Origin of the sequence: Streptomyces sp. NPDC058469, assembly GCF_042721125.1 — a bacterium.
Taxonomy (GTDB): Bacteria; Actinomycetota; Actinomycetes; order Streptomycetales; family Streptomycetaceae; genus Streptomyces.
Window position 1 is genome coordinate 1 of sequence record NZ_JBHXME010000085.1, and the last position, 45,244, is coordinate 45,244.

Here is a 45,244-nt window from a genome sequence, read left to right on the forward strand (position 1 = left end):
GCTGAGGGTCGAAGGGCCTCTCCACGCACCGTCCGTTCGCCGTTGGCTGGAGGCGAACGTTTGTTGTGGGGGCTCGGCGCCGTTGGCGGCTGAGGGTCGAATGGCCTCTCCACGCGCTGCCCGTTCGCCGTTGGTTGGAGGGTGGGCGTTTGTTGTGGGGGCTCGGCGCCGTTGGCGGCTGAGGGTCGAAGGGCCTCCCCACGCACCGTCCGTTCGCCGTCGGTTGAGGGGGGGGCGTCTGCCGTGGGAGTGCGGCGCCGTTGGCGGCTGCGGGTGCGGTTCTTCGCGTTCGCCCCCGGCTTTTTGTACGCTCGGATTTATGGCTCGCAACGTTGTAATCAGTGGTGGCGGTACGGGAATTGGGCTCGCGGCGGCGCAGGTCTTCGCGGCTGACGGGGATCGGGTGTTGCTCCTCGGGCGGCGGCGCGAGGTGTTGGAGAAGGCCGCGGTGCCGGGGGCGCTGACGTATGCCGGGGACTTGAGCGAGCCCGAAGTGGTCCGGGGCGTCGAGCAGTTCGTCGCCGAGGAGTTCGGCACCGTGGATGTGCTGGTGCACAGTGCGGGCGGTACCGGGGCGTTGGAACCGGAGAGCGCGAGCAGTGATCCGCTGGACCGCGTCGCGCACGACTGGACCGTCAACTTCCGGATCAACACCCTGAGCGCCGCGCTGCTCACCGAGGCGCTGAAGCCGCGGCTCGCGGAGCCGGGCGGGCGGGTGCTGTTCGTCAGTTCCATCGCCGCGTACCGGGGTTCGGGGAGCGGCGCGTACGGCGGGGCCAAGGCCGCGTTGCACCCGTACGCCTATGACCTGGCCCGTGATCTCGGGCCACGCGGCATCACCGTGAACGTGGTCGCGCCCGGGTACATCGAGGACACGGAGTTCTTCGGCCCCGCGATCGCGGAGGCCCGACGCGAGCGGCTCATCAACGACACGTCGACCGGGCGGGCCGGTACCCCTGGGGACGTCGCCGCGACCCTGCACTGGCTCGCCTCACCGGCCGCGGGGCATGTGACCTCGCAGGTGATTCAGGTCAATGGTGGGGCTGAGCGGGGGCGTTGAGGAGGGCGGAGTCGCTCGGCCGCGGTCGGGTTCTGGTCGCTTCGTGGGTCGTCCGGGTCAATGGCGGTGCCAAGCCTGGGTGTTGAGGTGTGTGGAGTTGCCCAGCCGGGTCCCGGTCACCACGCAGGTCGTTCAGGTCAACAGGAGGGTTGAGCGCGGGCGTTGAGGTGCTCGGAGGTGCCCGGCTCCGCCTCGGGGTCTTGTCGTTCGTGGGTGAGGGAGGGGTTCTCGCCCGGCGCGGGTGCTGCGGCCTTGGACCGGCTGGTCTCGCCGGCCGTCGGGTTCTGGTCGTCTCGCTCGCTGGCCGGCCGGGTTAACCGCGGTGCTGAGCACGTGCGTTGAGACGCTCGGGGCCCCGTCTGGCCCCGGTGCGGGACCGGTCGTTCGTGGGCGAGAGGGCCTGCCCTGAACGGGTGCTGTGGCCTTGGGCCGGCCGGTCTCTCCGGCCGCCGGGCAGGTGAACTCGCAGGTCGTCCAGACCAACGGCGTTGCCCAGTATGGGCGTTGAGCTCTCGGAGTCACTCGCCCACGGTTCGTGCTCTGTCGTTCGTGGGTGGGGGCGTCTGGCGCGGGTGCTGTGGCCTTGGGCCGGCCGGTCTCTCCGGCCGCCGGGCAGGTGAACTCGCAGGTCGTCCAGACCAACGGTGTTGCCCAGTACGGGCGTTGAGCTCTCGGAGTCACTCGCCCACGGTTCGTGCTCTGTCGTTCGTGGGTGGGGGCGTCCGGCGCGGGTGCTGTGGCCTTGGACCGGCCGGTCTCTCCGGCCGCCGGGCAGGTGAACTCGCAGGTCGTCCAGACCAACGGCGTTGCCCAGTACGGGCGTTGAGCTCTCGGAGTCACTCGCCCCCGGTTCGCGCTCTGTCGTTCGCGGGTGGGGGCGCCCGGCGCGGGTGCTGCGGCCTTGGACCGGCTGGTCTCGCCGGCCGCGGGGTCCCGGTCGTCTCGCCGGTCGGCCGGGTTGACAGCGGTGCTGGAAGCGGGCGTTGAGGCGCCCAGTGTTGCTGATCCGCAGCCGGTCCCGGTCGTCTCGCCGGCCGTCCAGGTCAACGGCGTCGCCGGGCGCGGGCGTTCAGGTCGCAGGAGTCCCTCGGTAGCAGCCCGTTCCCGGTCGCTTCGCAGGTCCACCGGGTCAACAGCCCTGCCCAGCACAAGCGTTGAGGCCCCGGAGTTGCTCCGCCGCCCCTGCCCCCGCCCTCAACCCCGGTTGGGCCCCGGAGGTTCGTGAGCCGGGCGGCTGGATCCCCCATTGGGCGAAGGATCCTCCCCCGGGATCGGTGCCGCGTCCGCCGTGTTGACGCGGGGGAGGGCGTACGGGTGTTCCACGTACAGCCAGCGGATCATCTGTTCGCGGACTGTGACCCTCACCGTCCAGATATCGTCCGCGTCCTTTGCCGTGACCAGGGCCCGGACCTCCATGGTGTTCGGGGTGGTGTCGGTGACGACCAGGCCGTAGCTGCGGCCGTCCCAGGCGGGGCAGGCGCGGAGGATTTCGCGGAGTTGCTCGCGCATCGCGTCTACCGGGGCCGAGTGGTCGACCTGGAAGTAGACGATGCCGGTCATCTGGGGGGTGCCGCGGGACCAGTTCTCGAACGGTTTGGACGTGAAGTACGACACCGGCATGGTGATCCGGCGCTCGTCCCAGGTGCGTACCGTCAGGAAGGTCAGGGTGATCTCCTCGATCGTGCCCCACTCGCCGTCCACCACCACGGTGTCGCCGATGCGGACCATGTCGCCGAAGGCGATCTGCAGCCCCGCGAAGAGGTTGGCGAGCGTCGACTGGGCGGCGACACCGGCGACGATGCCGAGGACGCCCGCCGAGGCCAGCAGTGAGGCACCGGCCGCGCGCATCGCCGGGAACGTCAGCAGCATCGAGGCGACCGCCACCACACCGACGATCGCGGCCACCACCCGAGTGATCAGCGTCACCTGGGTCCTGACCCGCCGGACCCGGGCCGCGTCGTGGGAGGCGCGGGCGTAGCGCGAGTACGAGGACTCCACGATCGCGGACGCGATCCGGATCATCAGCCAGGCGGTGGCGCCGATCAGCACCAGGGTCAGGGTCTGGCCGATGCCGACCCGGTGCTCCTCCAGCAGTTGCGCATGGTCGTAGGAGCCTCTGAGCAGGGCCGCGCAGAGCACCAGCTGGTAGGGCACGCGGCCGCGGCGCAGCAGGCCCCACAATGAGGTGTCGTCGTGCCGGGCGTCCGCCTTGCGCAGCAGCAGGTCGGTGACCCAGCCGATGAGCAGCGTGAGGACGACGGAGCCGCCGATGACGATCAGCGGGCGCAGTACGTTCTCCATGTGTCCGACCGTACTGGCACGATGGCTTCATGAACATCATGCTCTTCCACTCGACGTACGGTCTCCGGCCGGCGGTGCGCGACGCCGCCGAGCGGCTGCGCGCGGCGGGCCACGAGGTGTGGACGCCGGACCTCTTCGAGGGGAGCACGTTCGAGACGGTCGAGGAGGGCATGGCCTTCAACGACGGGATCGGCAAGGACGAGCTGCTCAAGCGGGCCGTGCTGGCCGCCGCCCCCTACTTCGACCGCGGCCTCGTCTACGCCGGTTTCTCGCTCGGCGCCTCTGTCGCGCAGACCCTCGCCCTCGGCGACGAGAAGGCCCGCGGACTGCTCCTCCTGCACGGCACCTCGGACATCGCGGCCAACGCCTCCGTTGATGACCTGCCAGTGCAACTGCACGTCGCCGAGCCCGACCAGTTCGAGACCGACGACTGGCTCAGCTCCTGGTATCTCCAGATGGGCAGGGCCGGCGCCGACGTCGAGATCTACCGGTACGCCGGAGCCGGTCACCTGTACACCGACCCCGGCCTCCCGGACTACGACGAGGAGGCGGCCGAGGCCACCTGGCGGGTGGCGCTCGGCTTCCTCGACAGCCTGTAGTCACAAGCCTTCGGTCACACGGGATCGGCTACACCGGGTCGTACGCCCGCTCCACCTTCTGCGTGCCGCTCCGCGTCCGGTACGACCGCTCCCAGGACGAGGTCGCGGTGGCCGACGTGCGGTCGGACAGGACGTAGTAGTCCATCTGCGCCCGGTCGGCGGTGATGTCCAGGACGCCGTAACCGTGGCGGTCCGTGTCGACCCAGTGGACGTGCCGGTTGGCGAGCTGGATGACCGGTGCGGCGAGCGCGGAGACCGTGCCCTCGGGGACCTTCACGATGTCGTCGAGGTTGTCGGAGGTCACCGAGGTGATCACGAACTCGGTTGCCGCGGACGGCGACAGCGGGTACGTCCCGGCGTCCACCGGCACGTCGTTGGCCCAGGACATGTGGATGTCGCCGGTGAGGAAGACCGTGTTGCCGATCGCGTTCGAGCGCAGATGGGCGAGGAGTTCACGGCGGTCGTCGGTGTAGCCGTCCCACTGGTCGGTGTTGACGGCGAGCCCCTCCTGCGGCAGGCCCAGCAGTTCGGCGAGCGGCTTCAACAGGTCGGCGGAGAGCGCGCCGACGACGAACGGCGCGATCATCACCGAGTTGCCGACCAGCCGCCACTTGGTGTCCGACGCCTTCAACCCGGCCTTCAGCCAGTCGAGTTGGGCGCGTCCCGTTATCGTACGGTCCGGGTCGTCGACCGAACCGCTGCCCGAACTCGCCTGCTGCGAGCGGAAGGAGCGCAGGTCGAGGAGTGAGAGGTCCGCGAGCCTGCCGAAGCGCAGGCGGCGGTAGGTGGTGCCCGCGATCGCCGGGCGGACCGGCATCCACTCGAAGTACGCCTGTTTCGCGGCGGCTTGACGGGCCGTCCAGGTCCCCTCGGCGCCCTCGGTGTGGTTGACCGCGCCGCCCGACCAGGCGTTGTCCGCGAACTCGTGGTCGTCCCAGATCGCGACGACCGGCGCCTTCAGGTGCAGGGCCTGGAGGTCCGGGTCGGTCTTGTACTTGCCGTGCCGGGTGCGGTAGTCGGCGAGCGTGATGATCTCGTTCAGGGGCGCGTGCGGCCGTACGACCGTGCCGCGCGCCGCGTACTCGCCGGACTTGTACTCGTAGACGTAGTCCCCGAGATGCAGCCACGCGTCGAGGTCGTTCCGGGCCGCGAGATGGCGGTACGACGCGAAGTAACCGGCCTCCCAGTTGGCACAGGTGACGACGCCGAAGCGCAGGCCGGACACGTTCGCGTCCGCCGCCGGCGCGGTGCGGGTGCGCGCCGCCGGGGACTCGGTGCCGCCGGCCGAGAAGCGGAAGTAGTAGTCGGTGGCCGGTTCCAGGCCGCGGATGTCGGCCTTGACGGTGTGGTCGGAGGCGGCGGTCGCGGTGAGGGAGCCCTTGGAGACGACGTTCGTGAACGCCTTGTCCCTGGCGACGGTCCAGCTCACCTCGGTGTCCGGGCCGAGCCCGGAGCCGGGGACCGCCTCGGCGGTGGGCGTCACCCGGGTCCACAGCAGGACGCCGTCCGGGAGCGGGTCCCCGGAGGCGACCCCGTGCAGGAAGGCGGGTGCCCCGGTCGCGGCCCGGGCGGGCAGTGCGGCGGCGAGCGGGCCGGCCAGGACGGCGGTGGCGGCCGCGGCCTTGACGACCGTACGGCGGCGTGGGGAGGGCGAGTTGACGTCCTCGGGTGGTCTGTATCGACTGGTCACGAGCGACTAGGTTACTGACCGGTATTAACGAGAGCGGGCGAACTCGTAAAGTTCGCCCGCTCTTCCACCGCGCTTCTTACAAGAAGGCTCAGGCCTTGAGGGCCGCCGTGATCGCCGTGGTGAAGTCGGCCACCGTCATCGGCGCGTTCGTGCCGTCCGAGCCGGTCAGCGTCTTGCCGTCCATCTTCAGGGTCGGGGTGCCGGTCACCCCGCTCTTGTCGAACGTGGCGGACATGTCCAGCGCCCACTTGTCGTAGGTGCCGGCCTTCACGGCCTTCTGGAAGGCCGCGTTGTTCTTCAGGGCGGGAACGGTGTTCGCGACCTTGATCAGGTACGAGTCGTCCTTGAACTTGTCGGTCGTCTCGTCCGGGTGGTACTTCGTCGAGTAGAGCGCGGTCTTGTACTCGAGGAACGCCTCGGGACTGACGTTCAGCGCGGCACCCATGGCGCTCAGCGCGTTCTTGGAGCCCTGGCCGTTGTCCTTGTTGTCGATGAACGTGGCGCCGACGTACTGGATCTTGAACTTGCCGGCGTCCCAGTCGCTCTTCACGGTCGTGCCGACGGTCTGCTCGAACTGGGCGCAGATCGGGCAGCGCGGGTCCTCGTACATGACCAGGGTCTTCTTGGCGGTGCTCTTGCCGAGGACGAGGGTCGTGCCGTTGGTGCCGGTGGTGTTGGCCGGCTTGACGAGCTTGTCGTCCTTCGCCGACTCCCAGTAGGTGGGCTTGTTGTTCTGTACGACGGCGTAGCCGATGCCGCCGGCTATCGCGAGGACGGCGACGACCGAACCGGCGACTATGAGTTGCCGCTTGACCTTGGCGCGCTTGGCCTGGCGCTCGCGCTCGGCGCGCAGCCGCTCACGGGCCTGCGTCTTCGCCGCCGCGCTGTTCCGCTTGCTCATGTTGGTGATCTCCATATGGGACGCGTACACGTCGTACGCGGAATACGTGTGGGGGACTTATGTGTGCTCAGGTACCTGTGGGGTGTTCAGACCGCGGGCAGGACCGAGCACGGCGGTCCACGCCGTCCCAGGGAGTGCACCAGCAGCCGCTCACGGGCGGTGGCCGTACGGTGCGTGGCGCGCGGCAGCCGGCGGACCGGCGCGGTGCGCCGGCCCGTCACCGCGGCGGCGGCCAGGAGCAGCGGGCGGAAGCCCACCGCCGTTGCCGCGCGCAGCAGTTCGGCCACGGCGCGCTCGCCGCGGCGCAGATAGGCGGCGGCCAGGAGCCCGACGCCGATGTGCGCGCCGAGCAGCAGCCAGGCGGCGGTGGCGTCGGTGTGCGCGAGCAGCGCCGCCGCCTGATGGGGATCGTCGGTCACCCGGGCCAGCGAGGTGCCCACGCCGCCGCCGCTGCACAACACGTCCAGGCCGACCGCGCGCAGCGGTCCGGCGACCGGGCCGCCCGCCCTGCCGTAGCAGGCGTGCTGGCCGGTGGTGAACACCGTGTCGGCGGCCAGTTCCAGCGGGATCAGCAGCACGGCGATCCTGCCGAAGCCGCGCTCGCGGCCCGCCAGCGCGAAGGCGAGCACGAACACGGTGGCGGCGATCGCCGCCACCGTGCCGAGCGGAAGCGGAACCCGGGACAGCAGCACGTGCGACGCGGTGCTGAGCGTCACGACCAGTGCCGTGAACAGCGCCGCGCGTACGGCCCTGAGCTGGATCCCGGATATGTCCATAGCGGAGGTGAGTCTGTCATGTGCTCCGGTAGGGGACCCCTAAAGGGTTCCTGTGAGCGTACGGATGGTTACAGACCCGGAATCCGGCCGTTGCGGAACAGGTCGACGAAGGTCTGGTGGTCGGCACGCGCGCGTGTGCCGTAGCTGTGCGCGAAGTCGACGAGCACGCCCGCGAAGCCGTCCTCGTCGGCCGCGATCGCCGCGTCGATGGCCCGCTCGGTGGAGAAGGGCACCAGGGACTCGCCGGACTGGTCGTCGGCCGCCGCGTGCATCGTGGCCGTGGCCCGCCCGAGGTCCGCGACGACGGCGGCGATCTCCTCCGGGTCGTCGATGTCGCTCCAGTCCAGGTCCACCGCGTACGGCGACACCTCGGCGACCAGCTGCCCGGTCCCGCCCAGCTCGGTCCAGCCGAGCCACGGGTCCGCGTGTGCCTGGAGGGCGCGCTGGGAGATCACCGTGCGGTGACCCTCGTGCTGGAAGTAGTCCCGGATCGCCGCGTCCGTGATGTGCCGCGAGACGGCCGGCGTCTGGGCCTGCTTGATGTAGATCACCACATCGTTCTCCAGGGCGTCGCTGTTGCCCTCCAGAAGGATGTTGTACGACGGCAGTCCCGCCGAACCGATGCCGATGCCCCGGCGGCCGACGACGTCCTTGACCCGGTAGGAGTCGGGGCGGTCCAGGGAGGACTCGGGAAGCGTCTCCAGGTAGCCGTCGAACGCCGCGAGGACCTTGTAGCGGGTGGCCGCGTCCAGCTCGATGGAGCCGCCGCCCGACGCGAACCGGCGCTCGAAGTCGCGGATCTCGGTCATCGAGTCCAGCAGCTCGAAGCGGGTCAGCGAGCGGGCGGTGCGCAGCGCGCCCAGGAGCGGGCCGTCGGCCGTGTCCAGCGTGAACGGCGGTACCTCGTCGCTCTTCGCGCCGGTCGCCAGCGCGTGCACCCGCTCGCGGTACGCGCCCGCGTAGACCTGCACCAGCTCGGTGATCTGCTCGTCGCTCAGCGCCTTCGCGTACCCCACGAGCGCCACGGAGGCGGCGAAGCGCTTGAGGTCCCAGGTGAACGGGCCGACGTACGCCTCGTCGAAGTCGTTGACGTTGAAGACCAGGCGGCCGTTCGAGTCCATGTACGTGCCGAAGTTCTCGGCGTGCAGGTCGCCGTGGATCCACACGCGCGAGGTGCGGTCGTCCAGGTAGGGGCCGCCCCGCTTCTCGGCGTCGAGGTCGTGGTAGAAGAGGCACGCCGTGCCCCGGTAGAACGCGAACGCCGAGGCCGCCATCTTGCGGAACTTCACGCGGAACGCGGCCGGGTCGGCGGCCAGGAGCTCGCCGAAGGCGGTGTCGAAGACGGCAAGGATCTCCTCGCCGCGGTGCTCGTCGTTGAGCTGCGGAACCGACATCGCTCTGTGCCTCCTGGTACGGGTGGTGCGTGACATGTGACGGGTCTGTCGTCACCTTCCAACGCTCGAAGGTACGTGGGAGTGCCCCGCTTGTGTCAGTCGCGAGGCATAGGATTCGGTCCTGTCCCCCCAGACCGCCCGCTGTCTGTTGTCGACTGTTTCCCCTGGAGGCCAAGCCGTGTCAAAGCCGCCGTTCACGCACCTGCACGTCCACACCCAGTACTCGCTGCTGGACGGTGCCGCGCGGCTGAAGGACATGTTCGACGCGTGCAACGAGATGGGCATGACCCATATCGCGATGTCCGACCACGGCAACCTCCACGGGGCCTACGACTTCTTCCACACGGCGAAGAAGGCGGGCGTCACGCCGATCATCGGCATCGAGGCGTACGTCGCCCCCGAGTCGCGGCGCAACAAGCGCAAGATCCAGTGGGGCCAGCCGCACCAGAAGCGCGACGACGTGTCCGGTTCCGGTGGTTACACCCACAAGACGATCTGGGCGGCCAACAGCACGGGCCTGCACAACCTCTTCAAGCTGTCCTCGGACGCGTACGCCGAGGGCTGGCTCCAGAAGTGGCCGCGCATGGACAAGGAGACCATCTCCCAGTGGTCCGAGGGCCTCATCGCCTCCACCGGCTGCCCCTCGGGCGAGCTCCAGACCCGGCTGCGCCTGGGCCAGCCCGAAGAGGCACTGAAGGCCGCCGCCGAGTACCAGGACATCTTCGGCAAGGACCGCTACTTCCTGGAGCTGATGGACCACGGCATCGAGATTGAACGCCGGGTCCGTGACGGCCTGTTGGACATCGGCAAGAAGCTCGGCATCCCGCCCCTGGTGACCAACGACTCGCACTACACGTACGCGCACGAGTCGGTCGCGCACGACGCCCTGCTCTGCATCCAGACCGGCAAGAACCTCTCCGACCCGGACCGCTTCCGGTTCGACGGCACCGGCTACTACCTGAAGTCCACCGACGAGATGTACGCCGTGGACTCCTCGGACGCCTGGCAGGAGGGCTGCCGCAACACCCTCCTGGTCGCCGAACAGATCGACACCTCGGGCATGTTCGAGGCGAAGAACCTCATGCCGAAGTTCGACATCCCGGACGGCTACACCGAGATCACCTGGTTCAAGGAGGAGGTCCGCCGCGGGATGGAGCGCCGCTTCCCGGGCGGCATCCCCGACGACCGCCAGAAGCAGGCGGACTACGAGATGGACGTCATCATCCAGATGGGGTTCCCGGGCTACTTCCTTGTGGTCGCCGACTTCATCATGTGGGCGAAGAACAACGGCATCGCGGTGGGCCCGGGCCGTGGTTCCGCGGCCGGTTCGATCGTCGCGTACGCCATGGGCATCACCGACCTCGACCCCATCCCGCACGGCCTGATCTTCGAGCGGTTCCTCAACCCCGAGCGCGTCTCCATGCCCGACGTCGACATCGACTTCGACGAGCGCAGGCGCGTCGAGGTGATCCGGTACGTGACGGAGAAGTACGGCGCCGACAAGGTCGCCATGATCGGCACCTACGGCAAGATCAAGGCCAAGAACGCCATCAAGGACTCCGCGCGCGTGCTGGGCTACCCGTACGCGATGGGCGACCGCCTCACCAAGGCGATGCCCGCCGACGTCCTCGGCAAGGGCATCGACCTCGACGGCATCACCAACCCCTCGCACCCCCGCTACGGCGAGGCGGGCGAGATCCGCGGGATGTACGAGAACGAGCCGGACGTCAAGAAGGTCATCGACACCGCCAAGGGCGTCGAGGGCCTGGTCCGGCAGATGGGCGTGCACGCGGCCGGCGTCATCATGTCCAGCGAACCCATCGTCGACCACGCACCGGTGTGGGTGCGCCACACGGACGGCGTGACCATCACGCAGTGGGACTACCCGCAGTGCGAGTCGCTCGGCCTGCTGAAGATGGACTTCCTGGGCCTGCGCAACCTCACGATCATGGACGACGCCATCAAGATGGTGAAGTCCAACAAGGGCATCGACCTGGAGATGCTCGCCCTCCCGCTGGACGACCCCAAGACCTTCGAACTGCTCTGCCGCGGCGACACGTTGGGCGTCTTCCAGTTCGACGGCGGCCCGATGCGCTCGCTGCTGCGCCAGATGCAGCCCGACAACTTCGAGGACATCTCCGCAGTCTCCGCCCTGTACCGGCCCGGCCCGATGGGCATGAACTCGCACATCAACTACGCCGAGCGCAAGAACGGCCGCCAGGAGATCACGCCGATCCACAAGGAGCTGGAGGAGCCCCTTGAGGAGGTCCTCGCGGTGACCTACGGCCTGATCGTGTACCAGGAGCAGGTGCAGAAGGCCGCGCAGATCGTCGCCGGGTACTCGCTCGGCGAGGCCGACATCCTGCGCCGAGTGATGGGCAAGAAGAAGGCCGACGAGCTGGCGAAGAACTTCACCATCTTCCAGGCCGGCGCCCAGAAGAACGGCTACAGCGACGCGGCGATCCAGGGCCTGTGGGACGTCCTGGTCCCCTTCGCCGGCTACGCCTTCAACAAGGCGCACTCCGCCGCGTACGGCCTGGTGTCGTACTGGACCGCCTACCTGAAGGCCAACTACCCGGCCGAGTACATGGCGGCGCTGCTCACCTCGGTCAAGGACGACAAGGACAAGTCCGCGATCTACCTCAACGAGTGCCGGCGCATGAAGATCAAGGTGCTCCCGCCGAACGTCAACGAGTCGGTGCACAACTTCGCCGCCCAGGGCGACGACGTGATCCTCTTCGGCCTGGAGGCCGTGCGCAACGTCGGCACGAACGTGGTCGACTCGATCATCAGGTCCCGCAAGGCGAAGGGGAAGTACGGCTCCTTCCCCGACTACCTGGACAAGGTCGAGGCCGCCGCCTGCAACAAGCGCACCACCGAATCCCTCATCAAGGCCGGTGCGTTCGACACCCTGGGGCACACCCGCAAGGGCCTCACCGCGCACTTCGAGCCGATGATCGACAACGTGGTGGCGGTCAAGCGCAAGGAGGCCGAGGGGCAGTTCGACCTCTTCGGCGGCATGGGCGAGGAGGACACCAGCGAGCCCGGCTTCGGACTCGACGTGGAGTTCACCACCGACGAGTGGGAGAAGACGTATCTCCTCGCGCAGGAGCGGGAGATGCTCGGTCTGTACGTCTCCGACCACCCGCTCTTCGGCCTGGAGCACGTGCTGTCCGACAAGGCCGACGCGGGCATCGCCCAGCTCACCGGAGGTGAGCACTCCGACGGCGCGGTCGTCACCATCGGCGGCATCATCTCGGGCCTCCAGCGCAAGATGACCAAGCAGGGCAACGCCTGGGCGATCGCCACCGTCGAGGACCTCGCGGGCTCGATCGAGTGCATGTTCTTCCCGGCGACCTACCAGCTCATCTCGACCCAACTCGTCGAGGACACCATCGTGTTCGTCAAGGGTCGCCTCGACAAGCGCGAGGACGTGCCGCGGCTCGTCGCGATGGAGATGATGGTCCCCGACCTGTCGAACGCGGGCACCAACGCGCCCGTGATCCTCACCATCCCGGCGACCAGGGTCACCCCGCCCATGGTCAGCAGGCTCGGTGAGATCCTCAGCCACCACCGGGGCGACAGCGAGGTCCGCATCAAGCTCCAGGGCCCGACCAAGACCACGATCCTGCGCCTGGACAAGCACCGGGTGAAGCCCGACCCGGCCGTTTTGGGCGTTTTGTCGGTGCGGCGGGGCCGGGCCGGCCGGGCGGGGTGCGCGACACACTTGCCCGCGGGGCCCACCCGTCGCCGGTGCCGCCCCTCGGTGTGTGCCTGGGTCTCAACAACCTGATACGGGTCTCAACGACCCGATATGCGGAGGTCAGTTGTGGCCGAAGCGCTTCTCCCGGCCCTTGCGGGCCATGTCGCTGGGAGTCGCCTGGGATATGCGCTGTTCGGCCTGGTCCTGCATCGAGGACGACTTGGCCTGCTCCTCGGCGCGCTCGGACTGCGGCTGCTTACGGTCACGGTGCTTGTTCTTGGCCATGGGGATCTGCCTCCTGAGGGGGAACTAGGGGCCAGGGCCGCGACCAGATTCACATAGGCTGACGAAGAACGCATTTCGGATAATTACCGTGTGTGACATGGTTGATGCGAGAGAGAAGCCCCGAAACGCCACGCCGAAGATCGAGTTCGGGCCGTTAACCCTTGTGCGGTCGGGCAGACTCGAAGCAAGCCCGAAGCAAACCGACCGGGAAGAGGGTGAGTCGCGTGGACCGCTGCATCGTCCTGGTGGACGCCGGGTATCTGCTGGGGGCCGCAGCCAGTCTCCTCGCCGGAGATTCCTCGCGTTCCCGCATCACCGTCGATCACGCCGCCCTCATCCAGGGTCTGCGCGAGCGAGCCGAGTCCGACACCGAGCGGCCCCTGCTGCGCATCTACTGGTTCGACGGCGCCCCCGACCGCGTCCCGCAGCCCGAGCACCGCAGGCTGCGCGTGATGCCCCGTGTCACCGTTCGCCTCGGCGCCCTGACCCGCAGCGACGGCCGCTGGGCGCAGAAGGGCGTCGACGCCGCCATGCACGCCGAGCTGACCGAGCTGGCCCGCAACCGCGCCTGCTCCGACGTCGTGCTCGTCACCGGCGACGGGGACCTGCTGCCGGGCATGATGGCCGCCAAGGAGCACGGCGTCGCCGTACACCTGTGGGCCGTGCAGGCCGCGGACGGGGACTACAACCAGTCCGAGGACCTGGTCGCCGAGGCCGACGAGCGGCGGGTGCTGGACCGGACCTGGATCACCAAGGCCGTACGGGCGAAGGATCTCGGTGGGGTGTGTGCGCCGCCGCCCGTGCCGCGGCCGGAGATCGCCGCGATCCTGTCCGCGCCGCTGCCGGAGTCCGCGCCGCGGGCGGCGCGCGAGCGGGCCGCCGAGGAGGGCGAGCACGCGGCGGCGGAGGCCGGCTCGGAGAACGGCGCACAGGAGCGGGTGCCCGCGCCCAAGGGCGTGCCCACCCCGAAGGACCTGGCGAGCCTGAAGGCCCCCGGTGCCGCCCAGCCCGTACAGCAGCCCGCGAGCGCGACCCTGCGCTGGTCCTCCGACAAAGGGTGGGTCGACCGGCCGGGCGGCGCCGCCGAGCCGCCCGAGGTCGCCTCGATGCCGACGCTGGCGCAGCTGACCACCGCCGAGCAGCGCTGGGCCGACCGCGAGGAGGACATCACCACGGTCGGCGGCGACCCCTACGAGGTGGGACAGGTCTTCGCCCGCCGCTGGATGGGCCGGCTCGGCGACCACGGCAGCCACCTGCAGAAACTGTCCGGGATGTACCCGCGCGTCCCGCACCGCATCGACGGCGAACTGCTGCGCTACGCCGCCCGGTTCGGCCTCCTCGCCCACAAGGACGACCAGATCGACGAGCACGACCGGTACGCGATCCGGGCCGGTTTCTGGCGCGAGATCGACGTACGGACCGCCGCGGAGCACGCGCCCGCCGGGGAGTGAGCGGACGCGGTCGGTCCGGCTGTCGAACCGCCTTGTGACTGGATTGTCTTTACCGACGGATGTGCCGTTCTCGACCGACCCGCGAGCGGGCAGGGCTCCCGGACCCCGTAGTCTCGTCCCGTGAGTACGCGCGCGGGACAGGCACTTCGGCACGGTGGGGATGTCGTGTGCGCGGTGCGCGGGCTCAGCAAGACCTATCCGGCGGTGCGCGGCCGACGCGGTGCGCCGGGAACCCCCGAGGTACGGGCCACCGACGACGTGACCCTCGACATCCGCCGGGGTGAGATCTTCGGGCTGCTCGGGCCGAACGGCGCCGGCAAGTCCACCCTCGTACGCCAGCTGACCGGGCTCATGCGGCCCGACGCCGGCAGCGTCGAGATCCTCGGCCACGACATCGTGCGCCACCCGGAGCGGGCCGCGCGGATCCTCGCCTACCTCGGCCAGGAGTCCTCCGCGCTCGACGAACTGACCGTGTCGCTGGCCGCCGAGACGACCGCCCGGCTGCGCGGCCTGGACCTGCGCGACGCACGCGCCGAGCGGGACGCCGTACTCGACGAGTTGGGGCTTACGGCTGTTGCCGGGCGGCCGCTCAAGAAGCTGTCCGGTGGGCAGCGGCGGCTGGCGTGTGTGGCCGCCGCGCTGGTCGGGGAGCGGTCGCTGCTGGTCCTCGACGAGCCGACCACCGGGATGGATCCGGTGGCGCGCAGGGCAGTGTGGTCCGCCGTCGACCGGCGCCGGGCCGAGCGCGGGAGCACCGTGCTGCTTGTCACCCACAACGTCATCGAGGCCGAGACCGTCCTCGACCGGGTCGCCGTCCTGGACCAGGGCAAGGTCATCGCCTGCGACACCCCCGCCGGGCTCAAGGAACAGGTCGCGGGCGAGGTGCGGGTCGAGCTGGTGTGGCGGGAGAAGCCGCCGCTGGACGTCCCGGAGGTCGCCGCGCTGCGGGACCGGGCCGTCGAGTCAGGCCGCCGCTGGACGCTGCGGCTGGCCCCCGAGGAGGCCCGGGTGGCCGTCGCCACGGTGACCGGCGGGGCCGCGTTCGCCGCCCTGGACGACTTCACCCTGGCCACGCCCAGCCTGGAGGACGTGTATCTGGCACTGGGCGGAAACGCGCAGGGGCTGGTGAAGGCATGAGTACACGAGCCGTCGTATCCGTATGGGACAGGGCGACTGCCGGCGTCGAGAGGAGCAGCGCGACGTGAGTGTCGTATCCGCCGATGTTCTGCCGAGTGGTCCCCTGGCCGTGCCGGAGGCCACCGCCTCGGGCGCGGCCGAGCTGGGGCCGCGGGCCAGGCTGTGGCCCTCCATGGCCGCCGTGTACCGGGCCCAGCTGTCCCGGGCGCGGGTCGCGCGGATCCCGCTGCTGTTCGTGGCGACCTTCCAGTCGGTCGGCATCCTGATCATGATGCGCGGTGTCGTCGACGGCGGGAGCCACGACGCCCAGTTCGTCGTCGCCGGCTCGTCCGTGCTCGTCGTCGCCTACGTCGGGCTGAACCTGCTCGCGCAGTACTTCGGGCAGCTGCGCGGCAGCGGCGGGCTCGACCACTACGCCACCCTGCCCGTGCCGCCCGCGGCCGTGGTGCTGGGCGCGGCGGGGGCGTACGCCTCCTTCACCGTGCCGGGGACCGCGCTCACCGCCGTCTTCGGGTGTGTGCTGTTCGGGCTGCCGATGGGGAACATCTGGATCCTGGCGGCGGTGATCCCGCTCGCCGGGGCCGCGCTCGCCGGGCTCGGGGCGGCCCTGGGGCTGCTTGCACCGCGCCCCGAACTCGCCACGCTGCTCGGGCAGTTGGGCATGTCGGCGGCGCTGCTCCTTGGCGTGCTGCCGGCCGACCGGATGCCGGAGGCGGTGCGGTTCCTGCGGGACCTGGTGCCCTCGACGTACGGCGTGGAGGCGTTCGCGCAGACGTTCGGGGCGCATCCGGACTGGGCACTCGTCCTCGGTGACCTCGCCGTATGCGCCGGGGTCGGGGTCGTTTCGCTGGCCGTCGCCGCCTGGGCCTACCGTCGGGCTGCCGTCCGGTGACGCGCCGCACAGCCGGGCCTGGCACGATGGCAGAGTGACCGCACCGCTGACTCCGCCTCCGCCGCCGCGTGACCAGTCCCCGCACGATCCGTGGCAGCCGCCGGGTGACCCGAACACTCCGGGCGCGCCGGGCAACCCGGGTGCCGGGTATCCCATGCACGCCCCGCAGGACGCGTCCTACGGCCAGGACGGGCCCGGGATGAAGACCGAACTGATCGAGGCCGTGGTCGTCACGGTCGCCTCGGCGGTCGGTGGGGTGTTGCTCGGGGTGTTGTGGTGGTGGCTGGCGCCGCATGTGCCGCTGGTCGGGGACGTGGTCGACAAGAGCTGGGTCGTCTACCTCAAGGACTCCGAAGGGGAGCAGGCGGTGGGGGTGGACGGAACGTTCACTCTGCTTGCCGTGGCTTTCGGGGTCGTGAGCGCGCTTGTCGTCTTTCTGCTGCGGCGGCGTGGGGGAGTGCCGCTGGTCGCTGCGCTGACCTTGGGTGGGCTGGTCGCCTCGTTCCTCGCCTGGCGGCTGGGGATGTGGTTCGGGCCCACGAAGGATGTGCTCGCGCACGCCAAGGCTGTGGGTAAGGGGATTACGTTCTCCGCGCCGCTGAAGTTGGGGGCGAAGGGGGCGTTGCTGGCTTGGCCGGTGGCCGCGCTGGTCGTTCACCTGGGGCTGACGGCGCTGTTCGGGCCTCGGGATCCTGAGCCGGTGTATCTGCAGCAGGGGCCGGTCCCCAAGGACGGGTACGGGGCTCCGACGGCTTAGGGGTTTTCGCCCCCGCCGCCCCTACCCGTCCCATCCCCAGGGGCTGCCGCCCCTTCGACCCCGCCCGGGGGCTGCGCCCCCAGACCCCCATCGGCCCTGAAGGGGCCTCGTCCTCAAACGCCGGGCGGGCTGGATGTTGCGGACCGGTGCCGAGAGGTCACGCCCTCTCGCTGGGAAGTCTCGCCCCCCCCGAGAGACACCGGACGGCGAGCCGGAAATGTCTACGCCGGTCGGCGGCCGTGGTTGGCCCTGTGCTTCCTGGTGCGCCACTTTCGTTTCCTGGTTTTCTTCGACATGTTTCTTGTGCTTAACCGAGGACCGGGTCCGCGTCGAGGGGTTACGCACGGCCGATGGGCGCCAGTACCGCATCCGTGAGGGTCTTCAGGTGGTCGGGGGAGAGTTCGACCTCCAGGCCGCGGCGGCCCGCCGAGACGCAGATTGTGGGGTGGGCGGCGGCGGAGGCGTCCAGGACCGTGCGGAGTTTTTTGCGTTGGCCCAAGGGGGAGATGCCGCCTCGGACGTAGCCCGTGGTGCGTTCGGCGAGGGTGGGGTCGGCCATCGCCGCGCGTTTGCCGCCCACCGCCGACGCGAGTGCCTTCAGGTCCAACTGGCCTGCCACCGGGACGACCGCGACCGTCAGGGCGCCGTCCACGTCCGCCACCAAGGTCTTGAAGACCCGGTCCGGGGAGACGCCCATCGCTTCGGCCGCCTCCTCGCCGTAGGAGGGGTGGGCGGGGTCGTGGTCGTAGGCGTGGAGTTCGTACGGCACCCCGGCCGCCGTCAGGGCGACCGTCGCCGGGGTGCCGCCCGACTGCTGCTGTTTCGACTTCTTCGCCATCGGAGTGTTTGGTTTCCGGGTTCAGTTCAGGCTTGTCGGGCCTCGGGTCAGGTCCGATGCGGGGAGGGACGGCAGGTTGCGGATGATGGCCGTCTCGGAGCGGAGGAGTTTCAGTTCGTCGCGCAGGCGGGAGGCGGTGTCGGGGGCCTGGAGGAGGCGTTGTTTCGTCGCCGTGTCGAGCATCATCGCGGCGGCGACCAGGTAGGAGACCACGGCCGGTTCGTCCGGGAGTTCGGCCTCGCCGGTCGACAGGGTGCGTTCGCGGGCGCCCGCGAGGCGCTTCTGGTACTGGCGGAACGCGCGTAGCACGCCCTCCGCGAGCGCGCCGGCCTCGTCGCCCTTCTCCTCGTGCAGTGTCTCCAGCTCGGCCGTCAGGAACGGGCCCGAGGCGTCCACGGAGAGCAGCCGCACGCGGGTCGTGCCCGTCGCCAGTACCTCGAAGGTGCCGTCGGCGCGCTCCCGGATGGTCGCCGCGTCGGCGACGCAGCCCACCGAGTGGAAGGCCTTGAGCGGGTCGGGGCCGAAGCCGGCCGTGGGCCCGCGTTCGGGCACGGCCGTCTGGTCGGGCATGCCCGGGGCGGTCGATGCCACCTCGTGGCCGTCGCGGATGGCCACGACGGCGAATCGGCGCGATTCCTCCTCAGGGGTCTTGAGCAGATCGCGCATCATGGCGCGATAGCGCTCCTCGAAAATGTTCAGAGGAAGCACGAGCCCCGGGAACAGAACCGAGTTCAGGGGGAAGAGCGGCAGCCGGACGGTGGTCACGGCGCAAAAGCCTAATGGTCCCCGGAGCGGGCACGTCCGCCGTGCTCACTCCGTGGATACGGTGGCGCGTCCTCGAAGCCCCACGGCTGCGTCGGAATCGCCGGCAGAACGGGCGGAACCGGCCCGCCCAGCGGCAGTTCCGAGGCCACCGCTATCCGTACGCCGTCGCGCACTTCCAGGAACTGGCCGAGCGGGTCGTCCGAGATCCGGTCCCACGGGAAGGACGTGGCGTACGGGCCGATCAGGCGCAGCTGGTCCAAGGCGTCCGTCCAGCGTTCGAGGCGGATGAGTACGTAGGTGAGGAGGTTGCGGACCTCGGCGGGCCAGGGGTCGGCCGCCGCGTACGTGGCCGAGAGGGCGATGGCCAGGTCGGCCGCCGCGTCCAGCCGGGCGCGGGGCACCGTAGGACCGCAGCCGTCGGTCAGGCAGGCGAAGGCCGCGCGCACCGGCAGCGCCTGGACGAGCGAGCCCGGCAGGGCGTCCTGCGCGGCCGGCTCGGCGAAGTCGAAGCACTCGCGGTGGGAGCAGCGGGCGGTGTGGGGTCTGTCCCCCCACTGCGCGCAGCAGGGCGCCGACAGGTACCGGAGGGCGGCCACATGGCAGCCGTAGTGGTGCGGGGAACGGCGGACCGCCTCGCCCCACAGCCGCTCGAACTCGGTGTGCCCGGCGTTCGTGCCCCGCGCCCGGTCGAGGGCGACGCGCCACGGCACCGGGTCGCGCGGCTCCGCCTCGGCCGCCGCCGTGATCAGCGGGCTCAGTTCGCGCAGCAGCTCGGCGCGGGCCGGCGACTCCCAGCAGCGGTCCATCGCCAGCTGAGCCGTGAGCAGCAGCGCGTCCGGGTCCTGCGGGGCGGCGGCGCACCAGGCCTCCAGCCACTCGGGGCGGCAGCGGGCGAACGCGGCGAGCCGGAGCGTGTGGCGGTCGCGGTCCTCCCACTCGGCGGACGCGCGCGTTGCGGCCAGCAGCTCGGAGGCCGGGCCGTACTCGCCGCGCCCGGCCGCGACCAGCGCGGGGCCGAGCCGGTCGTCGGGCGCGTCGAGGAGGACCTCGTCGTCGGCCGGCAGCCCGGCGGCGAGCCGCGAGGTGTTCCTTGCCATCCGGGCGGTACGGATGAACGCGCGCAGCAGAGCCATGGTGTCGACCATTGAAGGACCGTGGATCCGGAGTGCGCCAGACCGTTTGAGTACCCGGCTGAAAGTTGTACGAGCCCCGGTCAAGCCCCGGCAAAAGGTGACTGTTGCTCAACTGTTCGAGTGCTGTGCACGGGCCCCGGCGAGAGGGGTCCTAGCCGCGTCTGAGCAGCCGTGTGGCGCCCGCCGCCACCGTGGTGGCCAGGATCCACCCCAGCAGGATCAGCGCCACCGACAGCCACTGCCAGCCGCCGTGCAGCTGCCACTGGCCCGCCTGCCCCAGGTCGATCACCGGCAGCAGCAGGTCCAGCGCGAACAGGGCCGGGCTCCACGGCGGATGCCCGGTGCTGTTCACCGGAGCGTGGTCGGCGTGCGCGAAGGCCAGCGAGCTCGCCGCCCACAACACCGCCATCCATACGGCCGCCCGGCCCGGCCGGTACCCGTAGGCGACCGTCCAGTCCTGCACGACCCCCCACACCTTGGCCGCGACCGGCAGGCTCTCCCGGCGCCGGCGCTGCTTGGCGAGCAGCACCTCGCGCGCGTCCTCGTCCTCACCCGCGTTGCGCAGCACGGTCGCGAGCCGCTCGTACGGCTCCGGGTTGTACTCGGCGGTCGCCGCCGCCACCCAGTCGAGACGGACGTCCAGCGGGAACGGGCCCTGCGGTACGAGGTTCTCGTACACGAAGCCGCCCATGTGGAGGTTGCCAGGGCTCGGCCAACTGCCCGCCGCGTCGATCAGGTTGACGACCCGCGCCCCCGACAGCACCACCTTGCCGCGTCGCGGCTGCTCCCCGAGGAAGCGCAGCTCGGGCGTCTGCACGCGCAGCAGCGACAGCTCCTGGTCGTCCGTGAAGGTGAACCGGGCCCGCTCCAGGTCCACCGCGTCCCCGAACCGCCCGTCGTCCAGCCGCACCCCGCCCTGGCACGAGAAACGCTGGATGCGGGTCCCGCGCGCGGGGGTCGTGCCGCTCAGCCACGGGCCACCGACGCCCGCCGGGGTGAGGTACAGGGTGCGGCCCACGGTCAGCTGCGGCGCGTTCAGGGCGAGCCGGGTGTACGGGTTGGCCAGCCGGGCGCCGCGCAGGCTCAACGAGACGCCCACCTTGGCGCTGCGCAGGCTCAACTCGCCATGCGATTCCAGAAGTTCGGCCTGCAGATCCTGGCCCACGGTCATGCCGTCGGCGGCGATCGAACGCCCCGTGCGGTCCCGGTAGACGATCGCCTGGTTGAGCAGCAGATCGGTGCCGATGTGCGCGTCGGTCAGCCGGACGCCGTTGTGGAAGCGGCAGCGCGGCAGATGCAGGTCACCCTCCGTGTGCACCCGCGCCGCCTCCAGCCGCGGCACCGAGCAGTCCACCAGCCGTACGGTCTGGAAGCGGGCCTCCGGCAGCAGCACCTCCCGCTCGAAACGGCAGCCCTTCAGCTCGACGTACGGCGTGACGGTGCCGCCCGCCAGGTCCAGCACGCCGCTGATCTGCACGCCGGTGAGTTTCAGGGAGGCCACCCGGCCCGACAGCGCGGGTGGGCCGTCGAGGAGCAGCCAGCACACGAACCGTGCCCGCACGGTCCGCTCCGGGCCCCACGGATGTCCGCCGTGCGGATCGTCGACGACACTGTCGCCGCTGCTCAGGTCGTACACGCTGCCGTTGCGGAAGGCCTGCCACATACCGGCCTCGGCGGCGGTCGCATCGTCCGGCACATCCCCCGCGTGGATGCCGACACCCTCGGTCACTGCTCTTTCATCCCTCTCAACTACTCACGGGTTTCGCACAGCTGTTCATGCCCGCTCCGTGACGCCCGGAACACTAGACGTGAGGGGGATCTTCCGGGTTCCGGCCACGTTCTGTATCAGCCATTGATACGCGCGAACGGTGCCCGATCTCAGTCTGAGAGAATTGGCCCCGTGATCTCCCGAATCGATCTGCGCGGTGACGCCCTCCCCGAAGGGCCCGCCCTGCGCGACCTGCTGCCCCGAGCCGACTTCGACGTCTCGGCCGCCCTGGAGAAGGTGCGGCCGATCTGCGAGGCCGTGCATCATCGGGGCGACGCGGCGCTGATCGACTTCGCCGAGAAGTTCGACGGCGTCCGCCTGGAGCAGGTACGGGTCCCGGCCCAGGCGCTCAGCGACGCGCTGGAACACCTCGACCCGGCGGTGCGCGCGGCCCTGGAGGAGTCCATCCGGCGCGCCCGGCTCGTCCACCGCGAGCAGCGCCGTACGACGCACACCACCCAGGTCGTGCCCGGCGGCACGGTCACCGAGAAGTGGGTGCCGGTGGACCGGGTGGGGCTGTACGCGCCCGGCGGGCGGTCCGTCTACCCGTCGTCCGTGATCATGAACGTGGTGCCCGCCCAGGAGGCTGGCGTCCCGTCGATCGCGCTCGCCTCGCCGCCGCAGGCCGAGTTCGACGGCCTGCCGCACCCGACGATCCTCGCCGCCTGCGCGCTGCTCGGCGTCGACGAGGTGTACGCCGCCGGTGGCGCGACCGCCGTCGCGATGTTCGCCCACGGCACCGAGTCCTGCGCCCCGGCCAACATGGTCACCGGGCCCGGCAACATCTGGGTCGCCGCCGCCAAGCGCTACTTCACCGGCAAGATCGGCATCGACACCGAGGCCGGTCCCACCGAGATCGCAGTCCTCGCCGACGACACCGCCGACCCGGTGCACGTCGCCGCCGACCTGATCAGCCAGGCCGAGCACGACCCGCTCGCCGCGGCCGTCCTGGTCACGGACTCCGTGACGCTCGCGGACGCGGTCGAGAAGGAACTGGAACCGCAGGTCGCGGCCACCAAGCACATCGAGGACCGGATCGTCCCGGCGCTGGCCGGCAAGCAGTCCGCGATCGTCCTCGTCGACGGCATCGACGAGGGTCTGCGGGTCGTCGACGCGTACGGCGCCGAGCACCTGGAGATCCAGACGGCCGACGCGGCCGCGGTCGCCGACCGGGTGCGGAACGCGGGCGCGATCTTCGTCGGACCCTGGGCGCCCGTCTCCCTCGGCGACTACGCGGCCGGCTCCAACCACGTGCTGCCGACCGGGGGTTGCGCCTGCCACTCCTCCGGGCTCTCGGTGCAGTCCTTCCTGCGCGGCATCCACATCGTCGACTACACGAAGGACGCGCTGGCCGACGTGGCGCATCACGTGGTGACGCTGGCGGAGGCGGAGGACCTGCCCGCGCACGGCGCGGCGGTCAAGGCGAGGTTTGTCGGAGACGAACAAATGTCGCGTGGTTGGAAGGTGCCCGGCAAGTGAGCTTCGGAATCGACGATCTTCCCGTACGGGACGAGCTGCGCGGCAAGTCCCCCTACGGCGCGCCCCAGTTGGACGTCCCCGTACGGCTGAACACCAACGAGAACCCCTATCCGCTGCCCGAGGCGCTGGTCGAGCGGATCGCCGAGCGGGTCCGCGAGGCCGCCCGCGATCTCAACCGCTACCCGGACCGGGACGCGGTCGAGTTGCGCACCGAGCTGGCCAACTACCTCACGAAGACCGGGAGTTACCGGGTCGGCGTCGAGAACGTGTGGGCGGCCAACGGCTCCAACGAGGTCATCCAGCAACTGCTCCAGACCTTTGGCGGACCCGGCCGTACCGCGATCGGCTTCGAGCCGTCGTACTCGATGCACGCGCTCATCGCGCGCGGCACGGGGACGGGCTGGATCTCCGGCCCGCGCAACGAGGACTTCACGATCGATCTCGCCGCCGCCGAGCGCTGGATCGCCGAGAACAAGCCCGACGTCGTGTTCATCACGACCCCCAACAACCCCACGGGCAACGCCGTTCCGCCCGGGACGGTCCTCGCGCTGTACGAAGCGGCGCAGGCCGCCAAGCCGTCGATGGTGATCGTCGACGAGGCGTACATCGAGTTCAGCCACGGCGACTCGCTGCTGCCGCTGCTCGAAGGTCGGCCGAATCTCGTCGTCTCCCGGACCATGTCGAAGGCGTTCGGTGCGGCGGGCCTGCGGCTCGGCTATCTCGCCGCGCACCCGGCCGTCGTCGACGCCGTGCAACTCGTACGGCTGCCCTACCACTTGTCGGCCGTCACCCAGGCGACCGCGCTGGCCGCCCTGGAGCACACCGACACACTGCTCGGGTACGTGGAGCAGCTGAAGGGCGAACGGGACCGACTGGTGGGCGAGTTGCGCGCCCTCGGCTGTGAAGTCGTCGAGTCCGACGCGAACTTCGTGCAGTTCGGGCGGTTCGACGGTGAGGGTGGCTCGCACGCCGCCTGGCAGAAGATCCTCGACCAGGGCGTCCTGGTCCGGGACAACGGCATCCCGGGGTGGCTGCGGGTCTCCGCCGGAACCCCCGAAGAGAACGACGCGTTCCTCGACGCGGTCCGTGAACTGAAGAAGGAGCAGAGCGCATGAACCGCGTAGGACGTGTGGAGCGGGCGACCAAGGAGACGTCGGTCCTCGTCGAGATCGATCTCGACGGCCACGGCAAGGTCGACGTGTCGACAGGAGTCGGCTTCTACGACCACATGCTCGACCAGCTCGGCCGGCACGGTCTGTTCGACCTCACCGTGAAGACCGAGGGCGATCTGCACATCGACTCGCACCACACCATCGAGGACACCGCCCTCGCGCTCGGCGCCGCCTTCAAGCAGGCGCTCGGCGACAAGGTCGGCATCTACCGCTTCGGCAACTGCACGGTCCCGCTGGACGAGTCCCTCGCGCAGGTGACCGTCGACCTGTCCGGCCGCCCGTACCTCGTGCACACCGAGCCCGAGAACATGGCGCCGATGATCGGCGAGTACGACACGACGATGACCCGGCACATCCTGGAGTCCTTCGTCGCCCAGGCCCAGATCGCGCTGCACGTGCACGTGCCGTACGGGCGCAACGCGCACCACATCGTGGAGTGCCAGTTCAAGGCCCTCGCCCGCGCCCTGCGCTACGCCTCCGAGCGCGACCCGCGCGCGGCCGGCATCCTCCCCTCCACGAAGGGCGCGCTGTGACCGGCCTGTCGAGCCTCCTGATCGTCGTCGGACTCTTCTTCCTCGGCGGGGTCTACTCCTTCGTCAAGCAGAAGATGCCGGCGAGCCTCATCGTGCTGGTCTCCATCGGTGCCGCGACGTGTCTGGTCGCGGGGGTCATGCGGTTGGCGGTGTGGAATTGAGCGCAGCGAAGAACGCGTCCAAGAAGGTAGTTGTTTTTGACTACGGCTTCGGGAACGTCCGTTCCGCCGAGCGTGCCCTCGCGCGCACCGGTGCCGAGGTCGAGATAACGCGTGACTACGACAAGGCCATGAACGCGGACGGGCTGCTGGTGCCCGGCGTCGGCGCCTTCGCCGCCTGCATGCGGGGCCTCAAGGAGGCGCGCGGCGACTGGATCGTCGGGCGTCGGCTGGCAGGTGGGCGCCCGGTGATGGGCATCTGCGTCGGCATGCAGATCCTGTTCGCGCGCGGCATCGAGCACGGCGTGGAGACCGAGGGCCTGGACGAGTGGCCCGGTTCGGTCGAGCCCTTGCAGGCCGAGATCGTGCCCCACATGGGCTGGAACACCGTGGACACCCCGGCGGGCTCACAGCTCTTCGCGGGCCTCGACGCGGACGCGCGCTTCTACTTCGTGCACTCCTACGCCGTCCACGACTGGTCCCTCGAAGTCGTGAACCCGGCGATGCGCGCCCCCCTGGTGACCTGGTCGACCCACGGCAAGCCCTTCGTGGCCGCCGTGGAGAACGGCGCCCTGTGGGCCACGCAGTTCCACCCCGAGAAGTCCGGCGACGCCGGAGCGCAGCTGCTGAACAACTGGATCGGAACCCTCTGATGCCTTCGAAGCTCGAACTCCTCCCCGCCGTGGACGTCCGCGACGGCCAGGCCGTCCGCCTCGTGCACGGCGAGTCCGGGACCGAGACCTCCTACGGCTCCCCCCTGGAGGCCGCCCTCGCCTGGCAGAGCTCCGGCGCCGAGTGGCTGCACCTCGTCGACCTGGACGCCGCGTTCGGCACCGGCGACAACCGCAAGCTCATCGCCGAGGTCGCCGGCGCCATGGACATCAAGGTCGAGCTGTCCGGCGGCATCCGCGACGACGACACGCTCGCCGCCGCCCTCGCCACCGGCTGCACCCGGGTGAACCTCGGCACCGCCGCGCTGGAGACCCCGGAGTGGGTCGCCAAGGTCATCGCCGAGCACGGCGACAAGATCGCGGTCGGTCTCGACGTACGCGGCACGACCCTGCGCGGGCGCGGCTGGACCCGCGACGGCGGCGACCTCTACGAGACGCTGGACCGCCTCAACTCCGAGGGCTGCGCCCGGTACGTGGTCACCGACATCGCCAAGGACGGCACCCTCCAGGGCCCCAACCTGGAGCTGCTGCGCAACGTCTGCGCGGCGACCGACCGCCCGGTCGTGGCCTCCGGTGGCGTGTCGTCGCTCGACGACCTCCGCGCCATCTCCGAGCTGGTACCCCTCGGTGTCGAGGGCTCCATCGTCGGGAAGGCCCTGTACGCGAAGGCGTTCACCCTGGAAGAGGCCTTGGAGGCGGTGGCCCGGTGACCGAGCTACGACGCGTGTCGACCGGCGCCCCCTGGGAGGACGCCTTCGGCTACTCCCGCGCGGTGGAGCTGCCCAACGGCCTGGTGCTGGTCTCCGGGTGCACGTCGATAGTGGACGGCGAGATCGCCGGGGGCGGTCCCTACGAGCAGACGGTCAACGCGTTCAACGTCGCGTTCTCGGCGCTGGACCAGCTGGGTCTCGGCCCCGCCGATGTGGTGCGCACTCGTATGTACATCACCCACGCCCGGGATGTGGAGGACGTGGGCCGCGCACACAAGGAACTGTTCGACGCGATCCGGCCCGCCGCGTCCATGATCATCGTGTCCGGCTTCGTCGACCCGAGCCTGGTCGTCGAGGTCGAGGTGGAGGCGTACCGGGACCCGGAGGCGCGGCGCGGGGAGGGTTCGTCATGACCCTCGCCGTACGAGTCATCCCCTGCCTGGACGTGGACAACGGCCGGGTCGTCAAGGGTGTCAACTTCCAGAACCTGCGCGACGCGGGCGACCCCGTCGAGATGGCCAAGGTCTACGACGCCGAGGGCGCCGACGAGTTGACCTTCCTGGACATCACCGCGTCCTCCGGCAACCGCGAGACGACGTACGACGTGGTCCGCCGCACAGCCGAGCAGGTCTTCATCCCGCTCACGGTCGGGGGCGGCGTCCGCACGGCCGAGGACGTGGACAAGCTGCTGCGGGCGGGCGCGGACAAGGTCGGCGTCAACACGGCGGCGATCGCCCGGCCGGAGCTGATCCGGGAGATCGCGGAGCGGTTCGGACGGCAGGTGCTGGTGCTGTCCGTGGACGCGCGCCGTACGGAGTCGGGTTCGTTCGAGGTGACCACCCACGGCGGTCGCAAGGGCACCGGCCTCGACGCCGTCGAATGGGCGCACCGGGCGGCCGAGTTGGGGGCGGGGGAGATCCTGCTCAACTCGATGGACGCGGACGGCACGAAGGACGGCTACGACCTGGAGATGATCGCGGCGGTACGCAAGCACGTGACCGTGCCGGTCATCGCCTCCGGGGGCGCGGGCAAGCTCGCGGACTTTCCGCCGGCGGTGGCGGCGGGGGCGGACGCGGTGCTGGCGGCTTCTGTCTTTCACTTCGGGGATCTGCGGATCGGCGAGGTGAAGCAGGCGCTGAGGAAGGCGGGTCACCTGGTTCGGTGACTGCCGGTTCGGTGACTTCCGTAGAGGCGTTGTAAGCCCCGGCTGCCTGATGGTCGGGGCTTACTTGCGGGTGGATGTAAAAGGAAAGTTGCGCAAAATATATTGCGCAACTTCCCTTTCGTATCTAGCGTTGACTGCATGACCTCGAACGAGACCCGTGCCATCACCGATCTGGGGACGCTCAAGGCGTTCGCGCACCCGCTGCGCATCAAGCTGTACCGGGCACTGCACGTGGCCCGTACCGCGACCGCCTCGCAGCTCGCCGACCAGGTCGACGAGGCCGTATCGCTGGTCAGTTACCACCTGCGCAAGCTCGCCGAGCACGGGCTCATCGAGGAGGCCGAGCGGCAGGGCGAGGACGGCCGGGAGCGCTGGTGGCGGCCGTCCGCGGAGGGCCTGACCGTGCGGCACGAGGACGTCAAGGACGCCCCCGAGAAGCTCGCGGCCCAGGGTGCGCTCACCCGGATCCTGCTGGAGCAGCGCGTCGACCTCTACCGGCGCCACCTCGACGAGTCCGAGTCCTGGAGCGACGAGTGGCGCTCGGCGGGCTTCGAGGGTGAGTACCTCCCGCGCCTCAACGCGTCCGAACTCGCCGCGCTCCAGGGTGAGTTGGACACGCTGGTCAACAAGTACCAGGCCAAGGGGCGGGCCGCCGAGGCGGCGGGGGACACCCAGGGCCGCGAGAACGTCGCCATCCACCTGTACGGCTTCCCGTTCCGCGCCTGAGAGGACGAACTCCCGTGACCACCGCGCTCATAACCCCGGCCGAGGCACCCGGACTCCCCGCCCACCGCGACGGAAACGTCCTGCGCTGGCTCGGTGCGTACGCCTCCTCGATGGTCGGGGACAGCGTCTACTACATCGCTCTGTCCTGGGCGGCCGTACAGGAGGGCTCGCCCGCGCAGGCCGGCGTCGTGATGACCATCAGCGCCGTGCCGCGCGCCTTGCTGATGCTCGGCGGGGGAGTGATCGCCGACCGGTTCGGGCCGCGCAGGGTCGTCATCGGGAGCGACGCGGTGCGCTGCGCGGCGGTGCTGGCGGTGGCCGCGCTGCTCTTCCTGACGAGCCCGGGACTGTGGCCGCTGGCGCTGCTCGCCGTGGTGTTCGGGACGGTGGACGCGGTGTTCATGCCGGCGGTGGGCGCACTCCCCGCGCGCGTGACGAGCCGGGACCAACTCGCGCGCGTGCAGGGTATGCGGGGGCTGGCGATCCGCTTCGCCCTTGTCGTCGGGGCCCCGCTCGGCGGCCTTGGCGTCGCGGTCGGCGGTGCGGCGGCGGCGTTCGGGCTCGCCGGGCTGCTGATCGCGGTGTCGGTGCCGCTGCTGATCTCCGTACGGATGCAGGAGTTGCCCGCTGACGACAAGGCAGGCGCCCACCCGACGTCCCCTCTGGGTGACCTGGGCGACGGCCTGCGCTACATCCGCGGCCACCGTGTCCTCGCCCCGCTGATGCTGGCCATCGCGCTCGGAGACCTCGGTTTCGTGGGCCCGCTCAACGTGGGCCTGACCCTGCTGGCGGACGAGCGCGGGTGGGGCGCGTCGGGCATGGGCTGGGTGCTCTCCGGCTTCGGAACGGGCGCCGGGGCGGCGGCACTGCTGCTGACCGTGCGGGGCCGGCTGCCGCACGCCGGGCAGGTCGCCGGATACGCGATCCTCGCCGGCTCCGTCGCGATCGGCGCCCTCGCCTTCGTCCCGAGCGTTCTCGCGGCGGTCGGTGTCGCCCTGCTCATCGGGCTGCTCGCCGGACTCAGCGGCGCGATGTGCGGCGCCCTGCTGCAGACCCAGGCCGACCCCGCCTACCTCGGCCGCGTCACCGCCGTCTCCGGCCTGGTCAGCCTCGGCTTCGCCCCGCTCAGCATGCCGCTGTCGGCCGCCGCGATCGGGGCATGGGGCACGGGCCCGGTGTTCGTGGTCAGCGCGGTGGTCTGCGGGCTGGGCGGGGCCATCGCGCTGTGCGTCCGGGACCTGCGGCGCGCGGAACTACCGGGCTGATCCCTCGGATCCCCGGTCAGATCCCCAGCTGCTTGGCCTCCTGGAGCTTGGCGATCGCGTTCTCGTCGCCGTCCAGTTCCACCTTGGCCACGCTCTGCCGGCCGTGGGCGAACAGCAGCAGCTCCGAGGGCTCACCGGTCACCGTCACGACCGGTGCGCCCTTGTGGGCGACCGCCGTCTGACCGTCGGGGCGGCGCAGCACCAGCCCGGTCGGCGCGGAGCGGCCCATCAGCCGGGCCATGCGCTCCAGGCGGGACCACAGGGCGTCCTGGAACACCGGGTCCAGTTCGCGCGGCGTCCACTCCTCCTGGGCACGCCGTACGTCCTCCGTGTGGACGTAGAACTCGACCGTGTTGGACGCCTCGTCGAGCTGCTTGAGCTGGAACGGCGAGAAGCGCGGCGGGCCCGTACGGATCAGCTGGATCAGCTCCTCGTACGGCTTCGCCGCGAACTCCGTCATCACCCGCTCCAGACGCGGCGCGAGCTGCTTGATCATGATGCCGCCGGCGGCGTCGGCGCGGCGCTCGCGCACCACCACGTGCGCGGCGAGGTCACGGGTTCGCCACCCCTCGCAGAGAGTCGGGGCGTCCGGGCCCGCGGTCTCCAGGAGATCGGCGAGAAGAAGTCGTTCACGCTTGGCGTAGGTCGACATACCATCAGCCTACGACCGCGTCCCGGGTCCGCACAGTGGACACCCGGCCAGGGCTGTCAGTGGGGCGCGGCACAATGGCACCCATGACCAGCACGCCCTCACGCAGCAGCCTCGATCCCGATATCGCCGCCCGCCTCAAGCGCAGCGCCGACGGGCTCGTCCCCGCCATCGCCCAGCAGTACGACACCGGTGAGGTGCTCATGCTCGGCTGGATGGACGACGAGGCGCTGCATCGCACCCTGACGACCGGCCGCTGCACGTACTGGTCCCGCAGCCGCCAGGAGTACTGGGTGAAGGGCGACACCTCCGGCCACTTCCAGCACGTCAAGTCGGTCGCCCTGGACTGCGACGCCGACACGGTCCTCGTGAAGGTCGACCAGGTCGGCGCCGCCTGCCACACCGGCGCCCGCACCTGTTTCGACGCCGACGTGCTCCTCAAGGACGGCGAGGGCGGCGATTCCGGCGCCCCCGCCTCGGATCAGTAAGGTCAGCCGCCATGGACCTTGAGACGTTCCGCAAGCTGGCCACCGACCGTCGCGTCATTCCGGTCACCCGCAAGCTCCTCGCCGACGGCGACACCCCGGTCGCGCTCTACCGCAAACTGGCCGCGGAGCGCCCCGGCACCTTCCTCCTGGAGTCCGCGGAGAACGGCCGCTCCTGGTCCCGTTACTCGTTCGTCGGCGTCCGCAGCGCAGCAACTCTCACCGCACGCGACGGGCAGGCCCACTGGCTCGGCACCCCGCCCGTCGGCGTCCCGGCGGACGGCGACCCGCTCGTCGCCCTGCGCGCCACCATCGAGACCCTGCACACCCCCCACCAGGAGGGCCTGCCGCCCTTCACCGGCGGCATGGTCGGCTATCTCGGCTACGACATCGTCCGCCGCCTGGAGAAGATCGGCCCGGGCGAGCGCGACGACCTCAAGCTCCCCGAGCTGACCATGCTCCTCACCAGCGACCTCGCCGTGATGGACCACTGGGAGGGCTCGGTCCTGCTGATCGCCAACGCGATCAACCACAACGACCTCGACACCGGTGTCGACGAGGCGTACGCGGACGCGACCGCCCGCCTCGACGCCATGGAGGCGGACCTCTCCCGCGCGGTGGCCCAGCCGCCCGCCCAGCTCCCGCCCTCCGAGCTCCCCGAGTACACCGCGCTGTGGGGCGGCCCCGACTTCAAGGAGGCCGTCGAGGACATCAAGGAGCGCATCCGCGCGGGCGAGGCCTTCCAGGTCGTCCCCTCCCAGCGCTTCGAAACACCGTGCACGGCAAGCGCGTTGGACGTGTACCGGGTGCTGCGGGCGACCAACCCGTCCCCGTACATGTACCTGTTCCGCTTCGACGGCTTCGACGTCGTCGGCTCCTCCCCGGAGGCCCTCGTCAAGGTCGAGGACGGCCGCGCGATGGTCCACCCCATCGCCGGCACCCGGCACCGCGGCGCGACCCCGCAGGAGGACCAGGCCCTCGCCGACGAACTCCTCGCCGACCCCAAGGAACGCGCCGAACACCTCATGCTGGTCGACCTCGGCCGTAACGATTTGGGCAGGGTCTGCGAGCCCGGCTCGGTCGAGGTCGTCGACTTCATGTCCGTCGAGCGGTACTCCCACGTGATGCACATCGTCTCGACGGTGACCGGCCGCGTGGCGCCGGGCCGTACCGCCTTCGACGTCCTCACGGCGTGCTTCCCCGCCGGCACTCTCTCGGGTGCGCCCAAGCCCCGCGCGATGCAGATCATCGACGAACTGGAGCCATCCAGAAGGGGGTTGTACGGCGGCTGCGTCGGCTACCTCGACTTCGCGGGCGACTCCGACACCGCCATCGCCATCCGTACGGCCCTGCTCCGCGACGGCACGGCCTACGTCCAGGCGGGCGCCGGCATCGTCGCCGACTCGGACCCCGAGCTGGAGGACCAGGAGTGCCGCAACAAGGCGGCGGCGGTCCTCCGCGCCGTGCACACGGCGAACCGGCTCGGGCAATAGGACGAGGGTCATATGAACCCCGGGTGACGGTTCGCCCGGGGTTCGAGCGATAGTGGACCACGTGACTGCTGCTGTTCCTCACCCCCGTTCCGAAGGCGAAGGCCCCGCGCGCGCCGGCCGCCGCAGCCTTGCCGTGGCCCTGCTGAGCGGTGCGCTCGGCGCGGCCGTGGCGCTGCTGGCCACCCGTCAGCGCTGGTCGATGGGGACCGCGACGGTGGCCGGCGACGCGTTCCCGCTGTCCGTCAAGGGCAGCGACGTCACGGGTGTACCCGCGGCGCTCGCCATAGTGGGCCTCGCCGCGCTCGTCGCCGTCTTCGCCGTCCGCAGGGCGGGCCGCTTCGCGGTCTCCGCCCTCCTCGCTCTCTCCGGCGCGGGCATCGTCGCCGCCGCCCTCCTCGGCGCCACCGACAGCTCCGCGCTCGACGACAAGGCCGCCCAGGCCTCCGGCGACACCTCGTCCGTCGTGCACGCCTTCGACCACACCGCCTGGCCCTACGTCGCCGCGGTCGGCGGCGGACTGATCCTGCTGGCCGGCCTCCTCGCCCTCCTCTACGGCCGCCGCTGGCCCGCCATGTCCGGCCGCTACGAACGCAACGGCACGCCTCGCCCCCGGCGGACTCCTGTGGTGGACCCCGACCGCCCCGAGGACGTCTGGAAGGCCCTTGACCGCGGCGAGGACCCCACCGGCGCGTAGCGCTCCGCTGGAGGGGCGAGGAAGCGTCCGTCGTCGGTTGGCTGCGCCGTCGTCGTGGCTGGGCGCGCAGTTCCCCGCGCCCCTTCGGGGGCGCTCCCGAACCGCAGCGGACACCCCCGGGCCCACTTCGCGCGCCGCGCGCGGGGCCACCCCGAAGCACCGCACCCGCGCGCGTGCGGAACAATGAACCGCGAGCGTCTGCTCACACACGCACACAGCAACGAGGAGCACGTCATGGCGGGCAACAGCCACGGTCACACTTTGGCCGCCTGGACCGGTACAACCATCGTCTTCGTCGGTTTCCTGGTCGCGGGCGCCTTCATGGTGATGGCGCAGCCGATCGGCTTCTGGGCCGGTATGGCGATCGCGGTCGTCGGCGGTGTCGTCGGCTGGGTCATGAGCGCGATGGGAATGGGCATGCCCAAGGACCGTCCCCAGGACCTGACCGAGCTGCTCGGCAAGACGGCGCACGCCGACAGCTGAGCCGTAGCTGTCAGCCGGCCACCACTTCGTGGAGGGGCGGCCCTGGTGCACCGGCACCGGGGGCCGCCCCTCACGCGCGCGTGCCGCACGAAAGGGCCAGGGGGCACAATGCGAGACGTGAACGCCGACAGCCAGAGCATGCCGAAGACGCACGCCCCGGGTACCGCCTCCGTGCTCAACCGCGTCGCCGTGCCCGCGGCCGTTCTCGCTACCGTCGCCGGAGCCTTCGCCTACGTCGGCACGGTCGACCCGAACCAGCCCGGCCACTACCCCGTCTGCCCCCTGTACCGCTTCACGGGCCTGTACTGCCCCGGTTGCGGCGGCCTGCGCAGCGCGCACGAGTTCATCCACGGGGACTTCCTGGCGGCGGTCCAGGACAACGCGATCGCCGTAGTGGGCTATCTGGCCTTCACGGTCGTATGGACCGTCTGGGTGGTCCGTGCGGCGCGCGGCCGGCCCGCGCGGATCGAACTCGGCAGGGTCCAGCTCTGGGGTCTGGGCGCGTTGGTGCTGGTCTTCACGGTTGTCCGGAACCTGCCGTTCGGTGGCTGGCTACATCCTTGATCAATCGGTGGATGTCCAGGTAGTGGGACCGGCGTCAACCGGATGCGAGGCCTACGCCTTCCTCCGGATATCATCAAGGTCAGATGTGACCATTGCTTTTCACCGTCCGGAAGGGGGCCGCTCGCGTGAGTGTGCTCGACGAGATCATCGACGGAGTCCGTGCCGACCTGGCGGAACGGCAGGCGCGCGTCAGCCTCGACGAGCTCAAGGAGCGCGCGGCGAAGGCTCCCGCGGCCAAGGACGGGGTCGCAGCCCTGCGCGGCGACGGCGTCAAGGTCATCTGCGAGGTCAAGCGCTCCAGCCCCTCCAAGGGCGCGCTGGCCGCGATCGCCGACCCGGCGGCCCTCGCCGCCGACTATGAGGCGGGCGGCGCCGCCGTCATCTCCGTCCTCACCGAACAGCGCCGCTTCGGCGGCTCCCTGGCCGACCTGGAGGCCGTCCGCGCCCGCGTGGACATCCCGGTCCTGCGCAAGGACTTCATCGTCACGTCGTACCAGCTCTGGGAGGCCCGGGCCTACGGCGCCGACCTCGTCCTGCTGATCGTCGCGGCCCTGGAACAGCCCGCCCTGGAGTCCCTCATCGAGCGCGCCGAGTCGATCGGCCTCACGCCGATCGTCGAGGTCCACGACGAGGACGAGGTCGACCGCGCGGTCGACGCCGGCGCGAAGATCATCGGCGTCAACGCCCGCAACCTCAAGACGCTTGAGGTCGACCGCGGCACCTTCGAGCGCGTCGCCCCCGAGATTCCGGCCCACATCGTCAAGATCGCCGAGTCCGGCGTCCGCGGCCCCCACGACCTCATCGCCTACGCCAACGCCGGGGCCGACGCGGTCCTGGTGGGCGAGTCCCTGGTCACCGGCCGCGACCCGAAGTCGGCGGTGTCGGATCTGGTGGCGGCCGGGGAGCACCCCGCACTGCGACACGGCCGCGGCTGATCACCCGCTAGGCTGATCCCCGATGACACTCACCCTGACCCCCATGGACCGGCACGCCCGCCTCGCGCGCGGCTGCCGTCCCCGGGGTTGCCGCGCCCCCGCACGCAGGGTGCACGGCCGCAGGGTGCGTTACGTCATCGGAGACGAACCTGGGCAGGTCAACGGCCGTCGATGGCAGGTCTTTAGGGGCGCGGGGAACTGCGCGACCAGCCACGACGGTCCCGCAGCCATCTGAACAACCCCCGCCCCCACGGCGCTTAGTGTCTTTCCAAACACTCACCGTGAGGTTTCCGCATGCCCAGCGAGTTCTTCATCCCAGACCCCGACGGTCAAGTCCCCAGCCCCGAAGGCTACTTCGGCGCGTTCGGCGGCAAGTTCATCCCGGAGGCCCTCGTCGCCGCCGTGGACGAGGTCGCCGTAGAGTACGAAAAGGCCAAGTACGACCCGGAGTTCGCCCGCGAGCTGGACGACCTGCTCGTCAACTACACCGGTCGGCCGAGCGCGTTCACTGAAGTACCCCGTTTCGCCGCGGAAGCGGGTGGCGCCCGGATCTTCCTCAAGCGCGAGGACCTGAACCACACCGGCTCCCACAAGATCAACAATGTCCTCGGCCAGGCCCTGCTCACCAAGCGCATGGGCAAGACCAGGGTCATCGCGGAGACCGGCGCCGGCCAGCACGGCGTCGCCACTGCCACCGCCTGCGCGCTGTTCGGTCTCGAATGCACCATCTACATGGGCGAGATCGACACCCGGCGCCAGGCCCTGAACGTGGCCCGGATGCGCATGCTCGGCGCCGAGGTCATCGCCGTGAAGTCCGGCAGCCGTACGCTGAAGGACGCGATCAACGAGGCGTTCCGCGACTGGGTCGCCAACGTCGACCGCACGCACTACCTCTTCGGTACGGTCGCGGGCCCGCACCCCTTCCCCGCCATGGTCCGCGACTTCCATCGTGTGATCGGCGTCGAGGCCCGCCGCCAGATCCTGGAGCGCGCCGGACGCCTGCCCGACGCGGCGATCGCCTGTGTCGGCGGCGGCTCGAACGCCATCGGCCTCTTCCACGCCTTCATCCCGGACGCGGACGTACGCCTCATCGGCTGCGAGCCCGCCGGACACGGCGTGGAGACGGGCGAGCACGCGGCCACGCTGACCGCGGGCGAGCCCGGCATCCTGCACGGTTCCCGGTCCTACGTCCTCCAGGACGAGGAGGGCCAGATCACCGAGCCGTACTCGATCTCGGCCGGTCTGGACTACCCGGGCATCGGCCCCGAGCACTCCTACCTCAAGGACAGTGGCCGCGGCGAGTACCGCGCGATCACCGACGACGCCGCGATGCAGGCCCTGCGTCTGCTGTCGCGCACCGAGGGGATCATCCCGGCGATTGAGAGCGCCCACGCTTTGGCCGGCGCGCTGGAGGTCGGCAGGGAGCTGGGCAAGGACGGGCTGATCGTCGTCAACCTGTCCGGGCGCGGCGACAAGGACATGGACACGGCCGCGCGGTACTTCGGCCTGTACGACACCAGCGCCGACGCCACCGTCGCAGCTGACGCGGCCGACGTCGCGGAGATCGAGGAGGACGCCAAGTGAGCGGCAACATCCGGCTGTTGGGCGACACCCTCGCCGCCGCGAAGGCCGAGGGACGCGCCGCGCTCATCGCCTACCTCCCGGCCGGGTTCCCGACCGTGGACGGCGGCATCGAGGCGATCAAGGCGGCCTTCGACGGCGGCGCGGACATCGTCGAGGTGGGCCTGCCCCACAGCGACCCCGTCCTCGACGGTCCCGTCATCCAGACCGCCGACGACATCGCCCTGCGCGGCGGCGTCAAGATCGCGGACGTGATGCGCACGGTCCGCGAGACCCATGCGGCGACCGGCAAGCCCGTACTCGTCATGACGTACTGGAACCCGATCGACCGCTACGGCGTCGAGCGCTTCACCGCCGAACTGGCCGAGGCGGGCGGCGCCGGGTGCATCCTGCCCGACCTGCCCGTGCAGGAGGCGGGGCTGTGGAGGGAGCACGCCGAGAAGCACGGGCTCGCCACGGTCTTCGTGGTCGCGCCCAGCAGCAAGGACGCCCGCCTCGCCGAGATCACCAAGGTCGGTACCGGCTTCGTCTACGCCGCCTCACTGATGGGCGTCACCGGCACCCGTGCCTCGGTGGGCGCGCAGGCGCAGGACCTCGTCGAGCGCACCCGGGCCACCACCGACACGCCCGTGTGTGTCGGGCTCGGGGTGTCCGACGCCCGGCAGGCCGCCGAGGTGGCCCGCTTCGCGGACGGCGTGATCGTCGGCTCGGCCTTCGTCAAGGGGATGCTGGACGCGCCGGACGACGCGGCCGGCGTCGAGGCGGTCCGCGTGCTCGCGGGCGAGCTGGCGAAGGGCGTGCGCGGACAGGCGTAGCGCACAGGCGTAAAGGAACAACCGTCCCTCGTATGGGTGGACCTGGGACCGGGGAGGCGCGCTGCGCCTCCCCGGTTCGTTCTGCGGGGTGTGAGCGAGAAGAACCGTGACGGAAAGCGCACCGCCCGCGAGCGGCTGGCGGTCGAGCGTGAGAAGCAGAAGTCCGCGGAGAGGCGGCGGCGCACGCTGATCGTGGCCGCGAGCGTCGTCTGCGTGCTGGGTCTGGCGACGGTGGTCGGCGTCCTCGCCGCGAACTCCGGCAAGGACAGCGGCAGCACGAAGGCGGGCCCGGTCGTGGCGCCCTCCGGGGCGAGTGGCAAGGACAGCCTGGCGATCCAGGTCGGCAAGGACAGCGCCAAACCGACGCTCACAGTGTGGGAGGACTTCCGCTGCCCGGCCTGCCAGGCCTTCGAGACGGCGTACCGCTCGACACTCCACGAGCTGACCGACTCCGGGCAGCTGAAGGTGCAGTACCACCTGGTCACGATCATCGACGGCAACCTCGGCGGCAGCGGCTCCAAGCGCGCGGCCAACGCGGCGGCCTGCGCCCAGGACGCCGGAAAGTTCCGCGACTTCCACGACGTGCTGTACGAGAACCAGCCCAAGGAGACGGACGACGCCTACGCGAGCAACGCCAAGCTGATCGAGCTGGCGGGCAAGGTCAGCGGGCTCGACACGCCCGCCTTCCAGAAGTGCGTCAACAGCGGTACGCACGACAGCTGGGTCGTGAAGTCGGCCGCCGCGTTCCAGGCCGGCGGGTTCACCGGCACCCCGACCGTCCTGTTCGACGGCAAGAACATCTACGCGGACCAGACGATGACCCCGGCGAAGCTGAAGCAGCTGGTCCAGGCGGCGAACAAGGGGTGAGCAGGCGGGCCGGGTTTCATACCGGCCCGTTATGGAGCCGTAGCCGGGCCGCTTGCCGCCGCCGCGGTCCGGCACGGTAGCGTCGACCCTGCCATGGAACTTGCCTACATTCCCAGCCCGTCGCACGGGGTCTACCACCTCGGCCCCATTCCGCTGCGCGGCTACGCGTTCTGCATCATCATCGGCGTCTTCGTCGCGGTCTGGCTCGGCAACAAACGCTGGGTCGCCCGCGGCGGCAAGGTCGGGACGGTGGCCGACATCGCTGTCTGGGCCGTGCCGTTCGGCCTCGTCGGTGGCCGCCTCTACCACGTGATCACGGACTACGAGCTGTACTTCAGCGAGGGCCGCGACTGGGTGGACGCCTTCAAGGTGTGGCAGGGCGGCCTCGGCATCTGGGGCGCGATCGCGCTCGGCGCGGTGGGCGCGTGGATCGGCTGCCGCCGCCGTGGCATCCCGCTGCCCGCCTGGGCCGACGCCCTTGCCCCCGGCATCGCCTTCGCCCAGGCCATCGGCCGCTGGGGCAACTGGTTCAACCAGGAGCTGTACGGCCGCGAGACGCACCTCCCCTGGGCGCTGCACATCACGTCCTCGACGGACGGCCGCGTACCGGGCTACTACCACCCGACGTTCCTGTACGAGTCCCTGTGGTGCGTCGGCGTCGGCTTCCTCGTCATCTGGGCCGACCGCCGCTTCAAGCTGGGCCACGGCCGGGCGTTCGCGCTGTACGTCGCCGCGTACTGCGTGGGCCGAGGCTGGATCGAGTACATGCGCGTCGACGACGCCCACCACATCCTCGGCCTGCGGTTGAACGACTGGACCGCGATGATCGTGTTCCTGCTCGCGGTGCTCTACTTCGTGATCTCGGCGAAGAAGCGCCCGGGCCGCGAAGAGATCGTCGAGCCGGACACGGATGCGGATGGCCCCGCCGGTGAAGCCGACGGTGACAGCGAGCCGGTGGAGAAGGAAGAGCCGGAGTCCGACGCCTCGGAGGCGAAGGAAGACGACGTCACCGCCGAAGCAGAAGAAGCAGACGCGAAGGAAGTAGAAGTCAAGGAAGACGAGGCCGAGTCGGCGAAGAAGGGCTGACGGCCGGTTTCTACGACGTTGAGGGCGCCCCGTGTCTCACGGGGCGCCCTCAGCGCGTGTCAGGTGCGGCGGGCCAGGGACAGTGTCCGTTGGGCCGCCGCCGCCACCGCCGCGTCGATGAACCGGCCGTCGGGCAGGGCCTGGGCGCCCTCCTCCCGCATGGCCGCCTTGACGATGGTCTCGGCCTGTTCGAGTTCGCGGTCGGTCGGGAGGAACGCGCTCTCGATGACCGGGAGTTGACGGGGGTGGATCGCCGCGCGGCCGAGGAAACCCAGGGCACGGCCGTGGGCGCAGGAGGCCGCAAGGCCCTCCAGATCGCGGATGTCCGGGTGGACGGACTGGGGCGGCGGGGCCAGACCCGCGGCCCGGGCGGCGACGACCACCCGCGACCGGGACCAGTCGAGGCCGACGTCGTCGCGTACGCCCAGGTCGGCCCGTAGATCCGCCTCGCCGAGCGCGATGCCGCGCAGTGCGGGGTGCGCGGCGGCGATCGAGAAGGCCCGCTCGATGCCGAGGGCCGTCTCCAGGAGGGCGTACAGGGGGAGGTCGCGGGCCCTTTCCGCTACGGCTACGACGTCCTCCACGGACCTCACCTTCGGGAGCCGTAGGCCGGACAGGCCCGGGAGGGGTGCGAGGGTGCGGAGGTCGTCGGCCGCCCAGGGGGTGTCGAGGGCGTTCACGCGGACGTGGACCGGGACCTCGGGCCGGGGCTGCGAGAGGAGTTCCGCGGTGGCCGCGCGGGCGTAGTCCTTGCGGTCCGGGGCGACCGCGTCCTCCAGGTCGACGACGACCACGTCGGCGCCGGCGGCGAGGGCCTTGGCCACGATCGGGGGGCGGTCGCCCGGGACGTAGAGCCAGGTCAGGGGGTGCGGGGTCACAGGGCGCCCTCGCGGCGGAGAGCGGTCAACTCGGTGTCGGTCAGGCCGAGTTCGGTCAGGACCCGGTCCGTGTCGGCGCCGTGGGGGCGGCCGGCCCAGCGGATGGCGCCGGGGGTGGCGGAGAGGCGGAAGAGGACGTTCTGCATGCGGAGGGGGCCGAGTTCGGGGTCGTCGACGGTGGTGATCGTGTCGAGGGCCTGGTACTGGGGGTCCGCCATGACGTCCCGTACGTCCTGGATGGGAGCGACCGCCGCCTCCGCCTTCTCGAAGGCGGCCAGGACTTCTGTGCGGGTGCGTTGCGCGATCCAGTCGCCGACCGCCGCGTCCAGCACGTCGGCGTGCCGGGCCCGGTCCGCGCCCGTGGCGAACCATGGCTCGTCGATCAGTTCCGGGCGGCCGACCAGACGCATCACGCGCTCGGCGATCGACTGGGCCGAGGTGGAGACGGCGACCCAACTGCCGTCCGCCGTGCGGTAGGTGTTGCGCGGGGCGTTGTTCTGGGAGCGGTTGCCGGTGCGCGGCTGGACGTGGCCGAGCTGGTCGTACCAGAGGGGCTGGGGACCGAGGGCGGTGAGAATCGGTTCGATGATCGCCATGTCGACGACCTGGCCCTCGCCGGTGCGGTCGCGGGCGGAGAGGGCCGTCATCACGGCGTACGCCGTCGCCAGGCCCGCGATCGAGTCGGCGAGGCCGAACGGCGGGAGGGTCGGGGGCGCGTCCGGTTCGCCGGTGATCGCGGCGAAGCCGCTCATCGCCTCGGCGAGGGTGCCGAAGCCGGGGCGGTGGGCGTAGGGCCCGAACTGGCCGAAGGCGGTGACCCGGGCGAGGACCAACCGCGGGTTGGCGGCGGAGAGTTCGGCCCAGCCGAGGTCCCATTTCTCCAGGGTGCCGGGGCGGAAGTTCTCGATGATCACGTCGGCGGTCGCGGCGAGCCGGAGGAGGGTGTCGCGCCCGCCCGGCTTCGACAGGTCGAGGGTGATCGTGCGCTTGTTGCGGCCGAGCAGCTTCCACCACAGGCCGATGCCGTCCTTCGACGGGCCGTGGCCCCGGGACGGGTCCGGCTTGGTCGGGTGCTCGACCTTGATGACCTCGGCGCCGAAGTCGCCGAGCATGGTGGCGGCGAGGGGACCGGCGAAGAGCGTCGCGAGATCGAGAACACGCAGGCCGGACAGGGGAGTTGTGGTCGTCTCGGTCATGACGCGTACTGCTTCTCGATCTCCGCGCGGTACGGCATCGAGGCCGTGGCCCCGGGCCGCTGCACGGACAGCGCTGCCGCCGCTGCCGCCCAGGCCAGTGCGTCCCGCATCGGGCGGCCCTCGGCGAGGGCCACCGCCAGTGAGCCGACGAAGGTGTCGCCCGCGCCGGTCGAGTCCACGGCGGTCACTCGGGGCGCGGGGACGGTGAACGGCTCGGCGTCCCGGGCCGCGTACAGACTGCCCGCCGCACCGAGGGTGACGATCACCTCGGGCACCTGGTCGAGCAGGGACGCCGCTGCCTCGCGCGGGTCGGTGCGGCCGGTGAGGGCGGTGGCCTCGTGCTCGTTGGGGACCAACAGGTCGACGGCGGCGAGGAGTTCGGGTGGCAGGGGAATCGCGGGCGAGGGCGTGAGGATTGTCCGGACGCCGTGGCGGCGGGCCGCCTCCGCGCCCGCGATGACCGCCGCGAGCGGGATCTCCAACTGGAGGAGCAGGGCGTCGGCCGTGGCGATCGTGGCCTCGTCGCCGGGGGCGAGGTGGTCGACGGTGCCGTTGGCGGCCGGGATGACGACGATCGCGTTGCCGCCCTCGTCGTCCACGACGATGTGCGCGGTGCCGGACGGGCCCTCGACGGTGCGCAGATGGTCGGTGTCGACGCCGGAGTGCTCGAAGGTGGAACGGAGTTGGGCTCCGTAGGCGTCGTTGCCGACCGCGCCGACGATCGTGACGTTCGTCGCGCCCGCATGGGCCGCGGCGATCGCCTGGTTGGCGCCCTTGCCGCCGGGGATCGTGCGGAACTCCCGTCCCGTCACGGTCTCTCCGCGCTGCGGGGCCTTCTCGACGTAGGCGACGAGGTCCATGTTCGTGCTGCCGAGCACGGCGATGTGGGTCATGGGCGGGCGGTCTCCTGATGGGTGAGCCGGGCGAGGGTGTCGAAGCCGATGCCGTTGAAGTCGCCTACGGAGGTGGCGAGTCGGTTCTTGAGCGGGGCCGTCCAGCGGTCGGGGAGCGCGGCGGGGGTGCCCGCGAGCAGGGCGGCGACGCTGCCGACCGTCGCTCCGTTGGAGTCGGTGTCCCAACCGCCGGACACCGCGCGGCAGACGGAGCCGGTGAAGTCGCCGTCCGCGTGGGTGAGGGCGGCGGCGATCAGGGCGGTGTTGGGGATCGCGTGGACCCAGTGGTGGGTGGGGGAGTGGATGGCGTGGAGTTCGTCCACTACGTCGTCGAAGTCCCGGTGTCTCCTGGCCAGTTGGAGGGCGTGTTGGATCGCCTTGGCGAGTCGGGAGGTGGGCGGGACGACGGTGAGTCCGGTGCGCAGGCAGGTGTGGATGTCGTGGGTGCCGGTGGTCGCGGTGGCGATCGTGGCCGCTGTGAACATCGCCGCGTAGACGCCGTTGGCGGTGTGGGTGAGGGTGGCGTCTCGGTGGGCCTGTTCGGCCGCTGCGGCGGGGTTTCCGGGGTTGGTCCAGCCGTGCACGTCGGCGCGGATCAGGGCGCCGATCCATTCGCGGAACGGGTTGCGGTGGCGGGCCGTTCGCGGGGGTTCCAGGCCGGCGAGGAGGTTGCGGTAGGCGATGCGTTCGGCGGTGAAGGTGCGGCCTGCGGGGAGTTCGTCGAGCCAGAGCTTCGCCACGTCGGCGGTGGTGAAGTCCTTGCCGTGGCGTTGCAGCAACAGGAGGTTCAGCAGGGGGTAGTTGAGGTCGTCGTCCTCGGGCATGCCGTCGATGTTCTCGGCGAGGGAGGTGGGGGCGGAGCGGCGGTTCCAGGGGTGGGTGGCGAGGAGTTCGGCGGGGACGCCACGGGCGGTGAAGTAGGAGTCGAGGGGCCAGTTGCCGGTGGCGCGGGCGAGTTGGCGGATGCCGTCGAGGGGGATCTTCTCGACGGGTTTGCCGAGGAGGCAGCCGACGGCGCGGCCCAGCCAGGCGGCATGGAGGGTGGCCGGGCGGGGTGGGGAAGTGGCTTGTGGGGTGGGCCAGTTGGGGCAGAGGGCTCGGATGCGCGCGAGGTCGGTGGGCTCCTGGTCCGCCAACCTGCTGGGGAGGTCCGCCAGTTCGTCCAGCAGGTCTTCCGCGAGCAACCGGAGGTAGCGGGTGGGCGGTTGGGCGGACGCGCCCGCCCGTTCCGGTGCCTCCGCGCCGCCCGCCGCTCGCCACCGGGCTGCGATCGCCGACGGTTCGCGTCCGTCCTGGGCGGCCTGGCGCAGCTCGTGTCCGAGCAGGTCCTCCGGCTGGACCCAGGTCAGTCGGAGCACCGCAGCCCTCCGATCTCGGTGAACGCGGCCTCGTGGGCCCGGCGTCGGTGGACGTCCTGTTCGAAGAGTTCGCGGGTGACGGCGGTGAGGGTCGTCGCCGGTTCCCACAGGTCCAGGCGGCTGGCCTCGGCGACCGTCTTCGACCAGTCCTGCGGGACCGGGGAGCCCAGGGCGCCGGCCACCGCGCCGGCCATCGTCGCGGTCGAGTCGCAGTCCCGGCCGTAGTTCACCGAACCCAGCACCGCGTGGCGGTAGTCGCCGCCGGAGACCACCAACATGCCCAGGGCGACGGGGAGTTCCTCGATCGCCTTCGTGCGGGAGGGGCGGCGGGCGTCCAGGGAAGGGGCGCGGTAGTCGGGGCCCACCGTGTCGTACGGCGCGACCGCCTCTCGGAGGGGAACCAGTGCCGACTCGAAGTCCGAGTAACGGGCGGCCACTTCGCAGACCTGCTCGATGGCGGTGCGGGTGCCGTCCTTCGCCAGGGCGAGGCAGGCGGTCACCACCGAGTCCGGGGTGGCGCCCGGTACGCAGGCTGCCGACACCGCTGCCGCGAAGACGCCCGCCGCCTCCCTGCCGTACGACGACTGGTGGGCGCTCGCGATGTCGAGGGCCTCGGCGTAAGCGCCCGCCGGATTGGCCGCGTTGACCAGGCCGACCGGGGCCATGTACATCGCGGCACCGCAGTTGACGATGTTGCCCACGCCGGCTTCGCGGGGGTCGACGTGGCCGTAGTGGAGGCGGGTCGCCAGCCACTTCTCCGCGAGGAAGACGCGCTGGAGGGGGATGGCCTCCGCCTCCAACTCCGGGATCCAGCGCGGGTTTGTCATCAGGTCGGGGACGAGGTGGTCGGCGACGGAGTACGCGTCGAGGTGGTCGCGGACCTGGGCGTAGACCCGTACCAGTGCGTGCGTCATCAAGGTGTCGTCGGTGACGTGGCCGTCGCCCTTGTGGTACGGCGCGATGGGGCGGGCGGTGCGCCAGGCGTCGCCGTTCCAGGGGCCGACGATGCCGTGGACGCGACCGGCGTGGCGTTCGAGGATCTGATCGCGGGAGTAGCCCTCGACGGGGCCGCCGAGGGCGTCGCCGACGGCGGCACCCACGAGGGCTCCGGTGATCCTCTCCTCAAGGCTGGTCTCTGCGGCTCCGGCTTGGCTGGTTTGTTTAAGTTCTTTGGGGTCTTTGAGTTCTTTGGGTGGCATGCACCGAATCATCCTCCTGGCGGGGCCGGTTGTGTGGCTTCCAGGAGTTCGGCGAGTTCTACGAGGTCCGTGCCGGTGAGGCGGGGGAGTGCGCAGCCGGAGAGGGTGCGGCAGGCGTCACGCCAGGTCGACGGGATCGCCTGTCCGCCGCTCAGTGCTCCGGTGAGGGCGCCTGCCAGGGCCGGGGCGGAGTCGGCGACGCGGGAGAGGCAGGCTGCGGCGGGGACCGCTTCGGCGATACGGCCGCGGGCGGCTGTCGCCAGGGCGAGGGCCACCGGGACGGTTTCGGCGGCTGCGATTCCGTAGCTGTAGACGTGGTCGACGATCTGGTGTTCCAGGAGGGGGATCAGGGCGAAGGCGTTGTCGCTGTCCTGGGCCAACTTCAGTGCGTGGCGGGTGTTGCGGCCGATCTCTGTGGCTTCGGGGAGTTCGGCGAGGGCTGCTGCCACGCAGTCGTCCACGTCCGCGCCGACCAGGGCGAGGGAGAGTGCCGCGGCCATGGCTCTGGCGCCGTGGACTCCGTCGCCGTCCTGGGTGTAGTGGGCGTCGAACTCGGCGAGGGCGGCGGCGCGTTGGGGGTCGCCGGGGTGGGCTACGGCGAGGACGCAGGCGCGGACGCAGGCCGCGTCGTCGAAGTAGTGGGGGTTGTCGTGGCCGGTGGCGGGTGGGCGTAGGCCGGCTGCGAGGTTTCCCAGGCCGGCCCTTACCGAGATGCGGGCGCGGAGGGGGAGTACGGCGG

General features: G+C 70.8%; 44 protein-coding genes and 1 pseudogene. 28 read left to right on the forward strand and 17 right to left on the reverse strand.

Annotation, left to right across the window (positions count from 1 at the left end):
• Positions 1 to 319 precede the first annotated feature (319 nt).
• Entirely contained in the window at positions 320 to 1,060 is a 741-nt protein-coding gene (locus ACFWP5_RS30510; protein ID WP_384163515.1) for an SDR family NAD(P)-dependent oxidoreductase, read from the forward strand.
• Between the two features lie 1,194 nt (positions 1,061 to 2,254).
• Here ACFWP5_RS30510 and ACFWP5_RS30515 read toward each other — a convergent pair.
• Positions 2,255 to 3,361 (reverse strand): mechanosensitive ion channel family protein, encoded by a 1,107-nt coding sequence (locus tag ACFWP5_RS30515; protein WP_384163518.1) that lies wholly within the window; start codon positions 3,359 to 3,361, stop codon positions 2,255 to 2,257.
• Between the two features lie 29 nt (positions 3,362 to 3,390).
• Here ACFWP5_RS30515 and ACFWP5_RS30520 point away from each other — a divergent pair, with 29 nt between their 5' ends.
• The gene (locus ACFWP5_RS30520; protein WP_384163522.1) at positions 3,391 to 3,960 is read left to right on the forward strand and encodes a dienelactone hydrolase family protein; all 570 of its coding nucleotides are present in this window, start codon (positions 3,391 to 3,393) and stop codon (positions 3,958 to 3,960) included.
• Positions 3,961 to 3,988: 28 nt separating this feature from the next.
• Here ACFWP5_RS30520 and ACFWP5_RS30525 read toward each other — a convergent pair whose 3' ends face one another.
• The 4 genes from ACFWP5_RS30525 to ACFWP5_RS30540 all read right to left on the reverse strand — a co-directional run bounded on the left by ACFWP5_RS30525 (position 3,989) and on the right by ACFWP5_RS30540 (position 8,721).
• A complete protein-coding gene (locus ACFWP5_RS30525) occupies positions 3,989 to 5,650 on the reverse strand; it encodes an alkaline phosphatase D family protein (RefSeq protein ID WP_384163525.1) in 1,662 nt (553 codons plus the stop codon).
• Between the two features lie 88 nt (positions 5,651 to 5,738).
• Entirely contained in the window at positions 5,739 to 6,551 is an 813-nt protein-coding gene (locus ACFWP5_RS30530; protein WP_384163528.1) for a thioredoxin domain-containing protein, read from the reverse strand.
• A gap of 86 nt (positions 6,552 to 6,637) precedes the next feature.
• On the reverse strand, positions 6,638 to 7,327 hold the full coding sequence (locus tag ACFWP5_RS30535; RefSeq protein WP_384163531.1) for a hypothetical protein: 690 nt from the start codon (positions 7,325 to 7,327) through the stop codon (positions 6,638 to 6,640).
• A 68-nt stretch (positions 7,328 to 7,395) separates the two neighbouring features.
• Positions 7,396 to 8,721, reverse strand: coding sequence for a DUF2252 domain-containing protein (locus ACFWP5_RS30540; RefSeq protein WP_384163534.1), 1,326 nt, complete (start codon positions 8,719 to 8,721; stop codon positions 7,396 to 7,398).
• Positions 8,722 to 8,899: 178 nt separating this feature from the next.
• Between ACFWP5_RS30540 and dnaE the strand changes: the two are divergent.
• Positions 8,900 to 12,436 (forward strand): annotated as a pseudogene (gene dnaE, locus ACFWP5_RS30545) (DNA polymerase III subunit alpha); the annotation flags it as partial.
• Between the two features lie 108 nt (positions 12,437 to 12,544).
• On the opposite strand, the gene ACFWP5_RS30550 reads toward dnaE, so the two are convergent.
• Positions 12,545 to 12,709 (reverse strand): hypothetical protein, encoded by a 165-nt coding sequence (locus ACFWP5_RS30550; protein ID WP_199827393.1) that lies wholly within the window; start codon positions 12,707 to 12,709, stop codon positions 12,545 to 12,547.
• Positions 12,710 to 12,933: 224 nt separating this feature from the next.
• Between ACFWP5_RS30550 and ACFWP5_RS30555 the strand changes: the two genes are divergently transcribed.
• The 4 genes from ACFWP5_RS30555 to ACFWP5_RS30570 all read left to right on the forward strand — a co-directional run bounded on the left by ACFWP5_RS30555 (position 12,934) and on the right by ACFWP5_RS30570 (position 16,946).
• Positions 12,934 to 14,160 carry an NYN domain-containing protein gene (locus tag ACFWP5_RS30555; protein ID WP_384163537.1) on the forward strand — a complete coding sequence of 409 codons (1,227 nt, stop codon included), beginning with the start codon at positions 12,934 to 12,936 and terminating at the stop codon, positions 14,158 to 14,160.
• 165 nt (positions 14,161 to 14,325) lie between these two features.
• Complete coding sequence (locus ACFWP5_RS30560) at positions 14,326 to 15,297, forward strand: ABC transporter ATP-binding protein (protein ID WP_384163634.1); 972 nt, start codon at positions 14,326 to 14,328, stop codon at positions 15,295 to 15,297.
• A gap of 64 nt (positions 15,298 to 15,361) precedes the next feature.
• Positions 15,362 to 16,189: an ABC transporter permease gene (locus tag ACFWP5_RS30565; RefSeq protein WP_384163540.1), complete on the forward strand. Its 828-nt coding sequence runs from the start codon at positions 15,362 to 15,364 to the stop codon at positions 16,187 to 16,189.
• A gap of 34 nt (positions 16,190 to 16,223) precedes the next feature.
• Positions 16,224 to 16,946, forward strand: a complete 723-nt coding sequence (locus ACFWP5_RS30570; protein WP_384163543.1) for a DUF2567 domain-containing protein — start codon at positions 16,224 to 16,226, stop codon at positions 16,944 to 16,946.
• A 337-nt stretch (positions 16,947 to 17,283) separates the two neighbouring features.
• Here the strand turns inward: ACFWP5_RS30570 and ybaK are convergent, their stop codons facing one another.
• From ybaK to ACFWP5_RS30590, 4 genes are all read right to left on the reverse strand, one after another.
• Positions 17,284 to 17,784 carry a Cys-tRNA(Pro) deacylase gene (gene ybaK, locus ACFWP5_RS30575; RefSeq protein WP_384163546.1) on the reverse strand — a complete coding sequence of 167 codons (501 nt, stop codon included), beginning with the start codon at positions 17,782 to 17,784 and terminating at the stop codon, positions 17,284 to 17,286.
• 21 nt (positions 17,785 to 17,805) lie between these two features.
• Positions 17,806 to 18,549: an LON peptidase substrate-binding domain-containing protein gene (locus ACFWP5_RS30580; RefSeq protein ID WP_384163549.1), complete on the reverse strand. Its 744-nt coding sequence runs from the start codon at positions 18,547 to 18,549 to the stop codon at positions 17,806 to 17,808.
• Between the two features lie 11 nt (positions 18,550 to 18,560).
• Positions 18,561 to 19,694, reverse strand: coding sequence for a hypothetical protein (locus ACFWP5_RS30585; RefSeq protein ID WP_384163551.1), 1,134 nt, complete (start codon positions 19,692 to 19,694; stop codon positions 18,561 to 18,563).
• A 139-nt stretch (positions 19,695 to 19,833) separates the two neighbouring features.
• Positions 19,834 to 21,411, reverse strand: coding sequence for an oxidoreductase (locus ACFWP5_RS30590; RefSeq protein ID WP_384163554.1), 1,578 nt, complete (start codon positions 21,409 to 21,411; stop codon positions 19,834 to 19,836).
• 171 nt (positions 21,412 to 21,582) lie between these two features.
• Here ACFWP5_RS30590 and hisD point away from each other — a divergent pair, with 171 nt between their 5' ends.
• The 10 genes from hisD (at position 21,583) to ACFWP5_RS30640 (ending at position 29,329) form a co-directional block, all read left to right on the forward strand.
• Positions 21,583 to 22,929, forward strand: coding sequence for a histidinol dehydrogenase (gene hisD, locus ACFWP5_RS30595; RefSeq protein ID WP_384163557.1), 1,347 nt, complete (start codon positions 21,583 to 21,585; stop codon positions 22,927 to 22,929).
• Positions 22,926 to 24,044, forward strand: a complete 1,119-nt coding sequence (locus ACFWP5_RS30600; protein WP_384163560.1) for a histidinol-phosphate transaminase — start codon at positions 22,926 to 22,928, stop codon at positions 24,042 to 24,044. The genes hisD and ACFWP5_RS30600 overlap by 4 nt, the downstream gene beginning before the upstream one ends.
• Complete coding sequence (hisB, locus tag ACFWP5_RS30605; RefSeq protein WP_019062289.1) at positions 24,041 to 24,634, forward strand: imidazoleglycerol-phosphate dehydratase HisB; 594 nt, start codon at positions 24,041 to 24,043, stop codon at positions 24,632 to 24,634. Before ACFWP5_RS30600 ends, hisB begins: the two co-directional genes overlap by 4 nt.
• On the forward strand, positions 24,631 to 24,795 hold the full coding sequence (locus ACFWP5_RS30610; protein WP_384163563.1) for a hypothetical protein: 165 nt from the start codon (positions 24,631 to 24,633) through the stop codon (positions 24,793 to 24,795). Before hisB ends, ACFWP5_RS30610 begins: the two co-directional genes overlap by 4 nt.
• Positions 24,786 to 25,445 carry an imidazole glycerol phosphate synthase subunit HisH gene (gene hisH / locus ACFWP5_RS30615; RefSeq protein WP_384163566.1) on the forward strand — a complete coding sequence of 220 codons (660 nt, stop codon included), beginning with the start codon at positions 24,786 to 24,788 and terminating at the stop codon, positions 25,443 to 25,445. The genes ACFWP5_RS30610 and hisH overlap by 10 nt, the downstream gene beginning before the upstream one ends.
• Positions 25,445 to 26,173, forward strand: a complete 729-nt coding sequence (gene priA / locus ACFWP5_RS30620) for a bifunctional 1-(5-phosphoribosyl)-5-((5-phosphoribosylamino)methylideneamino)imidazole-4-carboxamide isomerase/phosphoribosylanthranilate isomerase PriA (protein ID WP_328683917.1) — start codon at positions 25,445 to 25,447, stop codon at positions 26,171 to 26,173. The genes hisH and priA overlap by 1 nt, the downstream gene beginning before the upstream one ends.
• Positions 26,170 to 26,586: a RidA family protein gene (locus ACFWP5_RS30625; RefSeq protein WP_384163571.1), complete on the forward strand. Its 417-nt coding sequence runs from the start codon at positions 26,170 to 26,172 to the stop codon at positions 26,584 to 26,586. The genes priA and ACFWP5_RS30625 overlap by 4 nt, the downstream gene beginning before the upstream one ends.
• On the forward strand, positions 26,583 to 27,338 hold the full coding sequence (hisF, locus tag ACFWP5_RS30630) for an imidazole glycerol phosphate synthase subunit HisF (RefSeq protein ID WP_384163575.1): 756 nt from the start codon (positions 26,583 to 26,585) through the stop codon (positions 27,336 to 27,338). Before ACFWP5_RS30625 ends, hisF begins: the two co-directional genes overlap by 4 nt.
• Before the next feature lie 138 nt (positions 27,339 to 27,476).
• Positions 27,477 to 28,064 (forward strand): ArsR/SmtB family transcription factor, encoded by a 588-nt coding sequence (locus ACFWP5_RS30635; RefSeq protein WP_384163578.1) that lies wholly within the window; start codon positions 27,477 to 27,479, stop codon positions 28,062 to 28,064.
• A 14-nt stretch (positions 28,065 to 28,078) separates the two neighbouring features.
• Positions 28,079 to 29,329: an MFS transporter gene (locus tag ACFWP5_RS30640; protein WP_384163581.1), complete on the forward strand. Its 1,251-nt coding sequence runs from the start codon at positions 28,079 to 28,081 to the stop codon at positions 29,327 to 29,329.
• Between the two features lie 16 nt (positions 29,330 to 29,345).
• On the opposite strand, the gene ACFWP5_RS30645 is transcribed toward ACFWP5_RS30640, so the two are convergent.
• The gene (locus ACFWP5_RS30645) at positions 29,346 to 29,981 is read right to left on the reverse strand and encodes a TIGR03085 family metal-binding protein (RefSeq protein ID WP_384163584.1); all 636 of its coding nucleotides are present in this window, start codon (positions 29,979 to 29,981) and stop codon (positions 29,346 to 29,348) included.
• A gap of 83 nt (positions 29,982 to 30,064) precedes the next feature.
• On the opposite strand from ACFWP5_RS30645, the gene hisI reads away from it, so the two are divergent.
• From hisI to lgt, 11 genes are all read left to right on the forward strand, one after another.
• Entirely contained in the window at positions 30,065 to 30,466 is a 402-nt protein-coding gene (gene hisI, locus ACFWP5_RS30650; RefSeq protein ID WP_384163587.1) for a phosphoribosyl-AMP cyclohydrolase, read from the forward strand.
• An 11-nt stretch (positions 30,467 to 30,477) separates the two neighbouring features.
• The gene (locus tag ACFWP5_RS30655; RefSeq protein WP_384163590.1) at positions 30,478 to 31,956 is read left to right on the forward strand and encodes an anthranilate synthase component I; all 1,479 of its coding nucleotides are present in this window, start codon (positions 30,478 to 30,480) and stop codon (positions 31,954 to 31,956) included.
• 52 nt (positions 31,957 to 32,008) lie between these two features.
• Positions 32,009 to 32,650 carry a TIGR02234 family membrane protein gene (locus ACFWP5_RS30660; protein WP_384163593.1) on the forward strand — a complete coding sequence of 214 codons (642 nt, stop codon included), beginning with the start codon at positions 32,009 to 32,011 and terminating at the stop codon, positions 32,648 to 32,650.
• A 234-nt stretch (positions 32,651 to 32,884) separates the two neighbouring features.
• On the forward strand, positions 32,885 to 33,133 hold the full coding sequence (locus tag ACFWP5_RS30665; protein ID WP_384163596.1) for an HGxxPAAW family protein: 249 nt from the start codon (positions 32,885 to 32,887) through the stop codon (positions 33,131 to 33,133).
• A gap of 108 nt (positions 33,134 to 33,241) precedes the next feature.
• Complete coding sequence (locus tag ACFWP5_RS30670; RefSeq protein ID WP_384163598.1) at positions 33,242 to 33,697, forward strand: DUF2752 domain-containing protein; 456 nt, start codon at positions 33,242 to 33,244, stop codon at positions 33,695 to 33,697.
• A 125-nt stretch (positions 33,698 to 33,822) separates the two neighbouring features.
• The gene (trpC, locus tag ACFWP5_RS30675) at positions 33,823 to 34,632 is read left to right on the forward strand and encodes an indole-3-glycerol phosphate synthase TrpC (RefSeq protein ID WP_384163601.1); all 810 of its coding nucleotides are present in this window, start codon (positions 33,823 to 33,825) and stop codon (positions 34,630 to 34,632) included.
• Between the two features lie 22 nt (positions 34,633 to 34,654).
• Positions 34,655 to 34,867, forward strand: coding sequence for a tryptophan biosynthesis modulator TrpM (trpM, locus tag ACFWP5_RS30680; RefSeq protein WP_381242150.1), 213 nt, complete (start codon positions 34,655 to 34,657; stop codon positions 34,865 to 34,867).
• Positions 34,868 to 34,926: 59 nt separating this feature from the next.
• Positions 34,927 to 36,216: a tryptophan synthase subunit beta gene (gene trpB / locus ACFWP5_RS30685; protein WP_384163604.1), complete on the forward strand. Its 1,290-nt coding sequence runs from the start codon at positions 34,927 to 34,929 to the stop codon at positions 36,214 to 36,216.
• On the forward strand, positions 36,213 to 37,028 hold the full coding sequence (gene trpA, locus ACFWP5_RS30690; protein WP_384163607.1) for a tryptophan synthase subunit alpha: 816 nt from the start codon (positions 36,213 to 36,215) through the stop codon (positions 37,026 to 37,028). Before trpB ends, trpA begins: the two co-directional genes overlap by 4 nt.
• Before the next feature lie 90 nt (positions 37,029 to 37,118).
• Positions 37,119 to 37,895 (forward strand): DsbA family protein, encoded by a 777-nt coding sequence (locus ACFWP5_RS30695; protein WP_384163610.1) that lies wholly within the window; start codon positions 37,119 to 37,121, stop codon positions 37,893 to 37,895.
• A 93-nt stretch (positions 37,896 to 37,988) separates the two neighbouring features.
• Positions 37,989 to 38,981 carry a prolipoprotein diacylglyceryl transferase gene (lgt, locus tag ACFWP5_RS30700; protein WP_384163613.1) on the forward strand — a complete coding sequence of 331 codons (993 nt, stop codon included), beginning with the start codon at positions 37,989 to 37,991 and terminating at the stop codon, positions 38,979 to 38,981.
• 59 nt (positions 38,982 to 39,040) lie between these two features.
• Here the strand turns inward: lgt and ACFWP5_RS30705 are convergent, their stop codons facing one another.
• The 6 genes from ACFWP5_RS30705 to ACFWP5_RS30730 all read right to left on the reverse strand — a co-directional run.
• The gene (locus ACFWP5_RS30705; protein WP_384163616.1) at positions 39,041 to 39,859 is read right to left on the reverse strand and encodes an HpcH/HpaI aldolase/citrate lyase family protein; all 819 of its coding nucleotides are present in this window, start codon (positions 39,857 to 39,859) and stop codon (positions 39,041 to 39,043) included.
• Positions 39,856 to 41,055, reverse strand: a complete 1,200-nt coding sequence (locus tag ACFWP5_RS30710; RefSeq protein ID WP_384163619.1) for a CaiB/BaiF CoA transferase family protein — start codon at positions 41,053 to 41,055, stop codon at positions 39,856 to 39,858. Before ACFWP5_RS30710 ends, ACFWP5_RS30705 begins: the two co-directional genes overlap by 4 nt.
• On the reverse strand, positions 41,052 to 41,948 hold the full coding sequence (rbsK, locus tag ACFWP5_RS30715; RefSeq protein WP_384163622.1) for a ribokinase: 897 nt from the start codon (positions 41,946 to 41,948) through the stop codon (positions 41,052 to 41,054). Before rbsK ends, ACFWP5_RS30710 begins: the two co-directional genes overlap by 4 nt.
• Positions 41,945 to 43,306, reverse strand: coding sequence for an ADP-ribosylglycohydrolase family protein (locus tag ACFWP5_RS30720; RefSeq protein WP_384163625.1), 1,362 nt, complete (start codon positions 43,304 to 43,306; stop codon positions 41,945 to 41,947). Before ACFWP5_RS30720 ends, rbsK begins: the two co-directional genes overlap by 4 nt.
• Positions 43,294 to 44,505, reverse strand: a complete 1,212-nt coding sequence (locus ACFWP5_RS30725) for an ADP-ribosylglycohydrolase family protein (RefSeq protein WP_384163628.1) — start codon at positions 44,503 to 44,505, stop codon at positions 43,294 to 43,296. The genes ACFWP5_RS30720 and ACFWP5_RS30725 overlap by 13 nt, the downstream gene beginning before the upstream one ends.
• 8 nt (positions 44,506 to 44,513) lie before the next feature.
• On the reverse strand, positions 44,514 to 45,244 hold a 731-nt coding region (locus ACFWP5_RS30730), incomplete at its 5' end, for an ADP-ribosylglycohydrolase family protein (RefSeq protein WP_384163631.1).

Excerpts from the sequence above, each read along its gene's own strand:
- ACFWP5_RS30510 (WP_384163515.1), top strand. The coding sequence starts at position 320 with ATGGCTCGCAACGTTGTAATCAGTGGTGGCGGTACGGGAATTGGGCTC.
- ACFWP5_RS30515 (WP_384163518.1), bottom strand. The coding sequence starts at position 3,361 with ATGGAGAACGTACTGCGCCCGCTGATCGTCATCGGCGGCTCCGTCGTC.
- ACFWP5_RS30520 (WP_384163522.1), top strand. The coding sequence starts at position 3,391 with ATGAACATCATGCTCTTCCACTCGACGTACGGTCTCCGGCCGGCGGTG.
- ACFWP5_RS30530 (WP_384163528.1), bottom strand. The coding sequence starts at position 6,551 with ATGAGCAAGCGGAACAGCGCGGCGGCGAAGACGCAGGCCCGTGAGCGG.
- ACFWP5_RS30535 (WP_384163531.1), bottom strand. The coding sequence starts at position 7,327 with ATGGACATATCCGGGATCCAGCTCAGGGCCGTACGCGCGGCGCTGTTC.
- ACFWP5_RS30540 (WP_384163534.1), bottom strand. The coding sequence starts at position 8,721 with ATGTCGGTTCCGCAGCTCAACGACGAGCACCGCGGCGAGGAGATCCTT.
- ACFWP5_RS30550 (WP_199827393.1), bottom strand. The coding sequence starts at position 12,709 with ATGGCCAAGAACAAGCACCGTGACCGTAAGCAGCCGCAGTCCGAGCGC.
- ybaK (WP_384163546.1), bottom strand. The coding sequence starts at position 17,784 with ATGGCGAAGAAGTCGAAACAGCAGCAGTCGGGCGGCACCCCGGCGACG.
- ACFWP5_RS30585 (WP_384163551.1), bottom strand. The coding sequence starts at position 19,694 with ATGGTCGACACCATGGCTCTGCTGCGCGCGTTCATCCGTACCGCCCGG.
- hisB (WP_019062289.1), top strand. The coding sequence starts at position 24,041 with ATGAACCGCGTAGGACGTGTGGAGCGGGCGACCAAGGAGACGTCGGTC.
- priA (WP_328683917.1), top strand. The coding sequence starts at position 25,445 with ATGCCTTCGAAGCTCGAACTCCTCCCCGCCGTGGACGTCCGCGACGGC.
- hisF (WP_384163575.1), top strand. The coding sequence starts at position 26,583 with ATGACCCTCGCCGTACGAGTCATCCCCTGCCTGGACGTGGACAACGGC.
- ACFWP5_RS30635 (WP_384163578.1), top strand. The coding sequence starts at position 27,477 with ATGACCTCGAACGAGACCCGTGCCATCACCGATCTGGGGACGCTCAAG.
- ACFWP5_RS30645 (WP_384163584.1), bottom strand. The coding sequence starts at position 29,981 with ATGTCGACCTACGCCAAGCGTGAACGACTTCTTCTCGCCGATCTCCTG.
- hisI (WP_384163587.1), top strand. The coding sequence starts at position 30,065 with ATGACCAGCACGCCCTCACGCAGCAGCCTCGATCCCGATATCGCCGCC.
- ACFWP5_RS30655 (WP_384163590.1), top strand. The coding sequence starts at position 30,478 with ATGGACCTTGAGACGTTCCGCAAGCTGGCCACCGACCGTCGCGTCATT.
- ACFWP5_RS30665 (WP_384163596.1), top strand. The coding sequence starts at position 32,885 with ATGGCGGGCAACAGCCACGGTCACACTTTGGCCGCCTGGACCGGTACA.
- ACFWP5_RS30670 (WP_384163598.1), top strand. The coding sequence starts at position 33,242 with ATGCGAGACGTGAACGCCGACAGCCAGAGCATGCCGAAGACGCACGCC.
- trpM (WP_381242150.1), top strand. The coding sequence starts at position 34,655 with ATGACACTCACCCTGACCCCCATGGACCGGCACGCCCGCCTCGCGCGC.
- trpB (WP_384163604.1), top strand. The coding sequence starts at position 34,927 with ATGCCCAGCGAGTTCTTCATCCCAGACCCCGACGGTCAAGTCCCCAGC.
- lgt (WP_384163613.1), top strand. The coding sequence starts at position 37,989 with ATGGAACTTGCCTACATTCCCAGCCCGTCGCACGGGGTCTACCACCTC.
- ACFWP5_RS30710 (WP_384163619.1), bottom strand. The coding sequence starts at position 41,055 with ATGACCGAGACGACCACAACTCCCCTGTCCGGCCTGCGTGTTCTCGAT.
- rbsK (WP_384163622.1), bottom strand. The coding sequence starts at position 41,948 with ATGACCCACATCGCCGTGCTCGGCAGCACGAACATGGACCTCGTCGCC.
- ACFWP5_RS30725 (WP_384163628.1), bottom strand. The coding sequence starts at position 44,505 with ATGCCACCCAAAGAACTCAAAGACCCCAAAGAACTTAAACAAACCAGC.